At 68.4% G+C, this 56,852-nt stretch carries 51 protein-coding genes (2 of these 51 cut by a window edge); 38 read left to right on the forward strand and 13 right to left on the reverse strand.

Features of this window, described 5'->3' with window-relative positions; all coding sequences use genetic code 11:
- The 14 genes from ACAM42_RS02185 to ACAM42_RS02250 form a co-directional block, all read left to right on the forward strand.
- Position 1 carries a 1-nt sliver of a 2-keto-4-pentenoate hydratase gene (locus ACAM42_RS02185; RefSeq protein ID WP_369630976.1) on the forward strand. It extends 770 nt beyond the left edge of the window, so just 1 of its 771 coding nucleotides falls inside the window; the start codon falls outside the window, past its left edge; only part of the stop codon is in view: it crosses the left edge, with 1 base visible at position 1.
- A gap of 14 nt (positions 2-15) precedes the next feature.
- On the forward strand, positions 16-795 hold the full coding sequence (locus ACAM42_RS02190; RefSeq protein WP_369630977.1) for an SDR family oxidoreductase: 780 nt from the start codon (positions 16-18) through the stop codon (positions 793-795).
- A gap of 66 nt (positions 796-861) precedes the next feature.
- On the forward strand, positions 862-1,617 hold the full coding sequence (locus ACAM42_RS02195; RefSeq protein WP_095950735.1) for an ABC transporter ATP-binding protein: 756 nt from the start codon (positions 862-864) through the stop codon (positions 1,615-1,617).
- Between the two features lie 33 nt (positions 1,618-1,650).
- Positions 1,651-2,439, forward strand: coding sequence for a transporter substrate-binding domain-containing protein (locus ACAM42_RS02200; protein ID WP_095950686.1), 789 nt, complete (start codon positions 1,651-1,653; stop codon positions 2,437-2,439).
- 44 nt (positions 2,440-2,483) lie between these two features.
- Positions 2,484-3,176: an ABC transporter permease gene (locus ACAM42_RS02205; RefSeq protein ID WP_062480466.1), complete on the forward strand. Its 693-nt coding sequence runs from the start codon at positions 2,484-2,486 to the stop codon at positions 3,174-3,176.
- A gap of 2 nt (positions 3,177-3,178) precedes the next feature.
- Entirely contained in the window at positions 3,179-3,898 is a 720-nt protein-coding gene (locus tag ACAM42_RS02210) for an ABC transporter permease (RefSeq protein WP_062480468.1), read from the forward strand.
- A gap of 13 nt (positions 3,899-3,911) precedes the next feature.
- Positions 3,912-4,712 (forward strand): inositol monophosphatase family protein, encoded by an 801-nt coding sequence (locus ACAM42_RS02215; RefSeq protein ID WP_218005417.1) that lies wholly within the window; start codon positions 3,912-3,914, stop codon positions 4,710-4,712.
- A gap of 71 nt (positions 4,713-4,783) precedes the next feature.
- Complete coding sequence (locus ACAM42_RS02220; RefSeq protein WP_369630978.1) at positions 4,784-6,268, forward strand: PLP-dependent aminotransferase family protein; 1,485 nt, start codon at positions 4,784-4,786, stop codon at positions 6,266-6,268.
- Positions 6,269-6,515: 247 nt separating this feature from the next.
- Positions 6,516-6,896, forward strand: coding sequence for a helicase SNF2 (locus tag ACAM42_RS02225; RefSeq protein WP_139704294.1), 381 nt, complete (start codon positions 6,516-6,518; stop codon positions 6,894-6,896).
- Positions 6,897-7,197: 301 nt separating this feature from the next.
- The gene (locus ACAM42_RS02230; protein WP_369630979.1) at positions 7,198-7,803 is read left to right on the forward strand and encodes a hypothetical protein; all 606 of its coding nucleotides are present in this window, start codon (positions 7,198-7,200) and stop codon (positions 7,801-7,803) included.
- A complete protein-coding gene (locus ACAM42_RS02235; RefSeq protein WP_369630980.1) occupies positions 7,800-9,596 on the forward strand; it encodes a VanW family protein in 1,797 nt (598 codons plus the stop codon). The genes ACAM42_RS02230 and ACAM42_RS02235 overlap by 4 nt, the downstream gene beginning before the upstream one ends.
- A gap of 16 nt (positions 9,597-9,612) precedes the next feature.
- Complete coding sequence (locus ACAM42_RS02240) at positions 9,613-10,218, forward strand: hypothetical protein (RefSeq protein ID WP_369630981.1); 606 nt, start codon at positions 9,613-9,615, stop codon at positions 10,216-10,218.
- 17 nt (positions 10,219-10,235) lie between these two features.
- Positions 10,236-11,900 (forward strand): FxLYD domain-containing protein, encoded by a 1,665-nt coding sequence (locus ACAM42_RS02245; protein ID WP_369630982.1) that lies wholly within the window; start codon positions 10,236-10,238, stop codon positions 11,898-11,900.
- 44 nt (positions 11,901-11,944) lie between these two features.
- Entirely contained in the window at positions 11,945-12,937 is a 993-nt protein-coding gene (locus ACAM42_RS02250) for an LLM class flavin-dependent oxidoreductase (protein WP_369630983.1), read from the forward strand.
- Between the two features lie 3 nt (positions 12,938-12,940).
- Here ACAM42_RS02250 and ACAM42_RS02255 read toward each other — a convergent pair whose 3' ends face one another.
- On the reverse strand, positions 12,941-14,659 hold the full coding sequence (locus tag ACAM42_RS02255; RefSeq protein WP_369630984.1) for a long-chain fatty acid--CoA ligase: 1,719 nt from the start codon (positions 14,657-14,659) through the stop codon (positions 12,941-12,943).
- Positions 14,660-14,803: 144 nt separating this feature from the next.
- On the opposite strand from ACAM42_RS02255, the gene mnmA reads away from it, so the two are divergent.
- Positions 14,804-15,904, forward strand: a complete 1,101-nt coding sequence (gene mnmA / locus ACAM42_RS02260) for a tRNA 2-thiouridine(34) synthase MnmA (RefSeq protein WP_369630985.1) — start codon at positions 14,804-14,806, stop codon at positions 15,902-15,904.
- Positions 15,905-15,911: 7 nt separating this feature from the next.
- Here mnmA and ACAM42_RS02265 read toward each other — a convergent pair whose 3' ends face one another.
- From ACAM42_RS02265 to ACAM42_RS02275, 3 genes are all read right to left on the reverse strand, one after another.
- The gene (locus tag ACAM42_RS02265) at positions 15,912-16,385 is read right to left on the reverse strand and encodes an NUDIX hydrolase (protein WP_070063403.1); all 474 of its coding nucleotides are present in this window, start codon (positions 16,383-16,385) and stop codon (positions 15,912-15,914) included.
- A 28-nt stretch (positions 16,386-16,413) separates the two neighbouring features.
- Complete coding sequence (locus ACAM42_RS02270; protein ID WP_369630986.1) at positions 16,414-16,842, reverse strand: DUF4019 domain-containing protein; 429 nt, start codon at positions 16,840-16,842, stop codon at positions 16,414-16,416.
- An 83-nt stretch (positions 16,843-16,925) separates the two neighbouring features.
- A complete protein-coding gene (locus tag ACAM42_RS02275; RefSeq protein WP_369630987.1) occupies positions 16,926-17,648 on the reverse strand; it encodes a response regulator transcription factor in 723 nt (240 codons plus the stop codon).
- 402 nt (positions 17,649-18,050) lie between these two features.
- Between ACAM42_RS02275 and ACAM42_RS02280 the strand changes: the two genes are divergently transcribed.
- From ACAM42_RS02280 to ACAM42_RS02330, 11 genes are all read left to right on the forward strand, one after another.
- Positions 18,051-19,181 (forward strand): Re/Si-specific NAD(P)(+) transhydrogenase subunit alpha, encoded by a 1,131-nt coding sequence (locus ACAM42_RS02280; RefSeq protein WP_095743297.1) that lies wholly within the window; start codon positions 18,051-18,053, stop codon positions 19,179-19,181.
- A gap of 16 nt (positions 19,182-19,197) precedes the next feature.
- On the forward strand, positions 19,198-19,560 hold the full coding sequence (gene panD, locus ACAM42_RS02285; RefSeq protein WP_062481508.1) for an aspartate 1-decarboxylase: 363 nt from the start codon (positions 19,198-19,200) through the stop codon (positions 19,558-19,560).
- Between the two features lie 37 nt (positions 19,561-19,597).
- Positions 19,598-19,927, forward strand: coding sequence for an NAD(P) transhydrogenase subunit alpha (locus tag ACAM42_RS02290; protein ID WP_062481510.1), 330 nt, complete (start codon positions 19,598-19,600; stop codon positions 19,925-19,927).
- Positions 19,924-21,423: an NAD(P)(+) transhydrogenase (Re/Si-specific) subunit beta gene (locus ACAM42_RS02295; RefSeq protein ID WP_369630988.1), complete on the forward strand. Its 1,500-nt coding sequence runs from the start codon at positions 19,924-19,926 to the stop codon at positions 21,421-21,423. The genes ACAM42_RS02290 and ACAM42_RS02295 overlap by 4 nt, the downstream gene beginning before the upstream one ends.
- 100 nt (positions 21,424-21,523) lie before the next feature.
- Positions 21,524-23,203 (forward strand): long-chain-fatty-acid--CoA ligase, encoded by a 1,680-nt coding sequence (locus tag ACAM42_RS02300; RefSeq protein ID WP_070063399.1) that lies wholly within the window; start codon positions 21,524-21,526, stop codon positions 23,201-23,203.
- A gap of 54 nt (positions 23,204-23,257) precedes the next feature.
- Complete coding sequence (locus tag ACAM42_RS02305; RefSeq protein WP_369630989.1) at positions 23,258-24,262, forward strand: ABC transporter permease subunit; 1,005 nt, start codon at positions 23,258-23,260, stop codon at positions 24,260-24,262.
- Between the two features lie 4 nt (positions 24,263-24,266).
- Positions 24,267-25,175, forward strand: a complete 909-nt coding sequence (locus tag ACAM42_RS02310; RefSeq protein ID WP_095949747.1) for an ABC transporter permease subunit — start codon at positions 24,267-24,269, stop codon at positions 25,173-25,175.
- A 17-nt stretch (positions 25,176-25,192) separates the two neighbouring features.
- Positions 25,193-26,218 (forward strand): ABC transporter ATP-binding protein, encoded by a 1,026-nt coding sequence (locus ACAM42_RS02315; protein ID WP_354345447.1) that lies wholly within the window; start codon positions 25,193-25,195, stop codon positions 26,216-26,218.
- Positions 26,215-27,237: a dipeptide ABC transporter ATP-binding protein gene (locus ACAM42_RS02320; protein ID WP_369630990.1), complete on the forward strand. Its 1,023-nt coding sequence runs from the start codon at positions 26,215-26,217 to the stop codon at positions 27,235-27,237. The genes ACAM42_RS02315 and ACAM42_RS02320 overlap by 4 nt, the downstream gene beginning before the upstream one ends.
- 44 nt (positions 27,238-27,281) lie before the next feature.
- Entirely contained in the window at positions 27,282-28,913 is a 1,632-nt protein-coding gene (locus ACAM42_RS02325) for an ABC transporter substrate-binding protein (protein ID WP_070063394.1), read from the forward strand.
- Positions 28,914-28,949: 36 nt separating this feature from the next.
- Positions 28,950-29,690 carry a 5'-methylthioadenosine/adenosylhomocysteine nucleosidase gene (locus ACAM42_RS02330; protein ID WP_369632709.1) on the forward strand — a complete coding sequence of 247 codons (741 nt, stop codon included), beginning with the start codon at positions 28,950-28,952 and terminating at the stop codon, positions 29,688-29,690.
- 9 nt (positions 29,691-29,699) lie between these two features.
- Here the strand turns inward: ACAM42_RS02330 and ACAM42_RS02335 are convergent, their stop codons facing one another.
- Positions 29,700-30,452, reverse strand: coding sequence for a YoaK family protein (locus tag ACAM42_RS02335; protein WP_062481040.1), 753 nt, complete (start codon positions 30,450-30,452; stop codon positions 29,700-29,702).
- A gap of 57 nt (positions 30,453-30,509) precedes the next feature.
- Entirely contained in the window at positions 30,510-31,496 is a 987-nt protein-coding gene (corA, locus tag ACAM42_RS02340; RefSeq protein ID WP_056584267.1) for a magnesium/cobalt transporter CorA, read from the reverse strand.
- A gap of 225 nt (positions 31,497-31,721) precedes the next feature.
- Between corA and ACAM42_RS02345 the strand changes: the two genes are divergently transcribed.
- The 4 genes from ACAM42_RS02345 (at position 31,722) to hprK (ending at position 36,210) form a co-directional block, all read left to right on the forward strand.
- Positions 31,722-33,839 (forward strand): ATP-dependent helicase, encoded by a 2,118-nt coding sequence (locus ACAM42_RS02345; protein ID WP_369630991.1) that lies wholly within the window; start codon positions 31,722-31,724, stop codon positions 33,837-33,839.
- A 320-nt stretch (positions 33,840-34,159) separates the two neighbouring features.
- The gene (gene raiA, locus ACAM42_RS02350) at positions 34,160-34,489 is read left to right on the forward strand and encodes a ribosome-associated translation inhibitor RaiA (protein ID WP_013538898.1); all 330 of its coding nucleotides are present in this window, start codon (positions 34,160-34,162) and stop codon (positions 34,487-34,489) included.
- Between the two features lie 192 nt (positions 34,490-34,681).
- The gene (locus ACAM42_RS02355) at positions 34,682-35,149 is read left to right on the forward strand and encodes a PTS sugar transporter subunit IIA (protein WP_042581318.1); all 468 of its coding nucleotides are present in this window, start codon (positions 34,682-34,684) and stop codon (positions 35,147-35,149) included.
- 101 nt (positions 35,150-35,250) lie between these two features.
- On the forward strand, positions 35,251-36,210 hold the full coding sequence (gene hprK / locus ACAM42_RS02360) for an HPr(Ser) kinase/phosphatase (protein WP_062481041.1): 960 nt from the start codon (positions 35,251-35,253) through the stop codon (positions 36,208-36,210).
- A gap of 59 nt (positions 36,211-36,269) precedes the next feature.
- Here the strand turns inward: hprK and fur are convergent, their stop codons facing one another.
- Positions 36,270-36,689 (reverse strand): ferric iron uptake transcriptional regulator, encoded by a 420-nt coding sequence (gene fur / locus ACAM42_RS02365; RefSeq protein WP_062481042.1) that lies wholly within the window; start codon positions 36,687-36,689, stop codon positions 36,270-36,272.
- Between the two features lie 85 nt (positions 36,690-36,774).
- Between fur and ACAM42_RS02370 the strand changes: the two genes are divergently transcribed.
- From ACAM42_RS02370 to ACAM42_RS02385, 4 genes are all read left to right on the forward strand, one after another.
- Positions 36,775-37,335, forward strand: coding sequence for an outer membrane protein assembly factor BamE (locus ACAM42_RS02370; RefSeq protein ID WP_062481043.1), 561 nt, complete (start codon positions 36,775-36,777; stop codon positions 37,333-37,335).
- 212 nt (positions 37,336-37,547) lie between these two features.
- Positions 37,548-38,312, forward strand: coding sequence for a 4-hydroxy-tetrahydrodipicolinate reductase (gene dapB, locus ACAM42_RS02375; protein ID WP_070063560.1), 765 nt, complete (start codon positions 37,548-37,550; stop codon positions 38,310-38,312).
- A gap of 27 nt (positions 38,313-38,339) precedes the next feature.
- Positions 38,340-39,035 (forward strand): MotA/TolQ/ExbB proton channel family protein, encoded by a 696-nt coding sequence (locus ACAM42_RS02380; RefSeq protein ID WP_369630992.1) that lies wholly within the window; start codon positions 38,340-38,342, stop codon positions 39,033-39,035.
- A gap of 15 nt (positions 39,036-39,050) precedes the next feature.
- Entirely contained in the window at positions 39,051-39,521 is a 471-nt protein-coding gene (locus tag ACAM42_RS02385; RefSeq protein WP_070063391.1) for a biopolymer transporter ExbD, read from the forward strand.
- Positions 39,522-39,545: 24 nt separating this feature from the next.
- On the opposite strand, the gene ACAM42_RS02390 is transcribed toward ACAM42_RS02385, so the two are convergent.
- From ACAM42_RS02390 to ACAM42_RS02415, 6 genes are all read right to left on the reverse strand, one after another.
- Positions 39,546-42,029, reverse strand: a complete 2,484-nt coding sequence (locus tag ACAM42_RS02390; protein WP_369630993.1) for a glycogen/starch/alpha-glucan phosphorylase — start codon at positions 42,027-42,029, stop codon at positions 39,546-39,548.
- A 43-nt stretch (positions 42,030-42,072) separates the two neighbouring features.
- A complete protein-coding gene (gene glgA, locus ACAM42_RS02395) occupies positions 42,073-43,542 on the reverse strand; it encodes a glycogen synthase GlgA (protein ID WP_369630994.1) in 1,470 nt (489 codons plus the stop codon).
- Between the two features lie 14 nt (positions 43,543-43,556).
- Positions 43,557-44,894, reverse strand: coding sequence for a glucose-1-phosphate adenylyltransferase (gene glgC / locus ACAM42_RS02400; protein ID WP_369632710.1), 1,338 nt, complete (start codon positions 44,892-44,894; stop codon positions 43,557-43,559).
- Positions 44,895-44,988: 94 nt separating this feature from the next.
- Positions 44,989-47,064 (reverse strand): glycogen debranching protein GlgX, encoded by a 2,076-nt coding sequence (glgX, locus tag ACAM42_RS02405; RefSeq protein WP_369630995.1) that lies wholly within the window; start codon positions 47,062-47,064, stop codon positions 44,989-44,991.
- A 709-nt stretch (positions 47,065-47,773) separates the two neighbouring features.
- The gene (glgB, locus tag ACAM42_RS02410; protein ID WP_369630996.1) at positions 47,774-49,957 is read right to left on the reverse strand and encodes a 1,4-alpha-glucan branching protein GlgB; all 2,184 of its coding nucleotides are present in this window, start codon (positions 49,955-49,957) and stop codon (positions 47,774-47,776) included.
- A 5-nt stretch (positions 49,958-49,962) separates the two neighbouring features.
- Positions 49,963-51,621, reverse strand: a complete 1,659-nt coding sequence (locus ACAM42_RS02415; protein WP_369630997.1) for an alpha-amylase family glycosyl hydrolase — start codon at positions 51,619-51,621, stop codon at positions 49,963-49,965.
- 130 nt (positions 51,622-51,751) lie between these two features.
- Here ACAM42_RS02415 and ACAM42_RS02420 point away from each other — a divergent pair, with 130 nt between their 5' ends.
- From ACAM42_RS02420 to holA, 4 genes are all read left to right on the forward strand, one after another.
- A complete protein-coding gene (locus tag ACAM42_RS02420) occupies positions 51,752-53,227 on the forward strand; it encodes an FAD-dependent oxidoreductase (protein WP_369630998.1) in 1,476 nt (491 codons plus the stop codon).
- An 87-nt stretch (positions 53,228-53,314) separates the two neighbouring features.
- Complete coding sequence (leuS, locus tag ACAM42_RS02425; RefSeq protein WP_095949735.1) at positions 53,315-55,945, forward strand: leucine--tRNA ligase; 2,631 nt, start codon at positions 53,315-53,317, stop codon at positions 55,943-55,945.
- A gap of 35 nt (positions 55,946-55,980) precedes the next feature.
- Positions 55,981-56,502, forward strand: a complete 522-nt coding sequence (lptE, locus tag ACAM42_RS02430; protein WP_062477729.1) for an LPS assembly lipoprotein LptE — start codon at positions 55,981-55,983, stop codon at positions 56,500-56,502.
- Between the two features lie 20 nt (positions 56,503-56,522).
- Positions 56,523-56,852, forward strand: the start of a protein-coding gene (gene holA / locus ACAM42_RS02435) for a DNA polymerase III subunit delta (protein ID WP_062477727.1). 741 nt of this gene lie beyond the right edge of the window; only the first 330 of its 1,071 coding nucleotides appear in the window; the start codon lies at positions 56,523-56,525; the stop codon falls past the right edge of the window.

The following is a 56,852-nucleotide window of genomic DNA, read 5'->3' on the forward strand; positions in this document are numbered from 1 at the left end:
AGGCAAGGGGTCGCCATGGATCTGGGTATCAAGGGCAAGACGGCGCTGGTGTGCGCCGCGAGCAAGGGGCTGGGCCGGGCGTGCGCGTTCGCGCTGGCGGAAGACGGCGCATCGCTCACCATCGTGGCGCGCGGCGCGCAGGCGCTCGAGGTTACCGCCAATGAAATTCGCGAGGCCACGGGCGTGCACGTGCGCACGGTGGCCGCCGACGTCACGACGGTGCAGGGGCGGGCGCTCGTCCTCGAGGCCTGCCCCGCGCCGGACATCCTGGTGACCAATGCCGCAGGCCCCAAGCCGGGCGACTTCCGCCAATGGACGTGCGACGACTGGATGGTGGCGCTCAACGCCAACATGCTGACGCCCATCGAGCTGATCAAGGCGACGGTGGACGGCATGATGGATCGCGGCTTCGGCCGCATTGTCAACATCACCTCGTCCTCGGTGAAGGCGCCCATCGACATCCTGGGCCTGTCCAACGGCGCGCGCAGCGGGCTCACCGGCTTCGTGGCGGGCCTGGCGCGGCGCACGGCGCATCGCAACGTCACCATCAACAACCTGCTGCCCGGCTCGTTCGCCACCGACCGCCTGCGCGCCACGGTGGAGGCTGCCGCGGCCGGGTCGGGTCGCTCGTTCGAGGCGGAGCAGACCGAATGGCAGGGCCGCAGCCCGGCCGCGCGCTTCGGCGATCCGATGGAGTTCGGCCGTGCCTGCGCCTTCCTGTGCAGCACCCATGCCGGCTACATCAACGCACAGAATCTGCTGCTCGATGGCGGGGCCTATCCCGGGACCTTCTAGGCGAAGCGCCAGCACCGTTCAAAAGGAACTCACTTGAGCGACCCCCAACGACAACAGGGCAGGCAGATCGTGTCTGCCACCGGCATCGAGAAGCGCTTCGGCGCGCTGGACGTGCTGCGCGGCATCGACCTGTGCGCCCACGAGCACGACGTGGTCACGCTGATCGGCGCCAGCGGCTCGGGCAAGAGCACCTTCCTGCGCTGCCTCAACCTGCTCGAAGTGCCCGACGCCGGCACCGTCGCCATCGATGGCGAGGAGATCCGCATGCGCCGGTCGTCGGCAGGGCAGGCGAGCCCTGCCAGCAAGAGCCAGGTGAACCGGTTGCGCGCGGGCATCGGCATGGTGTTCCAGAACTTCAACCTGTGGAGCCACATGACCGTGCTGGAGAACGTGGCCATGCCGCCCATGAAGGTGCTGGGGCTGTCGCGCCGCGAAGCGACGGAACGGGCCGAAGCGCTGCTGGCGAAGGTCGGGCTCGGCGACCGGCTTCGGCACTATCCGGCCCACATCTCCGGCGGCCAGCAACAGCGCTGCGCCATCGCCCGCGCGCTGGCGATGGAGCCCAAGCTGCTGCTGTTCGACGAGCCCACGTCCGCGCTCGACCCCGAGCTCGTGGGCGAGGTGCTGAAGGTGATCCGCCTGCTCGCCGAGGAGGGGCGCACCATGGTGATGGTCACCCACGAGATGGCGTTCGCACGCGAGGTCTCGACCGAGGTCGCCTTCCTGCACAAGGGAAAGATCGAGGAACGCGGGGCCCCGGCCGACGTGTTCGGCAACCCGCGCAGCGAGCGTTGCCGCAAGTTCCTCGACAGCGTTCTGTAGCCACGACATCACGAACCAAGAACTGGAGACGAAATGAAGAAATGGTTGTTCGCAGGCCTGCTGGCCGCGTGCTCCGTCGCGGCCATGGGCCGCGAGATCAAGGCCGGGGTGCAGTGCACCTATCCGCCCTTCAACTACCGCGATGCATCGGGCGAGCTGAAGGGTTTCGAGATCGACATCGCCCGCGAGATCGGGCGGCGGATGAACGCCAACGTGCAGTTCGTCTGCCTGGGGTTCGACGGGCTGATTCCCGCGCTGCTTTCCAGGAAGATCGACATCGTCGCCTCGAGCCTCTCGATCACCGAGACGCGCAAGAAGAGCATCGACTTCTCCGTTCCCTACCGGGCCTCCACGGCGCGCTTCGTGGGCCGCAAGAACGGGGGGCTGCTCCCGATGAAGCCCGACAACACGCCCAATGCCGGCGCGCTCAAGGGCAAGGTGGTGGGCGTGCAGCGGGCCACCACGAACGACAGCTACCTTGCGGGCGAGTTCTCCGGCGTCGAGATCACGCGCTACGACTCGGCCGAGAACATGCTGCTGGACCTCGTGGCCGGCCGCATCGACCTCATGCTCGTGAGCCCCATGAAGGTTCGCACCGACTTCCTGGAGAAACCGGAAGGGCGCAACTACGAGTTCGTCAGTCCCGAGATCGAGGCGCCCAAGTACCTGGGCGAAGGCGTGGCCGTCGGCTTGCCCAAGGGGGCCACGGCGCTGCGCGACGAGATCAACGCGGCGCTCAAGGGCATGTTTGCCGACGGGACCTTCAAGGCGATCAACCAGAAGTACTGGAGCTTCAGTGTGCTGCCCGCGGTCTGGCACTGAGGCCGTCGCGCCACCGAATCCGCTCACTGATTGCTGACGACACCATGGACATGTTCAACGGCTGGGGGCCGACCATCGCGCAAGGTGCCTGGACGACCGTGGAGGTGGCGCTGGTGTCGTCGGTGTTCGGCATCGCGCTGGGGCTGCTGGGCGCGGCGGCCTGCCTGTCCCGCTTCAAGGCGGTGCGCTGGCTGGCCGAGGCCTACATCACGGCGATACGGGGCATCCCGCAACTGCTGCTGATCCTGATGGTGTACTTCGGCAGCACGGTGGTCTTGAGCCGGCTGCTCGCGCTGGTCAGGCCCGACGCGGGCATGGTCGAGATCCCGCCGTATCCGGCGGGCGTCTTTGCACTGGCCCTGATCTTCGGCGGCTACGCCTCGGAGGTGTTCCGCGGCGCGCTCACGGCCATTCCCCGCGGGCAGGTGGAGGCCGGCATGGCCGTGGGCATGGGCACTCTGCAGATCTTCTTCGTGATCCAGTGCCCGCAGATGCTGCGGCTGGCGCTGCCGGGCCTGGGCAACATCTGGATCTCGACGCTCAAGGACACCTCGCTGATCTCCATCGTGGGGCTGAGCGAGCTGATGAAGGCCTCCGAACTGGCCACCAGCGACACGCGCCGCGCCCTGTTCTTCTACCTCAGTGCCGGCGCCATCTACCTCACGCTGACCGTGCTGAGTTCGCTCGTGCTGCATCAGCTCGAACGCCGCGGCGCCCGTGGCGAAAGGACGGCCTGACCATGGATGTCGAACTCATTGTCGAGAGCCTTCCGGTGCTCTGGCAGGGCGCGCTGCTCACGCTGGAGCTCTTCGCGATCACGATGGTGCTCGCGACGCTGCTGGCGGTGCCGCTGGCCATCGTGCGCGTCCAGAAGGCCTGGTGGCTGCGCTGGCCCGTCGAGGTGTTCTCGCAGGTCTTCCGGGGCACGCCGCTGCTGGTGCAGATCTTCATCGTGTACTACGGCATTGCCCAGATCGATGCGGTGCGCGACAGCTGGGCCTGGCCCTACCTGCGCAAGCCGTACTGGTGCGCCGTCATCACCTTCGTGCTGAACACGACGGCCTACGCCGTGCACATCTTCCGCGGGGCGATCCAGGCGGTGCCGCACGGAGAGGTCGAGGCCGGCCAGGCTTTCGGGCTGTCCTTCGGCGCGCTGTACCGCCACGTCATCCTTCCGCGGGCGATGCTGCTGGCGCTGCCGGCCTACGGCAACGAGGTGATCAAGACGATCAAGCGCACCTCGCTGGCCAGCGCCATCACGCTCTCGGAGCTGACGGGCGTGGCCAACACCCTGGTGGCGCGCACCTTCGCCCCCTACGAGATCTTCATTGCGGCCGGGTTGATCTACCTTGCCTTCGCGTTCGCCGCCAACCACCTGGTGCGGCGGCTGGAGCACCGCATGTCTCGCCATCTTCGCCACTTGCCGGCGCAGCACGGCACCGGGCCCATGCCCACTTGATCCAGGAGACCGCGTGTCCACTTCTTCCGTTCCAGAGTCGGCGATGGCCGAATTCCTCGCCTTCGCCCATGGGCTGGCCGACGCCAGCGGCGCCATCCTGCGCGAGAACCTGTACAGCCGCAGGGGCTTCGAGTCCAAGGAGGACGACAGCCCCGTCACCGTCGTGGACAAGCATGTCGAGCAGACGCTGCGCACGCTGATCCGCCACCGCTATCCCTCGCACGGCATCCTCGGTGAGGAGTTCGAGGGCCAGGACCTCGACGCCGAGTACGTCTGGGTGCTCGACCCGATCGACGGCACCAAGGCCTTCATCACGGGCATTCCCATCTACGGGACGCTGATTTCGCTGGCGCGCCACGGCACGCCGATCATCGGCGTGATCGACCACCCCATCACCAACGACCGATGGGCCGGGGCGCAGGGCCAGCCGTCCACCTTCAACGGCCAGCGCATCCGCAGCCGCGAGTGCCCGTCGCTGGCCGACGCGCTGGTGTCGTGCAGCAACCCGGAGCCCTTCGGGCCGCGCGAGCGCGAGGCGTTCGAGACGCTGCGCAGCGCCGCCAAATGGTGCGTGTACGGATCGAGCTGCTATGCGTACGGCTGCATCGCCAACGGAACGATCGACATCGGCATCGACTGCGGCCGCCACCGCGAGGTCGACTACTGCGCGCTGGTGCCGGTGATCGAAGGCGCCGGCGGCGTCATCACCGATTGGGAGGGGCGTCCGCTCACGATCCATTCCGGCAACCGGCTGGTCGCGTCGGGCAATCCCCGCCGCCACGAGGAGGTCCTGCGCATGCTTGCGGGCGCCTAGCGCGGGCGACCGGGCCGTATATTCGAAGGCCGCCGCAGCCCTGTCCGGCATGGGCGGCATGGAGATCTCGTATGCCGCGGCACTTCAACTACCCGACCTGGAGTTCGCTCTCGCTGGACCGCAGCGGCTCCGATCCGCTGCACGTCCAGGTGTTCGAGCAGATCCGCCAGGCCATCGTGCAGGGCCGGATCTCCAAGAACTCGCGGCTGCCGCCCACCCGCCAGCTGGCCGCGGAACTCGGCGTGTCGCGCAACACCGTGGTCCTGGTCTACGAACGGCTCTTGGCCGAGGGCTATGTCAGCGGCCGCGTCGGGGCAGGCACCTACATTGCCGCCGTGCTGCCCGAGGAGCGCAGCGCGCCGGCCGGGGCACCGTCGAACGCCCCTGTCGCCGCGCCGGCGCCCCGGCACATCTCGCGGCGCGCGCTGGCGATGTCCGAACTGGCGCTGCCGCCCGAGCGCAATGCCACGTTCGACCTCAGCCCGACCGTGCCCGCGCTCGACCAGCTGCCGTTCGAGCAGTTCGCCAAGGTTTCGTCGCAGTACTGGCGCTCGGCGCCGGCCGCGGAGCTGGGCTACGGCTCGCCGATGGGGCTGCCCGAACTGCGCCAGCAGATCGCGGACTATGTGGGCGAGGCACACGGCATTTCCTGCCTGCCGGACCAAGTGCTCGTGGTCGACGGCACGACGCAGGGCTTCGTGCTGGCAGGCCAGGTGCTGACCGACCACGGCGATCGCATCATCGTGGAAGACCCGGGCTACATCACCCGGCTTGCCGCCTTGATGGGCTTCGGCGCGGACCTGGTGCCCGTGCCCATCGACCTGCAGGGCCTGGACAGCAGCCGGTTCGACAGCCATGCGCCCGACGCGCGGCTGATCGTGGCGTCACCCACCAACCAGTTCCCCTTCGGCAGCACGATGCCGCTGGAGCGGCGCCTCTCGCTCCTGCAGTGGGCGCACGAGCGCAATGCCTGGGTGATCGAGTACGACTTCAACAACGCCTTCCATTTCCGGGGCAGGCCGCTGCCTCCCCTGGCGGCGCTGGACCACGGGGGGCGGGTCATCTACATCGGGAACTTCAACCGTTCCATCTCGCCCGCGCTCAACCTGGCCTACCTGGTGGTCCCGCCCGACCTGGCGGACGCTTTCGCCTGCGCCACGCAGATCTTCTCGTTCAAGGCCTCCATGCCGACCCAGGGCGTGGTGGCCGACTTCATGGCGAGCGGGCAGCTGGCGGCCCACATCCGGCGCATGGGCGTGCGCTATCGCGAACGCGCGCAGCTCATGGAGCACTGCTTCAGGACGCTGGTGGGGCGCGATTTCGAGCTGTCGACCACCGGCTCGGGGCTGCACCTGTCGGCCATCTCTCGCACGCCGATCGACGATGCGGCGGTCTCCCAGGCGCTGCTGGCGCACCGCATCGACGTGCCCGCGATCTCCGCCTATTGCCTGAGCGAGCAGGTCCGCACCGGCTTCGTCTTCGGCTTCGGCAACACGCCCGCCGAGCGGATCGCCCCGGCGTTGGCGCTCTTTGGCAGTGCGGTCGCGAACGCCTGAGCATCGCCCACTGCCCTTCAATTGTTTCGAATCCGTGAACACCGCGGTTCGTTTTGCTACGGGTTTTTACCTAGATCGAGGCGCACAATTCATCTCACGGACCAGCCCTCAAAGCTGATCTGGGTGAACAGGGCCCCGAGCGAGGTGGCCGCCCTCCGAAAAAGAACAGAGGGGCGGTGACCCACCCAAGACCGGTTCGACATCCGAAGCAAGAACTTGAACTGAATTGAAGAAGGAAGAAATCCAAATGACCGCCTCGAAGATCCTCTCCGCCGTTGCTGTTGCCCTGATGGCCGTTGCCGGCGCCGCCCATGCCGAAAGCTATGAAGGCGTGCATCAACTGACCTCGGCCGCCAGCCGCGCCGATGTCGCCGCCCAAGCCGTCGTGGCCGCACACAGCGCCAACCCCTACGCCACCGGCGCCAACGCAGGCCCCGCGCAAGTGATCGTGTCGAACACCAGCCGCGCCGCCGTGCGTGCCGACGCTGTCGCCGCCGCACACAGCGCCGACCCGTACGCCGAAGGCGCTTCGTCGGGCGTGGCCCCGATCGTCGCCAGCACCGTCGACCGCGCTGCGGTTCGCGCCGCAGCCCGCGCTGCTGCCCACGGCGACGCACTGCCGCTGTAAGCAACAGCCCGAATGCTTCGCCGACGGGATCGGCGAAGGTTCCAGGTCTTCATGAAAAGCCGGCCCTGCCAACGCAGGGCCGGCTTTTTTCATGGGCCATGACCGTGAATTCTTGGCCGAAAGTCACATTGCCTTGGCCTTGCGCATCCCTCATGATTTGGGCGCGGGAGGGATGGCCGCCAGAGCGCATGCTTTCGCATTAACGCATCGCCGTGGTGCGGACACGCGAGAATCGAGCGTCGTTCCGACCGCGAAAAAATGAAAGCACATCCGTCGCCGACCAAGCGACGACCCACTACGCATGGCCCTCACTCTCGACCCCGAAGACACGCGCGGACGCATCCACGACCTGGTGTGGAGCGGCTTCCATGCCGATGCCGACATCGGCTGGATGATCACCGACGAGTACCTCGATCCGGATGAGCTCACGCCCGAGGACCGCGCCTGGATCAAGGCCGAAACCACGCGCGCCTGCGCCGCCAAGCGCGCCGCCGAGGCGCAGTGGCCCGCGCAGACCGAGTACGACCGGCTCGAGGCCGTGTTCGCGCAGCTGCGCAGCGAAAAGATCATCGCCCTGCACCGCGCGGGCAACACGCTGTCCGACGGGCACGACGACGTGCGCGAGCAGTGGCGCGCGGCCGGGCGGCTCGAGTCGGGCATCCGCGGCTGCTGCTTCTATCACTCGCAGGACCTGGACGGCGCCGTGCGCAACGGCCGCCTGTTCCTCGCCTTCAGCGGCGGCATGATCCCCGAGATCGCGCAGCGCGAAGCCAACACCGTCGTGGTCGGCCGCCGCATCGTCGAGCTGCTGCGCGACGCCGGCTTCGGCGCGCAATGGAGCGGCAACATCAACGAGCGCATCGAAGCCGACCTCGGCCAATGGCGCAAGCGAGGCCCCGCCGCGTGAGTGCGCAGGCCTGGCAGCCGCCGCGCCGCATCGACGCGATCGACTTCTGGCTGCGCTCGCGGCTGCTCGCCACGGCCCACGCCCTGCGCGAAACCCTGCGGCCCTCGGCCCGGCGCTGGCCCACAGGCCAACACGCACTGGCCGATGCGCCGGTGCTCGCGCAGCACCGAACCCCCTTGTGGTCCGACGGCCGGGCCGATGAATTCCCGCTGGTCGCCGGCAAGGTGCACAACCTGCGCGTGGCGCGGCCAGCCTTCGACGCCATCGAGGTGCCGGCCGGCGAGGTGCTGAGCTTCTGGCGCCAGCTGGGGCGACCGGGCGCCGGGCGCGGCTTCGTGGTCGGGCGCGAGGTGCGCGGCGGTTGCGTGGTGCCGACGCTGGCCGGCGGGCTGTGCCAGCTGTCGAACGCACTGGCCACCGTGGCGGTGCGCGCGGGCTTCGAGCTGGTCGAGCGCCACGGCCACACGGCGCGCATCGAGCAGGCGGATGCGCCGGACAGCGACGCGGTCGATGCGACGGTGTTCTGGAACTACGTCGACGTGAAGCTGCGCGCCCGGCACGCCTGGCGGCTCGAAGTGGCGCTGACCGACACCGAGCTCGTGGTGCGCATCCGCGCGCGCACGCCGCTGGCGGTGCCGGCCGAGCCCGTCACGCTGCGGCGCACGAACGACGACGCGCCCACCGCGTTGCCGCTGGCGCGCGGCTGCCTGAGCTGCGACCAGACGGCGTGCTTTCGCCATCGCCCGCCGGTCGATGTCGGCGCCGAAGGGCGCACCGCCGTGCTCGTCGATGGCTGGACGCCGGAGTTCGCACGCCACCTGCGCGAGGCGCATCCGCAGGCGCAGCGCATGCAGCCCGTGCCGCTGCGGCTCGCGTTCTGGCGCGTGCCTGCTGCGGGCTGGCATCGCGAGCCCGCGACGAACGCAGCGGTGACCACCGCGTGGGCCGCGAGCCTGCGCCGTGCCGTGTGGCAGCGGCTCTGGGCGCGGCAGGCGGGCCGGCGCCAGGCCAGCCTGATCGACGGCCAGCGCTGGCTCGCGCAGGCCTTCGCCGCGCGTCTCGCGCCTGCGCACACGCACCTGGTGGTCGAGCAGTCGCTGCTGCCGCACCTGCAGCGCCTCGGCGCGCTCGACGGGCGCCGGATCACTGTGCTGGCCAGCGCACTGCCGATGGCCGACATTGAAAAGAAGCTCGATGCCGCATCGCAGCGCTGGCCCGGCGACGCCACCTTGCGCGACTTCCGCGCCGATGCATCGCTGGTGCGCGACGAGGCCCTGGCGCTCGCGCGCGCGGCGGTCGTCGTCACGCCGCATGCAGGGGTGGCACAGGCCATGGCGCAGTACGCGCCGCAGGCCACGCTGCAGCGGCTCGACTGGGCGTTGCCGCAGGTGAAGGCCGCGCACAGCAAGCGCGAAGAACCGCCGCTCGTCGTGTTCGCCGCCAGCGCGCTGGCACGCAAGGGCGCGCGCGAACTCGCCGCCGCACTGCAAGGCTGGCCATGCCGCCTGCGCGTGCTGGGCTCGCCGTCGGACGACGCGCGACTCTGGCAGGGCATCGAACACATTCAACACATGAACTGGCAGGGCGACTGGCTGGCCGATGCGAGCGTCGTCGTGCTGCCCGCGCATGTCGAGCACGCCCCGCGCGCATTGCTGCGCGCCGTGGCGGCCGGCGTGCCCGTGGTGGCATCGACGGCCTGCGGCCTGGCCGGCGTGCCGGGCGTGCACGAGGTCGCGCCCGGCGACATCGACGCACTGCGCACCGCATTGCAGCAGGCCGCCCGCCTGACCTGAACGGAGAACAACCCCCGTGGCATCGATCGAACAGGCCCGCGCGGCCCTGGCTTCCCATGGCGCGCTGGCGCCGCAATCCGCCGCCGAGCACTGGCATGGCGAGCTGGCCTTGCCCGCGGCCCTCGCCAGCTTCTACGAACAGGTCGGCCCGCTCGGCGAGTGGGTCAACGAGCGCGTGGGCTACGCCGGCCTCACGGTGCCGACCACCGGCAACCCGTTCAGCATTCCCGCGCTCTCGCGCCTGTGGCAGTTGCAAGCCGGCTACCGCTGGCACGGCATCACCGGCGAGCGCATTGCCGACTGGCCCGAGCATTGGCTCGTGGTGGCCGACCAGGGCGCCGATCCGTTCATCTTCGACCTGCGCACCGGCGCGATCCAGTTCGCGATGCACGGCACGGGCGCCTGGGAAGAAGACGAACCGCTCTTCGCCGACATCTTCGAGATGGCCGCCTGCCTGGGCACCATCGGCCAGGTGTGGGACGAAGCGGGCGACGCCCTCTTCACCGACGAGGACGACTGCGAGGTCGATCCGGTGCATCGCGCGCGCCTGGTCGAGCGCCTCGTGCCGCTGCTGGGCAGTGCGGCGGCGGCCGAAAACGTCGTCGACGTGTTCGGCTGGTAAGACAAAAAAGAAAACACATGAGCATCGACCTGCAGACCCTCAAATGCGGCGAGTGCGGCAGCAGCGCGCTGCGCCGCACCGGCCTGAACGAATACACCTGCGCGCACTGCGGCTCGATGTCGCTGGTGGAAGACGACGTGTCCGACCGCCTCGAGCGCGTGCTGCAGCAGGTCAAGCACCACGCCGGCCAGCAGATCGCGGCCGAACAGGCGCTGCGCCAGAAGCAGATGGTGCGCACGATCGGCTTCGTCGTGATCGGCTTTCTCGGCGTGGCGGTGGCCGTCCAGGTCGCGATGCTGCTGTTCGGCTCCGGCCAACGCAGCGAGGCGCCTTCGGTGGCGCGCGCGATCGTCGAGCGCACCATCGCGACCGACGGCCTGAAGCTGTCCGAGCCGCGCCAGGTGCTGGTCGGCGGGCGGCCGAAGCTGCTGGTGCTGGCGCGCAACGAGACCGGCCGGCCGCTCGAGCGGCCCGGCCTGAAGGTGGTGTTCCACGACGGCGAAACGCGGTTGAACGAGCGCAGCGAAAGCCTGCCGATCGACGTGCTGATGCCCGGCGAGTCCGCGCCCGTGCTGGTCGACCTGCCCTCGGGCCCGAACGTCACGCGGCAGGACGTGACGGTCGAGAAGCTGTCCGAACCCCGCAGCGCTGCAGAAGGGCCGCGCCTGGCGTTCTCGCGTGTGCGGCTGGTGCAGCAGGGCGAGCGCGTGCGCCTGGTCGGGCGCCTCGTGCACGCGGGCGCCGCGGGCGCACCGGCGTTCGGCAGCATCGAGGCACTGGTCACGCTGTACGACGACGCGGGCCAGGTGATCGGCGTCGGTCGCGGCCATGCGCCGGGGTCCGAGCTGGCGCCCGGCGCACGCACGGCGATCGATGTCGATCTCAGCCGCTTCGGCCGAGGCGCCGCCATTGCGGCGTGGGACTACCGCATCGGCTACCGCACCGTCACGCCCTCGGGCGCGCGCACCACGGTGCTGAGCGCCGACCGCGTGATCCGCACGGCCGGCGCGCCCGAGGCCTTCCACCCCGACCTGCGGCTGGGCACCGAAGACCTGCTGGCCGACGACAGCGAGCGCTTCGACCCGCGGCAGCTCGAACTGCTGCCGCTGGTGGCGGGACGCAGCACGATCCAGCGGCCGCTGTTCATGACCGAGCTGGTGAACCGCAGCGCCGACGCCATCGCCATTTCTCCCGGCGCCGTGATCTCGCGCTTCGGCGGCAGCACGGCCGACGGCACCACGCGCCTCGATGCGCTGGCCTCCCTGTACCCGGGCGAGCGCTTTCCGATCCTGCTGGAGCCCAAGGCCGTGGACCGCATCACGCAGACCCGCGTCGAGTGGAAGCCGATGCGCCGCGCCGCACTGCCCGGCCCGCGCAAGCCGCTGGAGGTGCAGGTGACGGGCACCCAGGCCGGCACCGGCAGCGTGCTGCTCAACTTCAGTCAGCGCTTCACCTACAAGAGCGTGGAGGTCACGGGCACGGTGAAGAACCCCGGCACGGCCATCGCGGCCAAGGTGCGCCTGTGGGTCAGCCTGCGCGACCGCAACGACCAGCTGACCGGCTTCAAGCTGATCGAGAACCTGCCGGCCATCGCGCCGGGCGAGAGCGTGCCCTTCCAGGTCCATGTGACGCAGCACGGGCGCGATTTCGCGAGCGTCGCGACGCTATACCAAACCGAATAGCCCCGCGCGTGACGGCATCGGGCGGTTCGCGCCATGATCGCGCCATGATTCCGCTTTCGATCCTCGACCTTTCCCCGATCACCGAAGGCAGCGATGCCGCGCAGTCGTTCCGCAACTCGCTGTCGCTGGCGCAGCACGGCGAGAAGCTGGGCTACACGCGCTACTGGCTGGCCGAGCACCACGGCATGCCGGGCATCGCGAGCGCGGCCACGGCCGTGCTGCTGTCGCACGTGGGCGCGGGCACCTCCACCATCCGCATCGGCGCCGGCGGCGTGATGCTGCCCAACCACTCGCCGCTGGTGATCGCCGAGCAGTTCGGCACGCTGGAGTCGCTGTACCCGGGGCGCGTCGACCTGGGCCTGGGCCGCGCGCCCGGCTCCGACCAGCGCACCGCGCGCGCGCTGCGGCGCAACCTGGAGTCGGACGCCGACCAGTTCCCGCAGGACGTGATGGAGCTCATGGACTTCATGTCGAAGAACCCGCAGCAGGCCGTGCGCGCCGTGCCCGGCGCGGGGCTCGAGGTACCGGTGTGGATCCTGGGCTCGAGCACCTTCGGCGCGCAGCTCGCGGCGCACCTGGGGCTGCCGTACGCCTTTGCCTCGCACTTCGCGCCGCAGCAGATCATGCAGGCCATCCAGATCTACCGCGAGACCTTCAAGCCCTCGGCGCAGCTGAGCAAGCCCTACGTGATGCTGGGCTTCAACGTGTTCGCGGCCGACACCGACGCCGAGGCCGAGTTCCGCGCCACCTCGTGGCAGCAGGCCTTCGTGAACCTGCGCAGCGGCCGCCCGGGGCGCCTGCCGCCGCCGGTGGAAAACTACCGCCAGAAGGTCGGGCCGGCCGAGAACGCGCTGCTCGACTCGGTGCTGTCGTGCTCGGCGGTGGGCTCGGTCGAGACCGTGAAGCAGGGCGTGGAAGCGTTCGTGGCGCGCACCGGCGCCGACGAACTCATGATCACCTCGCAGGTGTTCGACCACGCGGCCCGGCTGCGCTCGTACGAGCTGCTCGCCGAGGCCTTCGGCCAGAAGAAGTCGTAAAGCCTAGGCCCGCTTGCGGGCTTCCTCGTCCACGAGGTCTTTCTTCGAGAGCTTGCCCACGGCGGTCTTGGGCAGCTCGGCGCGGATCTCGAGCGCGCCGATCATCTCGTGCTTGCCCAGGCGGTTCTTCAGGAAGGCCTTGAGCGCGTCGAGCGTGAGGTCGTCCGCGCCATCCTTGAGTTTCACGAAGGCCTTCGGCGACTGGCCGCGGTACTCGTCGGGCACGCCGATCACGCAGACCTCGGCCACCGACGGGTGTTCGTACACCGCTTCCTCGAGCACGCGCGGGTACACGTTGTAGCCGCCGCACAGCAGCATGTCCTTGGTGCGGTCGACGATGTACAGGTAGCCGTCGGCGTCCATCTTCGCGACGTCACCGCTGCGGAAGTAGCCGTCGGCCGTCATCGACTCGGCGGTGGCCTTCGGGTTGTTCCAGTAGCCCTTCATGACGTTCGGGCCCTGCACGCACAGCTCGCCGGGCTCGCCGAACGCGGTCACGTCCTTCGTCGGGTCGTCCAGGCTCACGAGCTTGATGCGCACGCGCGGCAGCGGCATGCCGCACGAGCCGGCCTTGCGCACGCCGCGCGCGGGCGTGAAGGTGCCCACGGGCGAGGTCTCGGTCATGCCCCAGCCTTCGTTGAGGTGGCAGCCGGTGAGTTCGAAGAAGCGCTGCTCCACCTCCACCGGCAGCGGCGCGCCGCCGGAGCCGCAGAACTTCAGCGAGCGCAGGTCCATCTCTTTCGCTTTGGGGTGCGAAAGGATGGCGGTGTACATGGTCGGCACGCCGGGGAACACGCTGATCCGGCTGGCCGCGAGCTCGTTCATCACCGCGTCGACATCGAAGCGCGTGTGCAGCACCAGCGCCGCACCCAGGCGCACGCCCAGCAACATCGCGGCGCTCAGCGCGAAGATGTGGAACAGCGGCAGCACGACCAGGAAGCGCTCCTTGCCCTCATCGAGGATGGGCGGCTCGCCGCGTGTCGATTCGTAGTACTGCGCCGAGGCCGACGTGAGGTTGGCGTGCGTGAGCATCGCGCCCTTGGGCAGGCCGGTGGTGCCGCCGGTGTACTGCAGCACGACGATCTCTTCGGCCAGGTCGCCCAGCGGGTAGGTCTGGTGCGTGCCTTCGCTTTGGAGCAGGTCGGTGAAGCGCACGTGGCGGTCGTCGGTGGGCACCGGTGCGATCTGGCCGGCACCCTGCAGCTGCGCCTGCACCTTGTCGCCCGCCGCGCCGTAGTCGCCGAGGCTGCCGACCACCAGCGTCTTCAGGCGCGAGCTGTCGAGCAGGCGCGCCATCAGCGGGTACAGGTTCACGAGGTCGAGCGTGACGAGGATGTCGGTGCGGCTGTCCTCGATCTTGTGGGCCAGCACGCGCTCGGCGTCCAGCGGCGAGTAGTTCACCACCGTGCCGCCGGCCTTGAGCACGGCGAAGAAGGCGATCGGGTAGTGCGGCGTGTTCGGCAGGTACAGGCCGACATGCACGCCCGGCTTCACGCCCAGGTCCTGCAGGCCCTTGGCGGCGCGGTCGACCGCGGCGCCGAGCTGGCGGTAGCTGAGCGACTGGCCCATGAACTCGACGGCCGAATGGTCGGGCCAGCGCGCGACCGCTTCGTCGAGCATCTGCTGCACCGGCTTGACGGGCAGCTCGGCGTCCCAGCGCATGCCGGGCGGGTAGTTGCGCGTCCAGGGGGTGGGGTCGCCAAAGAGGGAAGGGGTCGCCATGCGTGTGTCTCCGCTGTGTTTCGGGGCACTGTAGCGCCGGCCTTTCGCATCGTGGAGTGGCGGCTGACAAGCCGGCGACACGGGTTTTCCCGATTTCCCACACGCCGGATGCCCCTGTCGCCGGGCTGGGACAATGGCGGGCTTATGGCAAAACAACGGATCGTGGTCGGGCTGAGCGGCGGGGTGGACTCCGCGGTCACCGCGCACCTGCTCAAGCAGCAGGGGCACGAGGTGGTCGGCATCTTCATGAAGAACTGGGAAGACGACGACGACAGCGAGTACTGCTCGTCGAACATCGACTTCATCGATGCCGCCAGCGTGGCCGACGTGCTGGGCATCGAGATCGAGCACGTCAACTTCGCCGCCGACTACAAGGACCGCGTGTTCGCCGAGTTCCTGCGCGAGTACAAGGCCGGCCGCACGCCGAACCCCGACGTGCTGTGCAACGCCGAGATCAAGTTCAAGGCCTTTCTCGACCACGCCATGCGGCTGGGCGCCGAGAAGATCGCCACCGGCCACTACGCCCGCGTGCGCCTGAACGAGGCCACGGGCCGGCACGAGCTGCTCAAGGGGCTCGACAACTCGAAGGACCAGAGCTACTTCCTGCACCGCCTGAACCAGGCGCAGCTGTCGAAGACGCTGTTCCCGGTCGGCGAGCTGCACAAGACCGAGGTGCGCCGCATCGCGGAAGAAATCGGCCTGCCCAACGCGAAGAAGAAGGACTCGACCGGCATCTGCTTCATCGGCGAGCGGCCGTTTCGCGACTTTCTGAACCGCTACATCTCCAAGGAGCCGGGCCCGATCAAGGACGACCGCGGTCGCAAGCTCGGCGAGCACCAGGGCCTGAGCTTCTACACGCTGGGCCAGCGCCAGGGGCTGGGCATCGGCGGCGTGAAGGAGAAGGGCGCCCAGCGCGGCGCGGGCGACCATTCGCCCTGGTTCGTCGCGCGCAAGGACGTCGAGAAGAACACGCTGTGGGTGGTGCAGGGCCACGACCATCCCTGGCTGCTGTCGTCCGAACTGAAGGCCGACGACGCGAGCTGGGTGGCCGGCGAGGCGCCCGGCGCGGGCGCCTACGGTTCGAAGGCGCGCTACCGGCAGGCCGATGCGGCCTGCGAGATGGCCGAGGGCGCCAACGGTGCGTTCAGCCTGCGCTTCGGTGCGCCGCAATGGGCGGTCACGCCGGGGCAGTCGGCCGTGCTGTACGACGGCGAACGCTGCCTCGGGGGCGGCGTCATCGTCTGAGCCTGCCCTAGCGCGGCTGCCGCACGCTGTCTTCGGTGTGGATCAGCGCGAGCGGGTGGCGCTTGCCGGCGAGGTAGTCCTCGACGCAGCGCAGCAGCAGCGGGCTGCGGTGGCGCGCCACGCTGGCGCGGATCTCGTCCACGGTCATCCACAGCGTGCGCACTATGCCTTCGTCGAGCGCACGGCCTTCTTCGCGTGCGCCCAGTTCGCCGGTGAAGGCAAAGCGCATGTAGGTCACGTCGGGCTGCTCGGCCGAGCGCGCCATGTACACGCCGAGCAGCGCGGTCGGCGTGAAGGCGTGGGCCGTTTCCTCGAGCGTTTCGCGGATGCAACCGTCCTCGGGCGACTCGCCGGGGTCGAGGTGGCCGGCGGGGTTGTTGAGCTTCAGGCCGTCGTCGGTCTGCTCTTCGACGAGCAGGAAGCGGCCGTCTTGCTCGATCACCGCGGCCACGGTGACATTGGGTTTCCAGCGTGTGGGCATCGTGGGCGCGAGTCTATCGGCATCTCGGCTATCGCACGACATAGCCGCTGAAGCGCCAGATGCGGTCGGCGTCGAGCCGGAAGCTCACCCGTTCGCGCAGCGTGCGCTCGGGGGTGTTGCCGAAGCGGGTCTCGTACTCGACGCTGACGTACTGGCCGGCCGCATCGGCGTCCGGGTCGGTCACGACCTGCCGGTGCACGGCCACCCAGGTGCGCTGCTGCGGTCCGCCGAGCGGGGCGCGGCTTTTGGCCACCTTGCTGGCGAAGTCGGTGCGGGTGATGCGCTTGCGGGTGGCGGGCGTGGCGCCGTCCCACAGTTCGCCGGCTTCGTTCCGGTCGATCATCTGGATCGCCTGCAGGCCGCCGCGCACCATGTCGCTGGCCTCGACGTCTTCAGCGAGGGCGGGGAACAGGCCGCTGTACAGCAGGAGCAGCGCGGCGAGGAGGAGCCGGGGCATGGGGAAGGGCACTTGTTCGGACAGAACAAGTTGGAGGCCGACGGGGAGGAGGGGTTCCCCGTCCGGCCTGCCGGGGCGTGCGCTCAGCGCGCGTTGGAAGCTGCAGCGGCGGGCCGTGTGTCGACCTCGATGGTTTCCAGTCGGTAGCCCAGACCGTACACGGCCAGCAGCAGGAAGCCGTTCGACGGGCGCAACTCGAGCTTGGTGCGCAGGCGTGACACGTGGGTGTCGAGCGAGCGCGACAGCGCCTCGACCCCCAGCCCCCAGACCGCCTCGTGCAGGTGCTCGCGCGAGAGCAGGCGCCCCAGGTTCTGGAACAGGAAGAGCGCGAGTTCGTATTCGCGGTTCTTCAGTTCGACCAGCTCGCCGTGGACCCGGATGGTGCGCGAGGGCGGAAAGAAGTGGTACGGGCCGAACACCATTTCGGGCTCGTTGCGCGAGGGGTAGGCGCGGCGCAGCAGGGCGTTGATGCGGGCCTCGAACTCGATCGGGCGCAGCGGCTTGGCCATGAAGTCGTCGGCGCCGACATTGAGGCCTTCGACCATGTCGCTGTCGTCGTGGCGCTCGGTCACGAACAGGATCGGCATGCGGCTCTTGTAGTCCTGCCGGATCGTCTTGACGACGTCCGGGCCGTTCATGTCCGGCAGGCGCCAGTCGAGGACCAGCAGGTCGAAGGTCTCGCGGCGCATGGCGTGCAGCAGCGCCTTGCCGGCGGCGTACGTGTGGCACTCGTGACCGAGGCTCGCCATGGATTGGTTGATCAACCGGAGTTGGTCCGGCTCGGTGTCGAGTACTGCAATGCGCATTCCATTCCCTTGTTCCGCCCTGTGTGGACCTCTATGTGTCCGCAATATGAATCGAAGTGTATCTATCTGCGTCTGAAATCATTGCTGTGAATTGCTATTAATTCACGCAAATTGATTTTATGTATGTGGTTCAATTGCTAATTGAATCCAATTGGTGTTAGTTGATTGCAATCTAGAACCAGAGCGAGCGAAGGCGCCACAAGCGCTTCTGCGGCGGTCACCCGTGTTTCCCCCGGGGTCGGACCGGCCGCCAATTTGCTATCAATTAAATAGCTACATGTGCAGTGCCTGCGGGCGTTGAACAGCAAAAAGAACGCGGCATTCTGGCGACAGGTGCGCTTGTAATCTTGCTGTAAGCTCTGCCCGCAATCCGTGCTGCCCCTTCCCCCTGAGGAGAACTCTATGTTGATAGGCGTGCCTGCCGAGACAGCGGCTGGCGAAACCCGAGTGGCCGTTACACCCGAAACGGTGAAGAAACTGGTGGCCTCCGGGCATACCGTGCGTGTGCAGGCCGGTGCCGGCATTGCAGCCAGCGTCACCGACGCGGCGTACCAGACGGCAGGCGCCGAGATCACCGATGCGGCCGGGGCGCTCTCCGCCGACATGGTGCTCAAGGTGCGCACGCCCAGCGACGCCGAGGCGGCGCAGCTGAAGGCCGGCGCGGTCGTCATCGGCATGCTCAATCCTTTCGACGCGGCCGGCCTGCAGCGCCTGGCCGCCGCGGGCGTCACGGGCTTCGCGCTCGAAGCCGCGCCGCGCACCACGCGCGCCCAGAGCATGGACGTGCTCAGCTCGCAGGCCAACATCGCCGGCTACAAGGCCGTGATGATCGCGGCCGACAAGTACCAGCGCTTCTTCCCCATGCTGATGACCGCCGCCGGCACCGTGAAGGCCGCGCGCGTCGTCATCCTGGGCGTCGGCGTGGCCGGCCTGCAGGCCATTGCCACGGCCAAGCGCCTGGGCGCCGTCATCGAGGCCTCGGACGTGCGTCCGAGCGTCAAGGAACAGATCGAGTCGCTGGGCGGCAAGTTCATCGACGTGCCCTACGAGACGCAGGAAGAGAAAGACGCGGCCGAAGGCGTCGGCGGCTACGCCCGCCCGATGCCCGCCAGCTGGCTCACGCGCCAGCAGGCCGAGGTCGCCAAGCGCGTCGCGCTGGCCGACGTGGTCATCAGCACCGCGCTCATCCCGGGTCGCGCCGCGCCCACCCTCGTCACCGAGGACATGGTCAAGTCGATGAAGCCGGGTTCGGTGATCGTCGACATCGCGGCCGGCAAGGGCGCCGACGGCATCGGCGGCAACTGCCCGCTGTCGGAGGCCGACAAGACCGTGGTCAAGCACGGCGTGACCATCGTGGGCGAAACCAACCTCGCGGCGCTGGTGGCGGCCGACGCGTCGGCGCTGTATGCGCGCAACGTGCTCGACTTCCTCAAGCTCGTCGTCACGAAGGAAGGCGCGCTCAAGATCGACCTCGAGGACGACATCGTCGCCGCCTGCCGCGTCACGCAGGACGGCCAGGTCACGCGCAAGTAAGAGCAGGCTGCCTTCCATGAACCGCACCATGCTCCGCGCGAAGCTGCATCGCGCCACCGTGACCGAAGCCGACCTGCACTACGAAGGCTCGTGCGGCATCGACGAGGACCTGCTCGACGCGGCCGACATGCGCGAGTACGAAAAGATCGAGCTGTACAACGTCAACAACGGCGAGCGCTTCTCGACCTACATCATCAAGGCGGCGCGCGGTTCGGGCGCCATCTCGCTCAACGGCGCGGCGGCGCGCAAGGCGCATGTGGGCGACCTGCTCATCATCTGCACCTACGCCCCCATGACCGAGGCCGAAGCCGCCGACTACAAGCCGAAGGTGGTGCTGCTTGGCGATGCCAACCGCATCAACGAAGTCAAGAAGCTCTGACAGAGCACGCAAGACCGAACGAGGAGAACACAACACCATGGAAATCGTTTCGCACACCGTCATCAACCTGACCATCTTCGTGCTGGCCATCTACGTCGGCTACCACGTGGTCTGGACCGTCACGCCCGCGCTGCACACGCCGCTCATGGCCGTGACCAACGCCATCTCGGCCATCGTGATCGTGGGCGCCATGCTGGCCGCCGCGCTCACCACCACGCCGCTGGGCAAGACCATGGGCGTGCTCGCCGTGGCGCTGGCCGCGGTGAACGTCTTCGGCGGCTTCCTGGTCACGCGCCGGATGCTCGAGATGTTCAAGAAGAAAGACAAGAAGGCCGCCCCCAAGGCCGCTGAGGGAGCCGCCAAGTGAGCATGAACCTCGTCACGCTGCTGTACCTCGTTGCCAGCGTCTGCTTCATCCAGGCCCTGAAGGGCCTGTCCCATCCCACCACCTCGATCCGTGGCAACATCTTCGGCATGACCGGCATGGCTATTGCCGTGCTGACCACCATCGCGCTCGTCCACGGGCAGGCGCGCGCCCTCAACGTCGACTTCACCACCGGCATCGCCTGGGTGCTGGCCGCCGTGGTGGTCGGTGGCGGTCTGGGCGCCTTCATGGCCAACAAGGTCGAGATGACCAAGATGCCCGAGCTGGTCGCTTTCATGCACAGCATGATCGGCCTGGCCGCGGTGTTCATCGGTGTGGCCGCGGTGGCCGAGCCCTGGGCCTTCGGCATCACCGCCGCGCCCGTGGCGGCGGTCGTCGGTGCGCGCACGCCCGACGGCGCGGTCCTCTTCGAGGGCTTCGTGCGCCATGCCATTCCTTATGGCAACCGGCTTGAGCTGTTCCTGGGTGCGGCCATCGGCGCCATCACCTTCAGCGGCTCGGTCATCGCCTTCGGCAAGCTCTCGGGCAAGTACAAGTTCCGCCTGTTCCAGGGCGCGCCGGTGCAGTTCTCGGGCCAGCACATGCTGAACCTGGTGCTGGGCCTGGCGACCATCGGCCTGGGCCTGGTGTTCGTGGCCACCGAAAGCTGGCCGGCGTTCTTCGCGATGCTGGCGCTGGCCTTCGTGATGGGCGTGCTCATCATCATCCCGATCGGCGGCGCCGACATGCCGGTGGTGGTGTCGATGCTCAACAGCTACTCGGGCTGGGCGGCGGCCGGCATCGGCTTCAGCCTGAACAACGCGATGCTGATCGTGGCCGGTTCGCTGGTGGGCTCTTCGGGCGCGATCCTGAGCTACATCATGTGCAAGGCCATGAACCGCTCGTTCTTCAACGTGATCCTGGGCGGCTTCGGCGGCGAGGCAACCACCGCCGCCGACGGCGCGAAGGAACAGCGTCCTGTGAAGAGCGGCAGCGCCGACGACGCGGCCTACATGCTGTCCAACGCCGAGACGGTGATCATCGTGCCGGGCTACGGCCTGGCCGTGGCGCGCGCCCAGCACGCCGTGAACGAACTGGCCGAGAAGCTCACGCACAAGGGCGTCAAGGTGAAGTACGCCATCCACCCTGTGGCCGGCCGCATGCCGGGCCACATGAACGTGCTGCTGGCCGAGGCCGAGGTGCCCTACGACCAGGTGTTCGAGATGGAAGACATCAACGGCGAGTTCGCGCAGGCCGACGTGGCGATCATCCTGGGCGCCAACGACGTGGTGAACCCGGCCGCGCTCACCAAGGGCACGCCGATCTACGGCATGCCGATCCTGGAAGCCTACAAGGCCAAGACCGTCATCGTGAACAAGCGCTCCATGGCCGCCGGCTACGCGGGCCTGGACAACGAGCTCTTCTACATGGACAAGACCATGATGGTCTTTGGCGATGCGAAAAAAGTAGTGGAAGATATGGGCAAGGCCATCGAATAGGCCGAAGGTCCGTGCCCGCGATGCGGGCCTGATCGTCGCGGCGCCTCACGTGCGCCGTTTTCGTTTTTAAAAACTCATCCGACTCCGAGGAGACACATCCATGACCGAACGCCCCTGGCTCAGCAGCTACCCGCAAGGCGTGCCCGCCGACATCGACGCGTCGCACTACCCGTCGCTGGTGGCGCTCATGGAGGAGAGCTTCACCAAGTACGCCGACCGCACGGCCTACAGCTTCATGGGCAAGGACGTGAGCTACGGCGAGACCGACAAGCTCAGCAAGGCCTTCGCGGCCTACCTGCAGGGCCTGGGCCTCGTGAAGGGCGACCGCGTCGCCGCGATGATGCCCAACTGCCCGCAGTACCCGATCGCGGTGGCCGCCATCCTGCGCGCCGGCCTGATCCTGGTGAACGTGAACCCGCTGTACACGCCGCGCGAACTCGAGCACCAGCTCAAGGACTCGGGCGCCAAGGCGATCGTCATCATGGAGAACTTCGGCACCACGCTGCAGCAGTGCATCGCGAGCACGCCGATCAAGCACATCGTGCTGGCCTCCATGGGCGACCGGCTCGGCTTCCTGAAGGGCGCGCTGGTCAACTACGTGGTGCGCAACGTCAAGAAGCTGGTGCCGCACTTCAGCCTGCCGGGCGCGGTGCGCTTCAACGACGCGCTCGACAAGGGCGCGGGCGGTTCGCTCAAGCCCGTGGCCACCGGCCCCGACGACGTGGCCGTGCTGCAGTACACCGGCGGCACCACCGGCGTGTCCAAGGGCGCGGTGCTGCTGCATCGCAACGTGATCGCCAACGTGCTGCAGTCCGAGGCCTGGAACGAGCCCGTCATGGCCAAGGTGCCGGCCAACGAGCAGCCCACCAGCGTGTGCGCGCTGCCGCTGTATCACATCTTCGCGTTCACGGTCGGCATGATGCTGAGCATGCGCACGGGCGGCAAGCTGATCCTGATCCCGAACCCGCGCGACATTCCCGGCGTGCTCAAGGAGCTGTCGAAGCACACGATCCACAGCTTCCCGGCCGTCAACACGCTGTTCAACGGGCTGGCGAACCACCCCGACTTCAACACCGTCAACTGGAAGAACCTGAAGGTCTCGGTCGGCGGCGGCATGGCGGTACAGGCCGCAGTGGCCAAGCTCTGGCTCGAGAAGACCGGCTGCCCCATCTGCGAAGGCTACGGCCTCTCGGAAACCTCGCCCTCGACCACCTGCAACCCGACCAACAGCACGGCCTACACCGGCACCATCGGCCTGCCGCTGCCGAGCACCTGGCTCAAGCTGCTCGACGACGACGGCAACGAAGTGCCCACCGGCGAGCGCGGCGAGATCGCCATCAAGGGCCCGCAGGTCATGGCCGGCTACTGGCAGCGCCCCGACGAGACCGCCAAGGTCATGACGCCCGACGGCTACTTCAAGAGCGGCGACATCGGCGTGGTCGACGAGCGCGGCTACTTCAAGGTGGTCGATCGCAAGAAGGACATGATCCTGGTGTCGGGCTTCAACGTGTACCCGAACGAGATCGAGGACGTGGTGGCGATGCTGCCCGGCGTGCTCGAATGCGCCGCGGTGGGTGTGCCCGACGACAAGACCGGCGAGGCCGTGAAGCTCGTCATCGTCAAGAAGGACGAGTCGCTCACCGAAGCGCAGGTGCGCGAGTACTGCCGCGCCAACCTCACGGGCTACAAGCAGCCGCGCGTGATCGAGTTCCGCACCGACATGCCCAAGACCCCGGTGGGCAAGATCCTGCGGCGCGAGCTGCGGGATAGCAAGAAGTAGTAAGGGTTCCGCCCGGGTGGGGCCGGGGCATCGATCTTGCATATTCGCGGGTCGATGCTCAGATTCATTTACGTTCGCCTAGGCTTGCTCGTGCCGACCTTCATCGGCATGACGCTGCTGGCCTTCTTTCTCATCCGGCTGGTGCCGGGTGACCCCATCGAGACGATGGCCGGCGAGCGCGGGATCGACCCCGCGCGCCACGCCGAACTGCGCACCGCCATGGGCCTGGACAAGCCCCTGCTCGTGCAATACGGCATCTACATCGGCCGCGTGCTGCACGGCGACCTGGGCAAGTCGCTCATCACGCAGGACACGGTGATGAGCGAGTTCCTCGCGCTCTTTCCGGCCACCGTCGAGCTCGGCGTGTGCGCGATTCTCTTCGCGCTGCTGCTCGGGCTGCCGGCCGGCATCCTCGCGGCGGTGCGGCGCAACTCCATCTTCGACCACGGCGTGATGGCCACGTCGCTCACCGGCTACTCGATGCCGATCTTCTGGTGGGGCCTGCTGCTCATCCTGTTCTTCTCGGTGCAGCTGGGATGGACGCCGGTGTCGGGCCGCATCTCGGTGCAGTACTTCGTCGAGCCGCAGACCGGCTTTTTGCTGATCGATGCGCTGCGCGCCGGCGAGACCGAGGCCTTCTGGTCGGCGCTGCACCACCTCATTCTTCCGGCCATCGTGCTGGGCACCGTGCCGCTGGCCGTCATCGCGCGCATGACGCGCTCGGCCATGCTCGAGGTGCTGGGAGAGGACTACATCCGCACCGCGCGCGCCAAGGGCCTGTCGCGCTTTCGCGTGGTGGGCCTGCATGCGCTGCGCAACGCGCTGATCCCGGTCGTCACGGTGATCGGCCTGCAGATCGGCGTGCTCTTCACCGGCGCGATCCTCACCGAAACCATCTTCTCGTGGCCCGGTGTCGGCAAGTGGCTCATCGAGGCCATCGGCCGGCGCGACTACCCGGTGCTGCAGGGCGGCATGCTGCTGCTGGGCGGCATCGTGATGCTGCTCAACCTGCTGGTGGACATCGCCTACGGCGTCATCAACCCGCGGATCAGGCATTGAGTCGATGACGAGCAACACCCACGCAGTTCCCCCCGGCTCGCAGGCCTCGGCGCCTCCCGGTCCCTGGCGCGAGTTCTGGACCGCTTTCTCGGCGAACCGGGGCGCGGTCATCGGTCTCGTCACCATCGTGGTGCTGCTGCTGGTGGCGCTGTTCGCGCCGTGGATCGCGCCGCACGCACCGAACGAAACCAACGCCGCCGCTTTCCTCAAGCCGCCGGCCTGGCAGGAGGGCGGCTCGTGGACCTACCTGCTGGGAACGGACGCCATCGGGCGCGACATCCTGTCGCGGCTCATGCACGGCGCGCGGCTGTCGCTGTCGATCGGCGTCGCGGTGGTGGCGCTGTCGGTGGTGGTGGGCGTGGTGCTCGGGCTCGTCGCCGGCTTCTTTCGCGGCGCGCTGGAGATCGCGATCATGCGGATGATGGACATCATCCTCACGATGCCCAGCCTGCTGATGGCCATCGTGATCGTCGCGATCCTCGGGCCGGGGCTCGTCAACGCCATGCTCGCGGTGGCCATCGTGGTGCTGCCGCACTACGTGCGCATCACGCGCGCCACGGTCATCGCCGAGGTCTCGCGCGACTACGTGACCGCGGCGCGCGTGAGCGGCGCCAGCACGCTGCGCCTGATGTTCCGCGAGGTGCTGCCCAACTGTTCGGCGCCGCTGATCGTGCAGGCCTCGCTGGGCGTCTCGACCGCCATCCTCGATGCGGCGGCGCTCGGCTTCATCGGCCTGGGCGCGCAACCGCCGTCGCCCGAGTGGGGAACGATGCTGGCCGATGCGCGCGAGTTCGTGCTGCGCGCGTGGTGGGTCGTGACCTTCCCGGGCCTCGCCATCCTTGCGGCCGTGCTGGCCTTCAACCTGCTGGGCGACGGGCTGCGCGATGCGCTCGACCCGAAGCTCAAGCGCTGACGCAAAGGAGAGCACAGATGCCTTTGCTGGACATCAAGGACCTGCACGTCGAGTTCCCCACGCAGGGCGGCGTGCTGCACGCCGTCGACGGCGTGAGCCTCACGCTCGAAGAAGGCGAGGTGCTCGGCATCGTCGGCGAATCGGGCTCGGGCAAGAGCGTCACGATGATGGCGCTCATGGGCCTCGTCGGCTTTCCGGGCCGCGTGCGCGCGGACCACATGCGCTTTGCGGGCAAGGACTTGCTCGGCATCTCCGACAAGGCGCGCCGCACGCTGGTCGGCAAGGAGGTCGCGATGATCTTCCAGGAGCCGACCACCAGCCTCAACCCCTGCTTCACCATCGGTTTCCAGCTGATGGAAACGCTGCGCCTGCACCTGAGGCTCGACAAGCGCGAAGCGAAGAAGCGCGCCACCGAGCTGCTCGAACAAGTCGGCATCCCCGCCGCCTCGTCGCGCCTGGGCAGCTACCCGCACCAGCTCTCGGGTGGCATGAACCAGCGCGTGATGATCGCGATGGCCATCGCCTGCAACCCGCGCCTGCTGATCGCCGACGAGCCGACCACCGCGCTCGACGTGACCATCCAGGCGCAGATCCTCGACCTGCTGCGCGACCTGCAGAAGGAGCGCGGCATGGCGTTGGTGCTCATCACGCACAACATGGGCGTGGTCAGCGAGATGGCGCAGCGCATCGCCGTGATGTACGCGGGGCAGGTGATGGAGCACCAGCGCGTCGACCGCCTCTTCGCATCGCCGCAGCATCCCTACACCGAGGCGCTGCTCGCGGCGCTGCCCGAGCGCGCGGCGCCCGAGGGGCGGCTCGCCACCATCAGCGGCGTGGTGCCCGGCGTGCACGACCGGCCCGCGGGCTGCCTGTTCGCGCCGCGCTGCGGCTATGTCACCGAGCGCGCCTGCCAGGTGCGCCCGGCGCTGCGTGCATGGCAGGGCGCCGAGGTGCGCTGCCACTTTCCGCTCGGCGAGCCGGGGCGCGCCGAAGCCATCGCGCACGACCCGCCGCGCGCCGCCATCGCGGAGGTGCTGCCATGAGCGACGCATCGCCCCCGGAGATCGTCGCCGAGGCGCGCAACCTGCAGCGCACCTACGCCGTGCGACGCGGGCTGTTCCGCGCGCCGGCGCAGCTGCGCGCCGTGGGCGACATCTCGTTCCGCCTCGAACGCGGGCGCACGCTCGCGGTGGTGGGCGAATCGGGCTGTGGCAAGTCGACGCTCGCGCGCATGGTCGCGCTGATCGAGAAACCCACGGCCGGGCAGCTGACGCTGATCGGTGCCGATGCGGTGAGCCCGCCGCATGAACGCAAGCGCGAGCTGCGCCAGGCGGTGCAGCTGGTGTTCCAGAACCCGTACGGCTCGCTCAACCCGCGCAAGAAGATCTCGGCGGTGCTCGAAGACCCGCTGGCCATCAACACCTCGTTGAGCAAGCCGGAGCGCGCCGAGCGCGCGCGCGAGATGCTGGCCCGCGTCGGCCTGCGCCCCGAGTACGCCAACCGCTACCCGCACATGTTCTCGGGCGGCCAGCGCCAGCGCATCGCCATCGCGCGCGCGCTCATGCTGTCGCCGCGCCTGCTGGTGGCCGACGAGCCGGTGTCGGCGCTCGACGTGTCGATCCAGGCGCAGGTGCTGAACCTGCTGGCGGACCTGCAGGCCGAGCTGGGCCTGGCCTACCTCTTCATCTCGCACGACCTGGGCGTGGTGCGCCACATCGCGCACGACGTGCTCGTGATGTACCTCGGCCACGCGGTGGAGCAGGGCCCCAAGTCGCGCATCTTCGCGCGGCCGTTGCATCCCTACACGCAGGCGCTGCTGGCCTCGACGCCGGGCCTGAGCAGCCAGCGCATCGTGCTCAAGGGCGAACTGCCGTCGCCGCTGGACCCGCCTTCGGGCTGCGTCTTCAGCACGCGCTGCCCGCACGTGCAGCCGCGCTGCCGCGAGGAGCGCCCCGCGCTGCGCGCGCTCGACGAACGGCTGGTGGCCTGCCACTACGCCGCGCAGTTTCTCGATGGCGCGCCGGCCGTGCGCGCCGATGGTCCCGTGCTCGCCGCTTCCTGAAGAGTGAAGTGGCGATTTTTTCAACCCTGTCTCGAGGAGTCCCCATGAAGACCCAGTCCTCCGTTTCGCGCCGCTCACAAAAGCTGGCGCTCCTGGCACCGGCAGCGCTCACGGCCCTTACCCTGGCCTGCGGCGCCGTGTCAGCCAAGACGTTGGTGTACTGCTCCGAAGGAAGCCCGGAAAACTTCTACCCGGGCATGAACACCACCGGCACGTCCTTCGACGTGACCACGCAGGTCTACAACACCATCGTCGAGTTCGAGCGCGGCGGCACCAAGGTGATGCCGGGCCTCGCTGAAAAATGGGACATCTCGGCCGACGGCACCGTGTACACCTTCCACCTGCGCAAGGGCGTGAAGTGGCACACCACGAGCAAGAGCTTCAAGCCCACGCGCGACTTCAACGCCGACGACTTCATCTTCATGCTCGAGCGCCAGTGGAAGGAGAGCGATCCCTTCTTCAAGGTCACGAGCCAGAACCACTCCTACTTCAACGACATGGGCATGCCCAAGCTGTTGAAGTCGGTGGACCGCATCGACGACCACACGGTGAAGATCACGCTCAACCAGGCCGAAGCACCGTTCCTCGCGAACCTGGCGATGCAGTACGCGGGCATCCAGTCGAAGGAGTACGCCATCGCGATGCTCAAGGCCGGCACGCCCGAGAAGGTCGACCAGGACCCGGTCGGCACCGGCCCGTTCTACCTCGTGCAGTACCAGAAGGACGCGATCATCCGCTTCAAGGCCTTTCCGCAGTACTGGGGCGGCAAGGCCAAGATCGACGACCTCGTGTTTGCGATCACGCCCGATGCCTCGGTGCGCTGGGCCAAGCTGCAAAAGGGCGAGTGCCACGTCATGCCGTACCCGAACCCGGCCGACCTCGACGCGATCCGCAAGGACCCGAACGTGCAGGTGCTGGAGCAGCCCGGCCTGAACGTGGGCTACCTCTCGTACAACACGACGAAGAAGCCCTTCGACGACGTGCGCGTGCGCAAGGCCATCAACATGGCGATCAACAAGAAGGCCATCATCGACGGCGTGTACCTCACGACCGGCGTGGCCGCGAAAAACCCGATTCCGCCGACGCTGTGGTCCTACAACGATGCCGTGAAGGACGACCCGTACGACCCCGAAGCCGCGAAGAAGCTGCTGGCGCAGGCCGGCTTCCCCGACGGCTTCAGCACCGACCTGTGGGCCATGCCGGTGCAGCGCCCGTACAACCCGAACGCCAAGCGCATCGCCGAGCTGATGCAGGCCGACCTGGCCAAGATCAACGTCAAGGCCGAGATCAAGAGCTTCGAATGGGGCGAGTACCGCAAGCGCCTGCAGGCCGGCGAGCACCAGATGGGCATGCTGGGCTGGACCGGCGACAACGGCGACCCGGACAACTTCATGTACACCCTGCTGGGCTGCGCCTCGGCCAAGTCGGCCAGCGGCAGCAACATCTCGAAGTTTTGCTACCAGCCCTACGAAGACCTCGTGGTGAAGGCCAAGAGTGCGACCAAGCAGTCGGAGCGCGACGCGCTCTACAAGAAGGCGCAGGTCATCTTCAAGGAGCAGGCGCCGTGGTTCACCATCGCGCACGCGGTGCAGCTGAAGCCGGTGCGCAAGGAGGTGGTCGACTTCAAGCTGAGCCCCTTCGGCCGCCACACCTTCTACGGCGTGGACATCAAGTAAGCCGTGGTCGCTGCGCCCATCGCCATCGTCGCGGCCATGCACGAGGAGCTCAGTGCGCTCCTCGCGCGCATGCCCGACGAGCAGCGCGTGCACATGGCCGGCCGCGACTTCTGGGTCGGCCACCTGCAGGGTCAGCCCGTGGTCGCGGTGCTGTCGCGCATCGGCAAGGTCGCGGCGGCGGTCACGGCCACGGTGCTGCTCGAGCGCTTCGGCGTGCGGGCGATCGTGTTCACGGGCGTGGCGGGCGGGCTGGCGCCGGGCGTGAACGTCGGCGACGTGGTCGTGGCGACCGAGCTGCTGCAGCACGACATGGACGCCTCGCCGATCTTTCCGAAGTACGAGGTGCCGCTGATGGGGCGTTCGCGCTTCGCGGCCGATGCGGCCATCGGCGATGCGCTGGCGGCGGTGGCCGAAGGCACGCTGCGCGATCCGGTGGGCCTGGTGGGGCAGAAGGCGGTCGATGAGTTCCATCTGCGTTCACCGAAGGTGCATCGCGGCCTGCTGATCAGCGGCGACCGTTTCGTGTCGACCACCGCGGAGTGTGGGGCCCTGCAGCGTTCGCTGCCCGACGCACTCGCGGTCGAGATGGAAGGCGCTGCGATGGCGCAGGCCTGCCACGACTACGGCGTGCCCTTCGCGGCGCTGCGGACCATCTCGGACCGCGCCGACGATGCCGCGCACGGCGACTTCACGCGCTTCGTGGCCGAGGTGGCGAGCCGCTACAGCCTGGCGCTCGTCGACGCCTGGCTCGCCTCCCTGCCGCGCGACGCGGCCTGAAGCACCTGCCTACGGTGCGAGCCGGCGCAGTTGCGGCAGGTCGCGCAGCAGCGGCGGGATCGACAGCGCCAGCAGCAGCGCGGCCAGCGGCACGACGCAGATGAAGCCCACGTGCTTGAAGCCCAGCGCACCCACGGCGCCGCCGAGCACGAACATCGCGACCAGCCCGCCGCAGCGGCGAAGCCGGCTGCGATCGTGGCGCACCGGCAGCGGCGTGGACGGCGCGCGCCGGTTCCAGTAGAGCATCTTGCCCAGCTCGATCCCCACGTCGGTGATGTTGCCGGTCATGTGGGTGGTGCGCGTGCTGCCGCCCGAGGTCTTCGATGCCACGGCGTTCTGCAGGCCCATGATGAACGACAGCAGCAGCACCGTGAGCGGCACCGCGAACGGCGTGGCCCAGGTCAGCGTGATCGCGCCGGCGAGCCCGAACGGGAACATCAGCGCGGCCTCCAGCAGCAGCGGCAGCGCATACACGCCATGCAGCCGGTGCTGGCGCGCCCAGTTCACCAGCACCGCGCAGACCGCGGCGCCGCTCACGAACGCGAGGATCGCGCCCAGCGCGTTCAGCAGCAGCGTGAGGTTGCCCAGCACCATGCCGTCCGCCAGCTGCGAGGCGAAGCCGGTCATGTGCGAGGTGTACATGTGCAGCACGAGGAAGCCGCCCGCATTGATGGCGCCGGCGTTGAAGGCCAGCAGCAGCCCGAGCGCGGTGTTCGTCGACGGCGCGCGGTGGCGGTTGGTGAGGAAACGAAGTCTGCGCACGGGGCTCTCCAGGGGCAGCTGCCTGCCGACAGCCACTCTAGCACCCAGTGTGAAGAACTACTTGAGCCAGCCGCGCCGGCGGAAGTACCACATCGGCACCAGCGCGCTCGCGGCCATCAGCGCGATGGCGTAGGGGTAGCCCATGGCCCAGTCGAGCTCGGGCATGAACTTGAAGTTCATGCCGTAGATGCTCGCGATCAGCGTGGGCGGCAGCAGCGCGACGCTGGCCACCGAGAAGATCTTGATGGTCTTGTTCTGGTTGATGTTGATGAAACCGACGGTCGCATCCATCAGGAAGTTGATCTTGTCGAAGAGGAAGGCCGTGTGGTTGTCCAGTGATTCGATGTCGCGCAGGATCTGCCGCGCCTCTTCGAACTGCTCGGCGTTGAGCATCTTGCTGCGCATCATGAAGCTCACGGCGCGGCGCGTGTCCATCACGTTGCGGCGGATGCGGCCGTTCAAGTCTTCCTGCCGCGCGATGGCGCCGAGCACCTCGCCGGCCAGTTCGTCGCTGACGTTGCCCGACAGCACCTTCTTGCCCGCCACCTCGAGTTCGTCGTAGATGTTCTCCAGCGTGTCGGCCGAGTATTCGGCGTCGGCGTCGAAGAGCTTGAGCATCACTTCCTTGGCGTCCTCGATCAGCCCCGGCGCGCGGCGTGCGCGCATGCGCAGCAGGCGGAACACGGGCACGTCTTCGTCGTGGATCGAGAACAGCACGCCGCGGCTGCGCAGGTCGGTGTTGTGCTGGTTCAGGATGAAGGCGACGCGCACCGTGCGCGGGTCTTCGTCGTCGTCGATCAAGAAGTCGGAGCGGATGTGCAGCTCGCCGTTGTCTTCCTCGTAGAAGCGGGCCGATTCCTCGATGTCCTCGTCCATCGCGTCTTCGGGAATCGAGAGGCCGTAGTACTGCTTGATCCAGCGCTTTTCCTCGAGCGTGGGCGACTCGAGGTCGACCCAGATCGGCTGGAACTTGGAGAGCTCTTCGAGCGACTCGATCTCTTCCTGGACGAGGCGGCCGTTGGCGAGCGTAAAGATGTTGAGCATGGGCTCACTCCCGGGGGTGACTGAACGATGGGCGAGGGCGGGGCGCTTTCAATTCCCGCGGACCCGGCGTCAGTACATCACGCGCAGCGTCGCCAGGGAGTTGAAAGCTGCCGAGACGGGGCGGTTTCCAAGGGGAGTCTCCGGTTGCAGCGAGGCGCGATTATGTCACCGGCCACAGGGCGACAAGGCACTCGAACTGGACGGACATACAGTAAAGTCGTGCCCATGCAGACCCCTGCGTCCCCCGTTCTTTCCACCCCGCCGAAGACGCAAGCCGAGCGCCTGGCCGCGGCGCTTGCCGCGCTCAACGACGACCAGCGCGCGGCGGTCGAGCACGGCGTGGGCGCGGCGGTCGGCGCCGACCACCGGCCGCTGCTCGTGATCGCCGGTGCCGGCTCGGGCAAGACCAGCACGCTGGCGCACCGCGTGGCGCACCTGATCGCGGACGGGGTCGATCCGCAGCGCCTGCTGCTGCTCACCTTCTCGCGCCGCGCCGCGCAGGAAATGGAGCGCCGCGCGGGCCAGGTGCTGGCGCGCGTGCTGGGCCTGAAGTCGGAGCGCCCGCCCGCGCTGCCGTGGGCCGGCACCTTCCACGGCATCGGCGCACGGCTGCTGCGCGAGTACGCCGCGCAGATCGGGCTGGACGAGAACTTCACCATCCACGACCGCGGCGACGCCGAAGACCTGATGGGGCTGGTGCGGCACGAGCTGGGCCTGTCGTCCACGGTCAATCGTTTCCCGCGCAAGGGCACCTGCCTGTCGATCTACTCGCGCTGCGTGAACACGCGCGCGCCGCTGGCCACCGTGCTGAAGGACAGCTTTCCCTGGTGCGCCGAGTGGGAGGCGCAGCTCAAGGCGCTCTTCGGCGCCTACGTCGAAGCCAAGCAGCAGCAGAACGTGCTCGACTACGACGACCTCTTGCTCTACTGGGCCGAGATGGTCGCCGAGCCCGCGCTGGCCGCGCACGTCGGCGCACGCTTCGACCACGTGCTGGTCGACGAATACCAGGACACCAACCTGCTGCAGGCCGAGATCCTGCGCGCGATGAAGCCCGACGGGCGCGGCGTGACGGTGGTGGGCGACGACGCGCAGTCGATCTACTCGTTCCGCGGCGCCACGGTGCGCAACATCCTCGACTTTCCGTCGCAGTTCTCGCAAGAGGCACGCATCGTCACGCTGGAGCGCAACTACCGCTCGACGCAGCCGATCCTCGACGTGTCGAACCGCGTCATCGCGCAGGCCGCCGAGCGGCACGCCAAGACGCTGTGGACCGACAAGCCCTCGGCCGGCAAGCCGGTGCTGGTGCTCGTGCCCGACGAGGCCGGGCAGGCGCGCTGGGTGGCCGACAAGATCCTGGCGCACCGCGAGGGCGGGCTGGCGCTGAAGTCGCAGGCGGTGCTGTTTCGCACCTCGTCGCACAGCGCGGCGCTCGAGCTGGAACTGGCACGGCGCAACATCCCGTTCGTGAAGTTCGGCGGCCTCAAGTTCCTCGAGGCCTCGCACGTGAAGGACCTGCTCGCCGTGCTGCGTTTCGCGCAGAACCCGCGCGGGCGCATGGCGGGTTTCCGGGTCACGCAGCTCATTCCCGGCGTGGGCCCGGCCACCGGCACGCGCCTGCTCGACGCGATGGACCAGGCGGCCGACCCGGCCGCGGCCGTGCGCGACTTCGTGCCGCCGTCGGCCGCGCGCGAACAGTGGGCCGACTTCGCCCAGGCCTATGCGGCGCTGCGCGCGCCGTCGCTGCAGTGGCCAGCCGACGTGGAAGTGGCCATGCAGTGGTACCAGCCGCACCTGGAGCGGCTGTACGAAGACACCTCGGGCGTGCGCCGCGCCGACGTCGAGCAGCTGGCGCGGCTGGCAGCCGGCTATGGCTCGCGCGAGCGCTTTCTCACCGAGCTCACGCTCGATCCGCCCGAGGCCACCAGCGACCGGCCCGGCCCGCCCTCGCTCGACGAGGACTACCTGATCCTGTCGACCATCCATTCGGCCAAGGGGCAGGAGTGGAACTCGGTGCACGTCATCAACGTGGTCGACGGCTGCATGCCGGCCGACGTGGCGCAGGGCGCGCACGAGCTGGAAGAAGAACGGCGCCTGCTCTACGTGGCGATGACGCGGGCCCGCGACCACCTGCACCTGGTGATGCCGCAGCGCTTCCACATCACGCAGCAGGCGGCGCGCGGCGACCGGCACCTGTACGCCAACCGCACCCGCTTCATCGCCGAGTCCGACCTGGCGGGCTTCGAGCTGCAGACCTGGCCGCCGCCGCCGGTGCTGCCGCCCGCGGTGCCACCGCCGGCCGCGGTGATCGACCTGCGCAACCGCATGCGCGCCGCCTGGCGCTGAACGGGCCGGCCCTTCGGGCGGGAGGGGCACTGCGCGCTGCACATGGAAACACTTGCTTCCAATGTGCCGCAACGGCATGCCACTGCACGGGGGCAGCTATGGAATCAATAGCGGATTAGGGCATGCAATACACCGGCCCGTCACTCGGGCAAGCCCCGGTATTGCAATACCGTGACAGCTTGGGCATAGTGAATCCGACCGCCCCCTTTCTTCATCTCCCTTCCTCTTCTCCCTCTCTCCCAACCTCACCTGTTTCGCCGGCCACGCTTCATCCCGGAGCGCGGTCATTTCCCCAACCGTCAATTCTCAGGAGGTCATTCATGAATTTGACGATCAGCGGTCATCACCTCGACGTCACACCTGCCTTGCGCACCTACGTCACGAGCAAGCTGGACCGGATCACGCGACATTTCGACCAGGTGGTCGATGTCAAGGTGATCCTCACGGTGGAAAAGCAGAAGGAAAAGGAACGCCGCCAAAGGGCGGAGTGCAACATTCACGTCAAGGGCAATGACATGTTCGCGGAATCGAGCCACGCTGATCTGTACGCCGCGGTCGATGAGTTGGTCGACAAGCTCGACCGCCAGGTGGTCCGCCACAAGGATCGCCTGCAAGACCACCATCACGTGGCGCCCAAGCGCGTGATGTAAACGCCGGGCCCCGCGCCCCGCATCTCAGGCCGCCTTCGGGCGGCCTTTTGTTTGTCCGACCACATTGGTGGGGCTTTGCAAGGGCCTCCAGAGGAAGCGACGCCTCACGGCAACACATGTAGACGAAAGTAATTAGGGGGACTGGGGGTTTTTACCGAGGAGGTGCATAATCGCCCCCGCTCTGACCCCACCATGAATCGCCTCGCGTCCATCCTGCCGCCCGCTCAAGTGCTCGTGAGCGTTGACGCCACCAGCAAGAAACGTGCTTTCGAAGAGGCCGGCCTGCTGTTCGAGAGCCTTCACGGTCTGGGCCGTGCCCTCATCACCGACAGCCTGTTTGCGCGCGAGCGCCTCGGCTCCACCGGCCTGGGCCACGGCGTCGCCATTCCGCATGGCCGCATCAAGGGCCTCAAGGCGCCGATGGCCGCGGTGTTCCAGCTGGCGAACCCCATCGGCTTCGACGCCCCCGACGAGCAGCCCGTGGCGCTGCTGATCTTCCTGCTGGTACCCGAAGCGGCCACGCAGAAGCACCTCGAAATCCTGTCCGAAATTGCCGAGCTGCTGAGCGACGCCGGCCTGCGCGAGCAGATCAAGTCCAGCACCGACGCCGCCGCGCTGCACGGCCTCATTGCCGGCTGGCAGTCGACCCAGGTCGCCTGAGCGCCCGTGCCGGGCCTGCCGCTGCTGATAAGCTGCGGCGACGCTTTTCTCTCCCTCCATCCTGACCAGAATGCCGGCGTTTTGCGCCGGCCGCCGCACGCATGAAGCCGACCGTCATCAGCGCCGATGCCATGTTCGAGGAGTTTCGCGGGTCGCTCCGCTGGGAATGGCTCGCGGGCCTGGGCGCCTCGGAGCGCCAGTTCGACCCCGACGTCATCAGCCGCGCGCAGTCGGCCGCCGACCTGGTCGGCTACCTGAACTACATCCACCCGTACCGCGTGCAGATCCTCGGTGCGCGCGAGGTGGCCTACCTCACGCGGGGCAGCAAGGAAGACTGCGTGCGCCGCATCGGGCGCATCGTCACGCTGGAGCCGCCGATGCTGGTGCTGGCCGACGGCCAGGCCGCGCCCGACGAGCTGCTGTCGATCTGCGAACGCGCCCAGCTGCCGCTGTTTGCCACGCGCGAGTCGTCGGCCTTCGTGATCGACCTGCTGCGCGCTTACCTGTCCAAGCACTTCGCCGAGCGCACCTCGATGCACGGCGTGTTCATGGACATCCTGGGCATGGGCGTGATGATCACGGGTGAGTCGGGCCTGGGCAAGAGCGAGCTCGGCCTGGAGCTGATCTCGCGCGGCAACGGCCTGGTGGCCGACGACGCGGTCGACCTGTACCGCATCAACCAGAACACCATCGAGGGGCGCTGCCCCGACCTGCTGCTGAACCTGCTGGAGGTGCGCGGCATCGGCCTCCTGGACATCCGCGCGATCTTCGGCGAGACGGCCGTGCGCCGGAAGATGCGCCTGAAGCTCATCGTGCACCTCGTGCGGCGCGACAGCTTTGAGCGCGACTACGAGCGCATGCCCTCGGCGCCGCTCACGCAGGACGTGCTGGGCATCCCGGTGCGCAAGGTCATCATCCAGGTGGTGGCGGGGCGCAACATCGCCGTGCTGGTGGAGGCGGCGGTGCGCAACTCGATCCTGCAGCTGCGCGGCATCGACACCTATGCCGACTTCGTGGCGCGCCACCACAAGGCGATGGAGAGCGGGCGCGATCCGGACTGAGCAAAGAAAAAAGCCCTTCAAAGTGAAGGGCCGCTTTCTGCTTCAGCAGGTCTTCAGCGTCAGCGCTTCTTGACGCAGTCGCCGCACAGGCCGTACAGCGACATGGCGTGGTCCTGCAGGACCCAGCCCTTGTCCTTGGCGATCATTTGCTGGCGCCGCTCGATCTCGGCGTCGTAGAACTCCTCGACCTTGCCGCACGAGGTGCACACCAGGTGGTCGTGGTGCGTGCCTTCGTTCAGTTCGTAGACCGCCTTGCCGCTTTCGAAGTGGCTGCGCTCCAGGATGCCGGCCTGCTCGAACTGCGTGAGCACGCGGTACACGGTGGCCAGGCCGATGTCGGAGTGTTCGTTGAGCAGCACGCGGAAGACGTCTTCCGCCGTCATGTGCCGCTGGCTGCCGGTCTGGAAGATCTCGAGGATCTTCAGTCGCGGCAAGGTGGCCTTGAGGCCGGTGTTCTTGAGTTCGTCGATGTTGGCCATGATGGTTCCTGCGCCCTGGGCTGAGGCCGGGCCTTCAGGCTCGGCCGCTACAATGTTCGATCATATCGCTACCCCCTCTTCTCCCATGCCTGCCATCCTCCAACGCCGGCCCTGGTTGCTGGTTGCTGCCATTGCGGCGACGCTCGCCCTCGGTGCCTGCAGCGGTTTCAGCGAACGCACGCGTGGCGCGCTGTCTGCCGTCACCCCCTACAAAGTCGAAGTGGTGCAGGGCAATTTCGTGTCGAAGGAACAGGTCGCGGCACTCAAGCCCGGCATGTCGCGCCAGCAGGTGCGCGAGATCCTCGGCACCTCGCTGCTGAACGACGTCTTCCACGCCAACCGCTGGGACTACGTCTTCACGATCCGCCGCCAGGGCGTCGATCCGCAGGAGCGCCGCCTGACCGTGTTCTTCAACGGCGAACTCATGGACCGCTTCGAGGGCGACGAAATGCCCAGCGAAGAAGAATTCGTCGCCACGCTCGACACCCGCCGCAAGAGCGGCAAGGTGCCGCAGCTCGAGGCCACCGAAGAAGAGCTCAAGAAATTCGCGCCCAAGGCCGACAAGAAAGCCGACACCACCGGCACCCCGGCAGCCCCCATGCCCGCGCTGCCGGCCGCCTACCCCCCGCTCGAAGCCGCGCGCTGAGCGTGCGCGGCACGGGCTCCGGCGGCGGCCACCCCTCCTGCGGGCGGTGCCCGCCGGACCGGTGGGGTGGCTTTCGTCGGTGTCCATGGCTCCCGTAGGGACTTTTCAACGACCGAATCCCCGTGACTGAACCGACCATCACCCCCACTTCCGATTCTTCTTCCTCCGCTCCCGCGCTGCGCCGGGTGGCGATCGCCGGCGCCTCGGGCCGCATGGGCCACATGCTCATCGAGGCCGTGCGCAACGCGCCCGACTGCCGCCTGGCCGGCGCGCTCGACATCGCAGGCAGCGCCGCCCTCGGCGCCGATGCCGCGGCCTTCCTGGGCTTCACCAGCGGCGTGCCCATCGTGGCCGACCTGCGCACCGGCCTGCAGGACGCGCAGGTGATGATCGACTTCACCCGCCCCGAAGGCACGATGGCGCACCTGGCCGTGTGCCGCGAGCTGGGCGTGCAGGCCGTGATCGGCACCACCGGCTTCAGCGATGCGCAGAAGGCCGAGATCGCCGAGATCGCCAAAGACATCGCCATCATGATGGCGCCCAACATGAGCGTGGGCGTCAACGTCACGCTCAAGCTGCTCGACATGGCCGCCCGCGCGATGGCCACCGGCTACGACATCGAGATCGTCGAGGCCCACCACCGCTTCAAGGTCGACGCACCCTCGGGCACCGCGCTCAAGATGGGCGAGGTGATCGCCGATGCGCTGGGCCGCGACCTCAAGGACTGCGCCGTGTACGGCCGCGAAGGCATCACGGGCGAGCGCGATCCGTCGACCATCGGCTTCGCCACCATCCGCGGCGGCGACATCGTGGGCGACCACACCGTGCTGTTCGCGGGCATCGGCGAGCGCATCGAAATCTCCCACAAGTCGTCCAGCCGCGTGACCTACGCGCAGGGCGCGCTGCGTGCGGTGCGCTTCCTGAGCGGCCAGCGCAGCGGCCTGTTCGACATGTTCGACGTACTCGGCCTGCGTTAAGCCAGGCGCACAAAACCAAGGACGCGAATGAGCGTGCTCGAACTGCTGACCCACGGTGACGGCGTCAGCCGTTCGGTGGCCGCGCTGCTGCTCGCGATGTCGATCGCCAGCTGGGTCGTGATCCTCTGGAAAGCCTGGCTGCTGCGCGGCGGCACGCGCGATGTGCTGCGCAGCATCGCGGCCTTCTGGCAATCGGCCACCCTGGTCGAGGCCGAGCAGAAGCTGCAGGCCTTCGACCGCGCCGAACTCGTGCGCCCCGCCGTGGCCGCATTGCGCCAGGCCGCCACCGAAGCCCCCGGCGGCACGCTGGGCGCCACGGTCGACCGCAACCAGCGCCTCACGCGCGTGCTGCGCGGTGCGCTGCACGGCGCGTTGCGGCGCCTGCAGGCCGGGCAGATCCTGCTGGCCACCGTCGGCGCCACCGCGCCCTTCGTCGGCCTGCTCGGCACCGTCTGGGGCATCTACGGTGCCCTGGCGGGCATCGCGGGCCAGACCGGCGGCTTCACCATCGACAAGGTGGCCGGGCCGGTCGGCGAGGCGCTCGTCATGACGGCCTTCGGCCTCGCGGTCGCCATTCCGGCCGTGCTGGCCTACAACGTCTTCGGCCGTGTTGTGGGGCGCGTCGAGGCCGAGCTCGAAGGCTTCGCGCACGACCTGCTCGGCAGCTTCGGCGAAGCGCCGGGACCTGCTGCACCGCCGCCCGCGCGGCCGATGCCTGTTTAAGGCGCCACGCACACCATGGCCTTCGGACGCACCTCACTGGGCAGCAGCGCCGCAGGCGGCGGGCGGGCCATGGGTGCGGGTGGGCAGCGCCCGCTGTCGGACATCAACGTCACGCCGCTGGTCGACGTGATGCTGGTGCTGCTGGTGATCTTCATCATCACTGCGCCGCTGATGGCCAGTTCGATCAAGCTCGACCTGCCGCAGACCGACGCGGGCCAGCCCAACGACACGCCGAAGTTCGTGAGCCTGTCGGTCGATGCCTCGGGCAAGGTCTTCCTGAACGACAAGCCCGTGACCGACGACGAACTGACGGCCCAGCTCGAAAAAGCCGCCGCCGACAGCAAGGACACCGAGGTGCAGTTGCGCGCCGACCAGACCGTGCCTTACGGCAAGGTGGTGGCGCTCATGGGCATCGCGAACAAGGCCGGGTTGAGCCGGATCGGGTTCGTGACCGAGGCCGAGGCGGCCCCCGCCAAAACGCGCTGAGCTTGCGGGCCCGGCCCGCCCGCCTCAGCCGAGCACCACGGGCTTGGTGTGCCAGATCTCGTGGGCGTATTCGGCGATCGTCCGGTCCGACGAAAACGCGCCCATCCCCGCCACGTTGAGGATCGCCATGCGCGTCCACGCCTCCGCGTCGCGGTACAGCGCATCGACCTCGGCCTGCTTGGCCACATAGCTCGCGTAGTCGGCCAGCAGCAGGTAGTGGTCGCCCCAGTTCACGAGCGCGTCGTAGATGCCCTGGTAGCGCGCGGGCTCGCCCGGCGAGAACGCGCCATCGCGAATCGCATCGAGCACGCGCTTGAGTTCGGCGTTCTCCTCGTAGATCTCGCGCGGCTGGTAGCCACGGGCGCGGATGTCGGCCACCTCGGGCGTGGTGTGGCCGAAGATGAAGATGTTCTCGGGGCCGACGTTCTCGCGCATCTCGACATTGGCGCCGTCGAGCGTGCCGATGGTGAGCGCGCCGTTGAGCGCGAACTTCATGTTGCCGGTGCCCGAGGCTTCCGTGCCCGCGGTGGAAATCTGCTCCGACAGGTCGGCCGCGGGCATGATGATCTCGGCGAGGCTCACGCCGTAGTTCGGCAGGAACACCACCTTCAGCAGCTTGCCCACGCGCGCGTCGGCGTTCACGGTGGCCGCCACGTCGTTGATGAGGCGGATCACCTGCTTGGCCATCGCATAGGCCGAAGCCGCCTTGCCGGCGAACACGACCACGCGCGGCACGATGTCGACCGGCGTGCCGCTGGCCTGCGCATCGAGGATGCGGTGATACCGCGCGACGACGTGCAGCACGTTGAGCAGCTGCCGCTTGTACTCGTGGATGCGCTTGACCTGCACGTCGAACATCGCGTCGGTGTCCAGGTCGAGCTTCAGGTGCTCGCCGACCCAGTTGGCCAGCCGCAGCTTGTTCTCGCGCTTGGCATGGCGGAAAGCGCGCACGAAGGCGGGCTGCGCGACCATCGGGCGCAATGCCTCGAGCTGCGACAGGTCGCGCCGCCAGCCCTTGCCGATGCGCTGGTCGAGCAGCGCGGCCAGCGGCGGGTTGGCCTGCGCGAGCCAGCGGCGCGGCGTGACGCCATTGGTCTTGTTGTTGAAGCGCTCGGGAAAGATCTTCGCGAAGTCGGCAAAGATCGACTGTTTCATCAGCTCCGAGTGCAGCCCCGACACGCCGTTCACCGAATGGCTCGCGAGCACCGCCACGTAGGCCATGCGCACGCGGCGCTCGCCGGTCTCGTCGATCAGCGAGAGGCGGCGCACCAGCTCGACGTCCTGGCCGTGCGTCTGCGTCACGGCGGCCAGGAACTTCGCGTTGATGTCGTACAGGATCTGCAGGTGGCGCGGCAGGATGCGCCCCAGCATCTCGACCGGCCAGGTTTCCAATGCCTCGTGCATCAGCGTGTGGTTGGTGTAGCTGAACACCTTCTGCGTGTGGCCCCAGGCCACGTCCCAGGCCAGGCCGTGCTCGTCGAGCAGCAGGCGCATGAGTTCGGGCACGGCCAGCACCGGGTGCGTGTCGTTCAGGTGGATGCTGACCTTGTCGGACAGCTGGTCGAAGCTCGTGTGGTTGCGCAGGTAACGCCGCAGCAGGTCTTGCACGCTGGCGCTGCAGAAGAAGTACTCCTGGTGCAGCCGCAGCTCGCGGCCCGAGGGCGTGGAGTCGTCGGGGTAGAGCACGCGCGAGACGTTCTCGGAGTGGTTCTTGCTCTCCACCGCCGCCATGTAGTTGCCGCGGTTGAAGGCCGACAGGTCGATCTCCTCGGTGGCGCGCGCCGACCACAGCCGCAAGGTGTTGGTGGCCTGCGTGCCGTAGCCTGGAATGATGGTGTCGTAGGCCACGGCCAGCACGTCGTGCGTGTCGACCCAGTCGGCTGCGCCGTAGGGCGCGTTCTTGCCTTCGCGCTTTTGCACGTGGCCGCCGAAGCGCACGCGGTAGTTCACCTCGGGCCGCTGGAACTCCCATGGGTTGCCGCGCGTGAGCCAGTAGTCGGGCGTTTCGACCTGCTGGCCGTCGACGATGCGCTGGCGGAACATGCCGTACTCGTAGCGGATGCCGTAGCCCATGCCGGGCACGCCGAGCGTGGCCATCGAATCGAGAAAGCAGGCCGCGAGCCGCCCCAGGCCGCCGTTGCCGAGCGCCGCATCGGGCTCGCGCTCGGCCAGCGCCGCCATGTCGACGCCGAAGTCGGCCAGCGCCTCGCGCACGGTGCCGTACAGGTCGACGGCGAGCAGCGCGTTGGTGAAGGTGCGCCCGATGAGGAACTCCATCGAGAGGTAATACACGCGCTTGAGGTCCTGCGCGTAGTTGGCGCGCGTGGTCGTCATCCAGCGCTCGACGAGCTGGTCGCGCACGGCCAGCGCGGTGGCGTGCAGCCAGTCATCCTGGCTGGCGGCCACGGGGTCCTTGCCGACAGCGTAGATCAGCTTGTTGGCCACCGCGCGCTTGAAGGCGGCAACGTCGCGGTCGGGGTGGTCGTAGGCGAAGTCCTTGATCGTCATGGAGGCGTTCCCGGAGTGGGTGGTGGGGTGTGGGGCGGGGGCTTCAGGCCAACGCCCGTTGGTACACATCGATGTACTGCGCGGCCGCCGTGCCCCAGTCGGCCGGGCGCCGCATGGCGTTGCCGCGCACGCGGCGCCAGTCGGCGGCGCGCTCGTACAGCGCGAAGGCGCGGCGCAGGGCGCGGTCGTAGTCGGCGTCCTCGAAGCGGTCGAACACGAAGCCGGTGGCGGCGCCGCTGGCCATGTCTTCCAGCGTGCAGTCGACGACGGTGTCGGCCAGCCCGCCGACGCGGCGCACGAGCGGCAGGCTGCCGTACTTCAGTCCGTACATCTGCGTGAGGCCGCAGGGCTCGAACAGCGAGGGCACGATCGTCACGTCGCCCGCGCCGAAGAGCTGGTGCGCCAGCGTCTCGTCGTAGCCGATGGTGACGCTCACCGAGGCGGGCGCCGCCGCTGCGCGCTGGCGGAAGGCCTCTTCGAGCCAGCCTTCGCCACTGCCCAGCAGCGCGAGCTGGCCGCCCTGCGCCAGCAGCGTGTCGAGGCCGCCGAGCACGAGGTGCAGGCCCTTCTGCTCGGTGAGCCGGCTCACCACGATGAACAGCGGCGCGTCGGGGCGCTCGGCCAGCCCCAGCTGGCGCTGCAGCACCGACTTGCAACGCGCCTTGCCGGCCATGTGGCGGCCCTCGGGCGCCTGGTAGCCCTGCACCAGCGCGGCGTCGGTGGCCGGGTTCCAGACCTGGTCGTCCACCGCGTTGAGGATGCCGCTGAGCACGCCGGCGCGCTGGCGCAGCAGGCCGTCGAGGCCGCAGCCCTGCTCGGGCGTCTGGATCTCGAGCGCGTAGGTGGGGCTCACGGTGGTGAGCTGGTCGGCGAAGTACAGGCCGCCCTTCATGAAGGAGATCTGGCCGTGGTACTCCAGCCCGTTCATGTGGAAGGCCGGCGCCGGCAGGCCGAGCTCGGCGAAGTGCCAGGGCGCGAACACACCCTGGTAGGCCAGGTTGTGCACCGTGAACACGCTGCCCGTGCGCGGGCCGCCCGCGCGCCGCGCGAAGGCGAGGTAGGCCGGCGCGAGCGCCGCGTGCCAGTCGTGCGCGTGCACGATGTCGGGCCGCCAGCCGGGGTCGAGGCCCTGCGCGAGCTGCGCCGCCGCCCAGCCCAGCAGCGCGAAGCGCCGGTGGTTGTCGCCGTAGGGTTGGCGCGTGGTGTCTTCGTAGGGGTTGCCGGGCCGGTCGTACAGCGCAGGCGCGTCGATCACGTAGGTGGGAATCGGCGGCGCGCCGGCGATGGCGACGTGCCCGGCGCGCAGGCCGAAGCGCTCGCCCCAGGGCGCGGTGAACTCGGCCACCGGTGCCAGGTCGCGCACGCCGGCCACGATGGCGGGAAAGCCCGGCAGCAGCGCGCGCGCCTCCTGCCCCGCGGCCATGAGCGCCAAGGGCAGGGCGCCGGCGATGTCCGCCAGGCCGCCGGTCTTCAGGAGGGGAAACAGCTCGGCGCTGACCTGGAGGATGCGCATGGTGGTGCGGTCGATCAGGCGGCGACCGCGGGCGCGGGGTCCGGCGCGAGCCGCTTGAGCATTTCGCGCGTGACCAGCACCACGCCCGTTTCCGTGCGCTCGAAGCGCGCGGCATCGGCTTCGGCGTCCTCGCCGATCACCGTGTCGTCGGGGATCACGCAGCCGCGGTCGATCACCACGCGGTTGAGCCGGCAGCCGCGGCCCACTTCGACGTCGGGCAGCAGCACGGCCTCGTTGATCTCGCAGAAGGAGTGGATGCGCACGCCCGAGAACAGCACTGCGCTGCTGATCTTCGAGCCCGAAACGATGCAGCCGCCCGAGACGATGGTGTTGACCGTCATGCCGTGCTTGCCCTCGCGGTCGAGCACGAACTTGGCCGGCGGCAGCTGCCGCTGGTAGGTCCAGATGGGCCAGTCCGTGTCATAGATGTCGAGCTCCGGGGTGATCGAGGCCAGGTCGAGGTTGGCTGCCCAGAATGCATCAATCGTGCCCACGTCGCGCCAGTAGGCCTTGGCGTCGGGCCCGCGCGAGGCGCGCGTGACGCAGGACATGCTGAACGGATGCGCCAGCGCGCGGCCCTCGGCCACGGCGCGCGGGATGATGTCCTTGCCGAAGTCGTGGCTCGAGTCGGGGTTGGCGTTGTCTTCCTCGAGCAGCCGGTACAGGTAGGCCGAGTCGAAGATGTAGATGCCCATGCTGGCCAGCGCCAGGTCGGGGTGGCCGGGCATGGCGGGCGGGTCGGCGGGCTTCTCGAGGAAGCTGGTGATCTGGCGGCCGTCGTCCACTGCCATCACGCCGAAGGCCGTGGCCTCGTGGCGCGGCACCTCGATGCAGCCGACCGTGCAGCCCAGGCCGCGCTCGGCGTGGTCCTTGAGCATGATGGAGTAGTCCATCTTGTAGATGTGGTCGCCGGCCAGCACCACCACGTAGTCGTGCGGCGTGGAGCGGGTGCTGATGATGTCCAGGTTCTGGAACACCGCGTCGGCCGTGCCGCGGTACCAGTGCTCGTCGCCCATGCGCTGCTGCGCGGGCAGCACGTCGACCATCTCGTTGAGCTCGGCGCGCAAAAAGCTCCAGCCGCGCTGCAGGTGGCGCATGAGCGAGTGCGACTTGTACTGCGTGACCACCGCCATGCGCCGGATGCCGGAGTTCAGGCAGTTGGACAGCGCGAAGTCGATGATGCGGAACTTGCCGCCGAAGTACACGGCCGGCTTGGCGCGCCGGTCGGTGAGCTGCTTGAGGCGGGAGCCCCGGCCGCCGGCCAGCACCAGCGCGATGGTGCGGCGGACCAGTTGATGGGCCTGCAGGGGGGGCTGCGGGGCTTGCGTGCCCTGGGTGTTGAGCTTGTCCATCTGTGTCTCCGTTCGTTCGTTCATTCGCTTGTGTTGAATTCGTCGTCGTCAGAGTGTCCGCACCGAGTCTGGCACTGCGCCGTGGGCTTGGCTCCTACGTTCTTGCAAGCCAGAGGCTCGAAACCGGTACCTCCACCGCGCGGCCCAGTAGGCGGGGCGCGGCGCGCAGGGCGTCGGGGTCTTCGGCATCGGTCGCCAGGCAGCAGCGCCAGTCTCCATTCGGCAGCGTGAAGGTGACGGGGCCCGGGCCCGCATTCACCAGCACCAGCCAGGCGTCCTCGGCATGCCCGAACAGGATCGCAAGGGCCGTGCCCGCGTGCCAGTCGGCCGGGGCCATCGGCTGGCCGTCGGGGCGCAGCCAGCGCAGGCCCGGTAGGGCGTCGACAGGAGGCTCGGCCGGCCACCAGCGCGCGCTGCGCAGCGCCGGCGCTTCGCGCCGCAGGGCGGTGAGCCGCGCCACGAAGGCCGTCAGGCGCGCGCGTTCGCTGGCCGGGTCAGACAGCCCGATCCAGCCGAGCCAGGTGGTCTCGTTGTCCTGGCAGTAGGCGTTGTTGTTGCCGCCCTGGCTGTGGCCGAGCTCGTCGCCGGCCAGCAGCATCGGCGTGCCCTGGGACAGCAGCAGCGTGGCGAGCAGCGTGCGTTGCAGGCGCGCACGCATCGTGCGCACGGCGGGGTCGTCGCTCGGGCCCTCGACACCGCAGTGGGTGCTCAGGTTGTGCGCATGGCCGTCGCGGTTGTCTTCGCCGTTGGCGAGGTTGTGGCGCAGTTCGTAGCTCACGAGGTCGCGCAGCGTGAAGCCGTCGTGCGCGGTGATGAAGTTGACGCTCGCGGTCGGTGCGCGGCCATCGTGCGCGAAGCTCGCGCTGGAGGCGGTGAAGCGGTGCGCGAAGTCGCCCAGGCCGGCGGCGCCCTCGCGCCCCTGGCGCAGCCAGAAGCCGCGTTGCGTGTCGCGGAAGCGGTCATTCCATTCGAGCCAGCCGGGCGGGAACTCGCCGAGCCGGTAGCCGCCGGGGCCGAGGTCCCAGGGCTCGGCGATGCGCAGCGTGCGCGACAGCACCGGGTCTTGCGCGATGGCTGCGAAGAAGGGCGCGCGCGCATCGAAGCCGCGCTGCGCGTCGCGGCCCAGCACCGGGGCGAGGTCGAAGCGGAAGCCGTCGACGCCCATCTCGCAGGCCCAGAAGCGCAGGCTGTCCATCACGAGTTGCAGCACGCGCGGCTCGCCGAGGTTCAGGCAGTTGCCCGTGCCGGCCCAGTTCTCGTACAGGGCGCGGTCGTCCGGGCGCAGGTGGTAGTACAGGGCGTTGTCGATGCCGCGCAGCGAGAGCGTGGGGCCGAGTTCGTCGCTTTCGGCGCTGTGGTTGTAGACCACGTCGATCACCAGCTCCATGCCGCGCGCATGCACCGCATCGGCCATGGCGCGGAACTCGCTGGCGGGGGTGGTGCCGGGGCGGCCGCTCCAGAAGCGCGCTTCGGGGGCGAACCAGCCGATGGTGTTGTAGCCCCAGTGGTTGGTCAGGCCCTTGGCGAGCAGGCGCTGTTCGTCGGCGCGGTGCTGTGCGGGCATGAGGCTGAGGGTGGTGATGCCCAGGCGTTGGAGGTGGTCTAGCACTGCGGGTTCTGCCAGGCCTGCGTAGGTGCCTCTTAGCGGTTCGGGCACGCCGGGGTGCTGGTGGGTGAGGCTGCGGATGTGCAGCTCGTACAGGATGCGGTCGGTGGGGGGGATGTGGGCCTGGCCCGTTGTTTGGGGTGCGTTGCTGGGTGCTGTGACGCGGGCCTTGAGGGCGATGGGGGCGTTGTCTCTGTGGTCGCGTTGGGTCGGGTCTGTGGGGGCGTGGCCCAGGAAGAGGTCGCTGCCGTTGTAGTGGCCGAGGATTTCTCGGGCGTAAGGGTCGAGGAGGAGCTTGGCTGGGTTGAAACGCTTGCCCTCTTGGGGGGCCCAGGGGCCGTGGACTCGGTAGCCGTAGATCAGGCCGGGGCGGGCGGTGGGGAGGTGGCCGTGCCAGATGCCGTCTGTGCACTCTGGGAGCGGTAGGCGCTGTTGTTCGCTTTTGCCTGTGCTGTCGAAGAGGCAGAGCTCTACTTTGCTGGCTGATGGCGCTGTGAGGGCGAAGTTGACGCCTTGATTTGATGGGGTTGCGCCTAGTGGGAGGGGATGGCCTGGGCTCAGCATTTTTTGGGCTTTCCCGTGGGGTTGCTTTCCGAGGCCGGGACTCGCCCCGGCGGGCGACTCACTTTCTTTGCTTCGCCAAAGAAAGTAAGCAAAGAAAGGCGACCCCACTGTCTGCGTCCCTCCGCTTCGCTACGGGCAACCTGCGGTGCTCGCGTTTCGCGGGGTCTCGCAGAACTCGCTTCGCTCAAACAGCTGCGAGCCCTGATCCGCGAAACACTGCGCTCCTCGGCGCAGCCAGAGGGGCTTTGATACCGGGCGGGCCGTCGCTTCGCTCGGCCCGGGAATTTCCAACAGCCGAAGCCTGCGTTTGTGCTCGTGGTGCTGGTGCTTGGAGGCACATCTGCGCCCGTGTCCGAGCTTGCGTTCATGTTCCAACCAACATCGCTACCCATCCTCGCCGCAGCAGGCGCGAAGCGCCTGCTGCGGCCCACTGGCCGAGCGAAGCGATGGCCCGTAGGTATCCCACCCCCTTCTGTATGCGCCGAGGAGCGCAGCGTTTCGCGGATCAGGGCTCGCCCTTGTTTGAGCGAAGCGAGTTTGGGCGAGACCCCGCGAAACGTGAGCACCGCAGGTTGCCCGTAGCGAAGCGCAGGGACGCAGACAGCAGGGTCGCCTTTCTTTTGCCTACGTTTCTTTGGCGAAGCAAAGAAAAGTAGGTCGGCCGCCGGGCCGAGACCCGGCCCCGGAACAAAAACCAGCCCAGAGCGTTTCAAGCCACCACCCACATCAAAGTAGCGAGTGGCGGCACGCTAATCACGATCGAATCGCTCTTCCCATGCCATCCCACCGGAGAACTCTCAACCACCCCATTCCCCACACCACTCCCACCGTAAACCACCCCATCGGTATTGATGACCTCCCGGTAAGAACCAGCCACAGGCACCCCCAACCGATACCCAAGCCGAGGCACAGGCGTGAAGTTGCAAACCACCACAACAACCCCCCCATCCCGCGCCCGCCGAACAAACGCAAACACCGACTGCGCCACATCGTCATGCACCAACCACTCGAACCCAGAACCCTCGTGGTCCAGCTCATGCAAAGCAGGAAAGTGCCGATACACGTTGTTCAGATCGCGCACCAACCGCCGCACCCCTTGATGCCCCGCATGCTCGAGCAAGTGCCAGTCCAACCCGCGATCCGCATTCCACTCCGCGTACTGCGCAAACTCCCCCCCCATGAACAGCAGCTTCTTCCCCGGATAAGCCCAGAGGTACCCATACAGGTTGCGCAACCCCGCGAACTTCTGCCATTCATCGCCGGGCATGCGCCCGATCATCGACCCCTTGCCGTGCACCACTTCGTCATGCGACAGCGGCAACACGAAGTTCTCGCTGTGCGCGTACATCAGCCCGAAGGTGATCTGCTGGTGATGGTGCTTGCGGTAGACCGGATCGGTCCCGGCATACGCCAGCGTGTCGTTCATCCACCCCATGTTCCACTTGTAGTGAAACCCCAGCCCGCCGTCCTCCGGCGGTCGCGTCACGCCGGGAAAGCTCGTCGACTCTTCCGCAATGGTCACAGCCCCCGGACGCTCCACGCCCACCACGCGGTTCATGCGGCGAAGGAAATCGATGGCCTCCAGGTTCTCGCGCCCGCCCTGCGCATTCGGCACCCACTCGCCGGCCTTGCGGCTGTAGTCGCGGTACAGCATCGAAGCCACCGCATCCACGCGCAGGCCGTCCACGCCGTAGCGCTCCAGCCAGTACAGCGCATTGCCGACGAGGTAGTTGCGCACCTCCGTGCGGGCGTAGTTGAAGATCAGCGTCTGCCAGTCGTTGTGGAAGCCCTCGCGCGGATCGGCGTACTCGTACAGCGCGGTGCCGTCGAAATTGCCCAGGCCGTGCGCGTCGGTCGGAAAGTGCGCGGGCACCCAGTCGAGGATCACGCCCAGCCCCGCGGCATGCGCGGCTTCGACGAAATGGCGGAAGTCGCCGGGCGTGCCGAAGCGCGAGGTCGGCGCATACAGGCCGATGGGCTGGTAGCCCCACGAGCCGTCGAAGGGGTGCTCGGTGATGGGCAGCAGCTCGATGTGCGTGAAGCCCATGTCGCGCACATAGGGCACGAGCGTGTCGGCCAGCTCGCGGTAGTCCAGCCATTCCTGGCCATGGTGCTTGCGGCGCCACGAGCCCAGGTGCACTTCATAAATGCTGATCGGCGCCTGGTGCGCGTTGGCCTCGGCGCGCCCGGCGGGCATCGGTACCGGTGCGGGCAGCGGCGCCACGACGCAGGCGGTGCCGGGGCGCAGCTGCGACGAGAACGCGAAGGGGTCGGCCTTGCGCAGCACCTCGCCGCGCGACGACAGGATCTCGAATTCGTAGCTGTCGCCGGTCGCCACGTGCGGCGCGAAGATCTCCCACACGCCGCATTCGCGGCGCAGCCGCATCATGTGGCGCCGGCCGTCCCAGTTGTTGAAGTCACCGACCACTGACACGCGCCGCGCATTCGGCGCCCACACGGCAAAGGCCACGCCCTTCACGCCGTCGATCTCGCGCAGGTGCGCGCCCAGCCGCTCCCACGGCCGCAAGTGCGTGCCCTCGGCCAGCAGCCACACGTCGGTCTCGCCGAGCACGAACGGAAAACGGTAGGGGTCTTCGAGTCGCGAGGCGTGCCCGTTCTCCCAGTCGACCTGGAACGAGTAGCCCATGCGCGCCTCGGCCGCGGGCACGAGGCCGCTGAACAGGTCGGAGCCCTCGTGCCGCGCAAGGATCGACAGCGGCCAGCCGGTGCGCGAATGCACCACGGCCACCTGCCGCGCGCCGGGCATCAGCGCGCGCACCTCGAGGCCGTCGGCGGTCTCGTGAGGGCCGAGCACGGCGAACGGGTCGCCATGCTCGGCGCGCATCAGCGCGGGGATGTCGGCAGCTTGGAGGAAGGGAGAAGAAGGGGGCATGGGGTTCAGCGTCCTCCTGCTTCGGCAGTCGTGCCGAAGCACACGCCATAAGGCGCCAATGTCAGCAGGGGCTTTGGATCGGCGGTGACGGTCGCGGTCGGCGCGAGCGGGTGGCCGGCCAGCGGCACCAGTGGCTCGGGCAACGGAATCGACACCGGTTCGCTCCCCGTATTGAAGATCGCATGCAGCACCGCGTCGCCGTCGCTTCGCACGATGTGCAGCAGCGGCGCGGGCGCATCGACGAACGCCAGCGCGCCCGTGCGCAGCAGCGGCTGGGTGCGCCGCCAGTGCAGCAGCGCGCGGCTGAAGGCGAGCATCGAGCCGGGGTCGGCCTCCTGCTGGTCGACGGCCAGCGGCAGGTGGGCGCCGTCCACCGGCAGCCAGGGCGTGCCGGTGCTGAAGCCGGCGTTGGGCGCGTCGGCGGTCCAGGGCATCGGCGTGCGGCAGCCGTCGCGGCCCTTGAACTCGGGCCAGAAGGCGCGGCCGTAGGGGTCTTGCAGGAGTTCGAAGGGCACCTCGGCCTCGGGCAGGCCCAGCTCTTCGCCCTGGTAGAGGCTGGCGCTGCCGCGCAGCGCGAGCAGCAGCGCGAGCCAGAGTCGGTCGCGGCGGGTGTCGGGCGCGGTGCCGTCGCTCCAGCGCGTGGCGACGCGCGGCACGTCGTGGTTCGACACCGCCCAGCAGCCCCAGCCACCCGTCACGGCCAGTGCGGTGTCGAGCGATTCGACCTGGTGGCGCAGGTGCTTCGGGCTGTGGTCGGCCGTGAGCAGGCTGAAGCTGTAGGCCAGGTGCAGGCGCTTGCCGAGTTCGGTGTACTGCGCCATGACCGGGGGCGCGTTCTCGTCGCCGACCTCGCCCAGCGCGACCGCGCCGTAGCCGTCGAGCAGCTGGCGCAGGCGCTCGAGGAACACGAGGTTCTCGGGCTGGCTCTTGTCGTACAGGTGCTGCTGCATCGCGTAGGGGTTGTCGGCGCGCACGGTGCTGACCTCGTCGATCGACGCGGTCGTGGCCGGTGGGTTGTCGCGCAGCAGCGCGTCGTGGAACTGGTGGTTGCAGGCGTCGAAGCGGAAGCCGTCCACGCCGCGCTCGCACCAGAAGCGCACCTCGCCGAGCAGGGCGTCCTGGACTTCGGCGCAATGGAAGTTGAGATCGGGCTGCTCGGCCAGGAAGCTGTGCAGGTAGTACTGCCGACGGCGCGAGTCCCACTGCCAGGCCGAGCCGCCGAAGACCGAGAGCCAGTTGGTGGGCGGCGTGCCGTCGGGCTGGGGGTCGGCCCACACGTACCAGTCGGCCTTGGGGTTGTCGCGCGAACTGCGGCTCTCGGCGAACCAGGCGTGCTGGTCGGAGGTGTGCGAGAGCACCTGGTCGATGATGAGCTTCAGGCCCAGCGCATGCATGCGTGCGCGCATCGCGTCGAAGTCGTCCAGCGTGCCGAACAGCGGATCGACGGCGCGGTAGTCGGCCACGTCGTAGCCGAAGTCTTTCATGGGGGAGCGGAAGAAGGGCGAGACCCAGACCGCGTCGACGCCCAGGCGGGCGACGTGGTCGAGCTTCGACGTGATGCCGGGCAGGTCGCCGACGCCGTCGCCGTTGCTGTCCATGAAGCTGCGCGGGTAGATCTGGTAGATCACCGCGCCCCGCCACCATTCGCCGTTGCTGCCGCTCATGCCTGCCCCTGTGGTCGAAATTCATTGTGGCATGCGAAATCCGGGCCAGCGGTACGCTGTGGCAGGCGGGCGCCGCGCGGAAGTGGGTAAATTCAGCAGGGCGGGGCGCTGCCGCCCCGCCCCCCGACCGATGACCACCGACGACACCGCTTTCTCCCCCTCTGCCCCACCCATCGGCCTTGCCGCGCTCGAACGCCGGCTCGCCCAGGACCTCGACTACCTCGGCTGGCCCGCCCGCGCCTGGGTGCCGCCGCGCCAGGTCGACGGCGAGCCCGTGCTCGACGTGGCCATCATCGGTGGCGGCCAGGCCGGGCTGGCCGCGGCGGGCGCGCTGGCGCAGCAGGGCATCCGCGCCGTGGTCTTCGACCGCGCGCCGGCCGGGCGCGAAGGCCCCTGGGCCACCACGGCGCGCATGGAAACCCTGCGCTCGCCCAAGGAGCTCACGGGCCCGGCGCTGGGGTTGCCCTCGCTGACCTTCCGCGCCTGGTTCGAGGCCCAGTTCGGCACCGAGGCCTGGGCCGCGATGGACAAGATCCCGCGCCTGCAATGGATGGACTACCTGGTCTGGTACCGCCGCGTGATGGGCGTGGACGTGCGCAACGACACCGCTGTTACGGGCTTGCAACCGTTGCCCGACGCCAGCGCCGTGCGCCTGGACCTGCGCACGCCCGACGGCGAACGCCGCGTGCTGGCGCGCCGCGTCGTGCTGGCCACCGGCCGCGACGGCCTGGGCGGCCCGGCCGTACCGGCGTTCGTGGACGGCCTGCCGCGTGCCAAGTGGGCGCATTCCTCCGACGAGATGGACTACGGCCGCCTGAAAGGCCTGCGCGTGGGCGTGGTCGGCGCGGGCTCCTCGGCCATGGACAGCGCCGCCACCGCGCTCGAGGCCGGCGCGCACAGCGTCGAGCTGCTGATCCGCCGGCCCGACCTGCCGCGTGTCAACAAGGGCAAGGGCGCCGGCGTGCCGGGGCTCACGCAGGGGCACTACGACCTGCCCGACGAGCTGAAGTGGCGCATCCGCCACTACATCAACGTGCTGAACGTGCCGCCGCCGCACGGCAGCACGCTGCGGGTGTCGGGGCATGCCAACGCTTTTTTCAACTTCGGCTGCCCCATCCTGGCCGTGGCGCCGCGGGGCGAGGCGCTGCGCGTGGCCACGCCCAAGGGCGATTTCGAATTCGACTTCCTGATCGTGTCGACCGGTTTCCAGGTCGACTGGGCCGCCCGCCCCGAATTCGCGGGCGTTTCCGCGCACATTCGTACCTGGAAAGACCGTTTCACGCCCGCGCCCGGCGACGAAGACCGCGAACTGGCCGATTCGCCCGACCTCGGGCCGGCCTTCGAATTCCAGGAAAACGCGCCCGGTGCCTGCCCGGGGCTGGATCGCATCCACTGCTTCTGCTACCCGGCGGCGCTGTCGCACGGCACGGTGTCGGGCGACATTCCGGCCATCAGCGACGGCGCGCGGCGCCTGGCGGCGGGGCTCGCCAGCCTGTTCTACCGTGAAGACGCGGCCCACCACTGGGCGAATCTGGAGGCCTACAGCGAGCCGGAACTGTTCGGCGACGAGTGGACGCCCGCCCCGCCGCCGCAGGAAAGGGCCTGATTCCGGCATGGGGCCCGGGGGACGATCACGCACGGCGCGATAATCCGCCTTCCCGGCCGCCGTCGAGCCGGGCCCTGCCGAGATGTCATGAACCCCAGCTACAAACCCAGCGACGTCGAGTCCGCTGCCCAGGCGCAATGGCGCGCCGCCGATGTCTACCGTGTCACCGAGGACGCGAGCCGCAAGAAGTACTACGCCTGCTCGATGCTGCCGTACCCGAGCGGCAAGCTGCACATGGGCCACGTGCGCAACTACACGATCAACGACATGCTCACGCGCTACCTGCGCATGAGCGGCTACAACGTGCTGATGCCCATGGGCTGGGACGCCTTCGGCCTGCCGGCCGAGAACGCGGCGCTGAAGAACGGCGTGCCGCCGGCCAAGTGGACCTACGAGAACATCGCCTACATGAAGGGCCAGCTCCAGGCCATGGGCCTGGCGATCGACTGGAGCCGCGAGATCGCCACCTGCGATCCGAGCTACTACAAGTGGAACCAGTGGCTGTTCCTGAAGATGCTCGAAAAGGGCATTGCCTACCGCAAGACCCAGGTCGTGAACTGGGACCCGGTCGACCAGACCGTGCTGGCCAACGAGCAGGTGATCGACGGCAAGGGCTGGCGCACCGGCGCCACGGTCGAGCGCCGCGAGATTCCGGGCTACTACCTGAAGATCAGCGACTACGCCGAAGAGCTGCTCGAGCACACCCAGCACAAGCTGCCGGGCTGGCCCGAGCGCGTCAAGCTGATGCAGGAAAACTGGATCGGCAAGAGCGAAGGCCTGCGCTTCGCGTTCACGCATGACATCCGGGACGCGAGCGGCAAGCTCATCCAGGACGGCCGCATGTACGTGTTCACCACGCGTGCCGACACCATCATGGGCGTCACCTTCTGCGCCGTCGCGCCCGAGCATCCGCTCGCCGCGCACGCCGCCACGCTCGACCCGAAGGTCGCGGCCTTCATCGAAGAATGCAAGGGTGGCGGCACGACCGAGGCCGAGCTCGCCACGCAAGAGAAGAAGGGCGTGCCCACGGGCCTCACGGTCAAGCACCCGATCACCGAGGAGCAGGTGCCGGTGTGGGTGGGCAATTACGTGCTCATCGGTTACGGCGACGGCGCCGTGATGGGCGTGCCCGCGCACGACGAGCGCGACTTCGCCTTCGCCAACAAGTACGGCATCGAGATCATCCAGGTCGTGCTGGTCGACGACGAGCCGCACTTCGACTATCACAAGTGGCAGGACTGGTACGGCGACAAGCAGCGCGGCGTGACCATCAATTCCGACAACTTCAGCGGCATGACCTACAAGGAGGCCGTGGCCGCCGTGGCGCATGCGCTGGGCCAGAAGGACCTGGGCGAGCTGCAGACCACCTGGCGCCTGCGCGACTGGGGCGTGAGCCGCCAGCGCTACTGGGGCACGCCGATCCCGATCATCCATTGCGAAGAACACGGCGCGGTGCCGGTCCCCGAAAAGGACCTGCCCGTGGTGCTGCCGACCGACTGCGTGCCCGACGGCTCGGGCAATCCGCTGGCCAAGCACGAAGGCTTCCACGCCGGCGTGGTGTGCCCGGTGTGCGGCAAGGCCGCGCGGCGCGAGACCGACACGATGGACACCTTCGTCGATTCGTCGTGGTACTTCATGCGCTACTGCGACCCGACCAACGACAAGGCCATGGTCGCCGAGGGCGCCGACTACTGGATGCCGATGGACCAGTACATCGGCGGCATCGAGCACGCGATTCTTCACCTGCTGTACGCGCGCTTCTGGACCAAGGTCATGCGCGACCTGGGCCTGGTGAAGGCCGACGAGCCCTTCGCCAAGCTGCTCACGCAGGGCATGGTGCTCAACCACATCTTCTACAAGCGCAACGAGAAGGGCGGCAAGGACTACTTCCCGCCGCTCGAAGTCACGGCGGTGCTCGACGCACAGGGCCGCATCACCGGCGGCACGCTGGCCGACGGCACCAAGGTCGAGTACGGCGGCGTGGGCAAGATGGGCAAGAGCGAACGCAACGGCGTCGACCCGCAGGACCTGATCGAGAAGTACGGCGCCGACACCGCGCGCCTGTACACCATGTTCACCGCGCCGCCCGAAGCCACGCTCGAGTGGAACGACGCGGCCGTCGAAGGCAGCTACCGCTTCCTGCGCCGCGTGTGGAACTACGGCGTGGCCCAGGCCGACGTGGCGCCCGTGGCGCTTGCCGGCCAGAGCTTCGGCAAGCCCGCCCAGGCGCTGCGCCGCGAGGTGCACACCGTGCTGCGCCAGATCGACTACGACTACCAGCGCATGCAATACAACACGGTGGTGTCGGGCGCGATGAAGCTGCTCAACGCGCTCGAGGGCTTCAAGTCCGACGGCAGCGCGGGCGACGCGGCCGCCGCGCGCGAGGGCTTCGGCATCCTACTGCGCTGCCTGTATCCGGCCACGCCGCACATCGCGCACCAGCTGTGGCAGCAACTCGGCTACGACAAGGCATCGGGCGACCTGCTCGACGCCCCCTGGCCCGTGGTCGACGTGGCCGCGCTGGCGCAGGACGAGGTCGAGCTCATGCTGCAGGTCAACGGCAAGCTGCGCGGCAAGCTGCTGGTGCCCGCCGGTGCGTCCAAGGACGAGATCGAGCGGCTGGCGCTTGCCTGCGACGACTTCGTCAACTTCGCCGAAGGCGCGCCGGCCAAGCGCGTGATCGTGGTGCCCGGGCGCCTGGTCAACGTGGTCATCTGAACCCGACACTGCAGAACGACGGAAACGACAGACGCATGAACATTCGCAATGCCTCGCAGCCGCGCCGCGGCTTTCTCCTGGGCCTCGGCGTGGCAGGCGCTTCGCTGGCCCTGTCCGGCTGCGGCTTCGCGCTGCGCAAGGCGCCGAACTTCGCGTTCAAGACGCTGTCGCTCGAAGGCAATACGGCGCTCATCAACCAGCTGCGGCGCGAGCTGCGCGCGGCCGGCAACGTGACGCTGGTGCCCAAGGAAGAGGCCAGCACCGCCGACGCCGTGCTCGTGGTGCTAGGCGAGGACCGCGATCGCTTCGTGATCTCGACCAACTCCGCCGGCCTGCTGCGCGAATTGCAGCTGCGCCTGCGCGTGCGCTTCAGCCTGCGCACGCCGGGCGGCAAGGAATTGCTGCCCGCGTCCGAGGTCTCGCAGACGCGCGACCTGAGCTTCAACGAAACCAACGCGCTGGCCAAGGAAGGCGAGGCCGACCTGCTGTTCCGCGACATGCAGGCCGACATCGCGCAGCAGCTGATGCGCCGGCTGGCGGCGGTGCAGTCCCTGTAAGCGTCGCTTCCGTTCTTTCAATGCAACTTGCCAGTGCCCAGCTCGGCGCCCACCTGCAAAAGGGCCTGAAGCCGCTTTACACGATCCACGGCGACGAGCCGCTGCTCGCGCAGGAGGCGGCCGACGCCATCCGCGCCGCCGCGCGTGCCCAAGGCCACACCGAGCGCAGCTCGTACACCGTGGCCGGCGCGCACTTCGACTGGAGCGCGGTGCTGGCGGCGGGGGGCTCGCTCTCGCTCTTCGCCGACAAGCAGATCGTCGAGATCCGCATTCCTTCGGGCAAGCCCGGCAAGGACGGCAGCGTCGCGCTGCAGCAGCTGGCCGAGGGCGCGCCCGGCAACGACAGCACG

It is taken from the genome of Variovorax sp. V35 (assembly GCF_041154465.1).
Lineage (GTDB): Bacteria > Pseudomonadota > Gammaproteobacteria > Burkholderiales > Burkholderiaceae_C > Variovorax > Variovorax boronicumulans.

Coding starts and splice junctions, on each gene's coding strand:
- ACAM42_RS02230 (WP_369630979.1), top strand. CDS start 7,198: ATGGCCCTCACTCTCGACCCCGAAGACACGCGCGGACGCATCCACGAC.
- ACAM42_RS02380 (WP_369630992.1), top strand. CDS start 38,340: ATGAGCGTGCTCGAACTGCTGACCCACGGTGACGGCGTCAGCCGTTCG.
- ACAM42_RS02310 (WP_095949747.1), top strand. CDS start 24,267: ATGACGAGCAACACCCACGCAGTTCCCCCCGGCTCGCAGGCCTCGGCG.
- dapB (WP_070063560.1), top strand. CDS start 37,548: ATGGGCCACATGCTCATCGAGGCCGTGCGCAACGCGCCCGACTGCCGC.
- glgX (WP_369630995.1), bottom strand. CDS start 47,064: ATGCTGAGCCCAGGCCATCCCCTCCCACTAGGCGCAACCCCATCAAAT.
- ACAM42_RS02330 (WP_369632709.1), top strand. CDS start 28,950: ATGCACGAGGAGCTCAGTGCGCTCCTCGCGCGCATGCCCGACGAGCAG.
- ACAM42_RS02315 (WP_354345447.1), top strand. CDS start 25,193: ATGCCTTTGCTGGACATCAAGGACCTGCACGTCGAGTTCCCCACGCAG.
- glgA (WP_369630994.1), bottom strand. CDS start 43,542: ATGCGCATCCTCCAGGTCAGCGCCGAGCTGTTTCCCCTCCTGAAGACC.
- ACAM42_RS02265 (WP_070063403.1), bottom strand. CDS start 16,385: ATGCCCACACGCTGGAAACCCAATGTCACCGTGGCCGCGGTGATCGAG.
- ACAM42_RS02210 (WP_062480468.1), top strand. CDS start 3,179: ATGGATGTCGAACTCATTGTCGAGAGCCTTCCGGTGCTCTGGCAGGGC.
- ACAM42_RS02205 (WP_062480466.1), top strand. CDS start 2,484: ATGGACATGTTCAACGGCTGGGGGCCGACCATCGCGCAAGGTGCCTGG.
- ACAM42_RS02250 (WP_369630983.1), top strand. CDS start 11,945: ATGATTCCGCTTTCGATCCTCGACCTTTCCCCGATCACCGAAGGCAGC.
- ACAM42_RS02290 (WP_062481510.1), top strand. CDS start 19,598: ATGGAAATCGTTTCGCACACCGTCATCAACCTGACCATCTTCGTGCTG.
- ACAM42_RS02300 (WP_070063399.1), top strand. CDS start 21,524: ATGACCGAACGCCCCTGGCTCAGCAGCTACCCGCAAGGCGTGCCCGCC.
- ACAM42_RS02270 (WP_369630986.1), bottom strand. CDS start 16,842: ATGCCCCGGCTCCTCCTCGCCGCGCTGCTCCTGCTGTACAGCGGCCTG.
- mnmA (WP_369630985.1), top strand. CDS start 14,804: ATGGCAAAACAACGGATCGTGGTCGGGCTGAGCGGCGGGGTGGACTCC.
- glgB (WP_369630996.1), bottom strand. CDS start 49,957: ATGCCCCCTTCTTCTCCCTTCCTCCAAGCTGCCGACATCCCCGCGCTG.
- ACAM42_RS02370 (WP_062481043.1), top strand. CDS start 36,775: ATGCCTGCCATCCTCCAACGCCGGCCCTGGTTGCTGGTTGCTGCCATT.
- panD (WP_062481508.1), top strand. CDS start 19,198: ATGAACCGCACCATGCTCCGCGCGAAGCTGCATCGCGCCACCGTGACC.
- ACAM42_RS02320 (WP_369630990.1), top strand. CDS start 26,215: ATGAGCGACGCATCGCCCCCGGAGATCGTCGCCGAGGCGCGCAACCTG.
- ACAM42_RS02390 (WP_369630993.1), bottom strand. CDS start 42,029: ATGACGATCAAGGACTTCGCCTACGACCACCCCGACCGCGACGTTGCC.
- ACAM42_RS02245 (WP_369630982.1), top strand. CDS start 10,236: ATGAGCATCGACCTGCAGACCCTCAAATGCGGCGAGTGCGGCAGCAGC.
- raiA (WP_013538898.1), top strand. CDS start 34,160: ATGAATTTGACGATCAGCGGTCATCACCTCGACGTCACACCTGCCTTG.
- ACAM42_RS02325 (WP_070063394.1), top strand. CDS start 27,282: ATGAAGACCCAGTCCTCCGTTTCGCGCCGCTCACAAAAGCTGGCGCTC.
- ACAM42_RS02345 (WP_369630991.1), top strand. CDS start 31,722: ATGCAGACCCCTGCGTCCCCCGTTCTTTCCACCCCGCCGAAGACGCAA.
- glgC (WP_369632710.1), bottom strand. CDS start 44,894: ATGGACAAGCTCAACACCCAGGGCACGCAAGCCCCGCAGCCCCCCCTG.
- ACAM42_RS02220 (WP_369630978.1), top strand. CDS start 4,784: ATGCCGCGGCACTTCAACTACCCGACCTGGAGTTCGCTCTCGCTGGAC.
- hprK (WP_062481041.1), top strand. CDS start 35,251: ATGAAGCCGACCGTCATCAGCGCCGATGCCATGTTCGAGGAGTTTCGC.
- ACAM42_RS02200 (WP_095950686.1), top strand. CDS start 1,651: ATGAAGAAATGGTTGTTCGCAGGCCTGCTGGCCGCGTGCTCCGTCGCG.
- ACAM42_RS02255 (WP_369630984.1), bottom strand. CDS start 14,659: ATGGCGACCCCTTCCCTCTTTGGCGACCCCACCCCCTGGACGCGCAAC.
- ACAM42_RS02385 (WP_070063391.1), top strand. CDS start 39,051: ATGGCCTTCGGACGCACCTCACTGGGCAGCAGCGCCGCAGGCGGCGGG.
- ACAM42_RS02225 (WP_139704294.1), top strand. CDS start 6,516: ATGACCGCCTCGAAGATCCTCTCCGCCGTTGCTGTTGCCCTGATGGCC.
- corA (WP_056584267.1), bottom strand. CDS start 31,496: ATGCTCAACATCTTTACGCTCGCCAACGGCCGCCTCGTCCAGGAAGAG.
- ACAM42_RS02415 (WP_369630997.1), bottom strand. CDS start 51,621: ATGAGCGGCAGCAACGGCGAATGGTGGCGGGGCGCGGTGATCTACCAG.
- ACAM42_RS02280 (WP_095743297.1), top strand. CDS start 18,051: ATGTTGATAGGCGTGCCTGCCGAGACAGCGGCTGGCGAAACCCGAGTG.
- ACAM42_RS02355 (WP_042581318.1), top strand. CDS start 34,682: ATGAATCGCCTCGCGTCCATCCTGCCGCCCGCTCAAGTGCTCGTGAGC.
- ACAM42_RS02420 (WP_369630998.1), top strand. CDS start 51,752: ATGACCACCGACGACACCGCTTTCTCCCCCTCTGCCCCACCCATCGGC.
- leuS (WP_095949735.1), top strand. CDS start 53,315: ATGAACCCCAGCTACAAACCCAGCGACGTCGAGTCCGCTGCCCAGGCG.
- ACAM42_RS02190 (WP_369630977.1), top strand. CDS start 16: ATGGATCTGGGTATCAAGGGCAAGACGGCGCTGGTGTGCGCCGCGAGC.
- fur (WP_062481042.1), bottom strand. CDS start 36,689: ATGGCCAACATCGACGAACTCAAGAACACCGGCCTCAAGGCCACCTTG.
- ACAM42_RS02275 (WP_369630987.1), bottom strand. CDS start 17,648: ATGCGCATTGCAGTACTCGACACCGAGCCGGACCAACTCCGGTTGATC.
- lptE (WP_062477729.1), top strand. CDS start 55,981: ATGAACATTCGCAATGCCTCGCAGCCGCGCCGCGGCTTTCTCCTGGGC.
- ACAM42_RS02305 (WP_369630989.1), top strand. CDS start 23,258: ATGCTCAGATTCATTTACGTTCGCCTAGGCTTGCTCGTGCCGACCTTC.